Below are 53296 nucleotides of genomic sequence, written 5' to 3'. Positions count from 1 at the left end.
GGCTACTGGGGTTTCTTGGGGGATTACTTTGTTTAGCGATTTATTGTAAGATTGCTGACTACTTTAAGTCGAAAATATTCATTTTCATTTCGATATTCACGTTTGGCATTACCTGCTATTTCGGATTGGCCTTTGTGACGCCGACTATCGAGTGGATGTTTTTGGCGATTGGCATTCTTAATTTAATACTATTATGGAATATCGAGCAATTGAAAAATCAAAAAGCATTAACGTTATTCAAACCATTCATTTTTCAATTCATCCAGTTTAAGATCATCGTGGAAGCCTTTGTGATCCTGACGTTATTTTCAAGTAACTTGGTGTACTCGCTAACGTTGATGGTCTTTTCTGTGTTGTTTTTAATTTTTTCGGTCAAATTCCAAAAAAAATATTGTGAAATGGCTTTTAGCGCCGTTTTCACGTATGGATATATCCATTTTGTTTTTAACTCATTTTTAAGTGAATACATGGTCATTGCTTTTGCACTTGTACCAATCATTTTTACTATGCTATCGAAATATCTGGCTAAATCTAAAATGACTAAGCTTTCCAAGAACTTCATGTTCACCAGTTTGATTGAGAGCGGGATCGTTTTCTTATATAGTAACGCGATGGTGTACCAGGAGAACTATGCGCAAATATTCATCGCGCTCATGATAGTATCCGCTCAGCTTGTCCATTTTTCCCTTCATTCGAGAAATCCAAGCTTCACGTACCCGGCTGTTGTTGTTTTCGACTTAGCGTTCCTGTATCTTTTCTTTGCTTTGCAAGTCTCTTTTTCTACCATTTTAAATCTTGTTTTCTTTCTTCAGGCCATTCAATATGTTGGAGTATATTTATATAACCGTCACCCAAGGTACAGCCTGTTTAAGAAGAGTATCTTACTTCTCTCCCCAATGATCATGTTAGTGATACTGACCATTAAATTCAGCGAAATGGATTGGCTTGCAGTTAGTGTCGCGCTCGCCATGATCTCGGGGCTATTCTTAATCACATATATAAAAGACGAATCAAAGCATATGAAGGAAAACGCCATATACGGATTTCCAATCACTTTCGTACTGGCTTTGGTTGCTTTCTATCCATTTTTGTTGGAGAGTTTAGAGTGGGTCCGGTCAAATATAACGCTTAGCGTCTATTTAATGGGGGTTTCACTGATTTCCATCGGTGCAGCTTACACATTTAAAAAGGGTTATCATAAATTATTTCCTGTTTTTGCATATAGCGCACAGATACTCTCCTTCCTTTCCTTGGTATCGATTCCATTCGATTCACTGAAACCTTTGGAGGAAAGCGGAGTCATCGCCATAGCTACGGCAATAAACGGCTGGTCCGTCCATATACATCGGAAGCACATATTCTGGGTGCCTGTCGTGATTACAAGTGCCAGCCTATATGTTTCACTCTACGATGTTTTTGATTTGAGTTCAATGGTGTTGAAGATTGCGTTTGTGCTGCTAGGTCCTATTATCTTTTTCCTTTTGGGAGAATGGCTTGGGAAATATTCGGGGAAAGGGAAATTGTACTTCCAATATACAAGTCACCTTGCCAATTTGCTGGCGATTCCCGTTGGATATTTGCTCATTGTTAATACGGAAAGTTCACCGTTCCTATATGCTACACAACTGTTGATTTATATTTTGAGTGCTTTAAGGGCACATGTGAAATGGGAAAAATACGTTTTTACGTACCTAGGGTTTTCAGCCCTTTTCCTGCAGGTCCATTTATTTTTTGCAAACGTGGGGCAAATAGAGTTCATTACATCAATATCCATGATGATAACAGCAGGACTCATAACCATTCTGTGGTCGGTTTCCAATAAGAATTGGAAAGGAATCATGGAGTATTATCTTATTCCATTCATTCATTTAGGGATAAGCATATCCATATTGGAAACGGCAATCCGGGATTTTCCGCTTAACAGGGAACTGGTCTGGGTAGGAGTGATGACTGTACAGTTCTTATTTGCCTGGTATCTGCTCATGAAAAGGAATTGGCGGAACTATGTTGTGGTTCCTCTAAGCCTTGCGTTCATCTTCTATAATATGTATGTAAATACATTACCTTTGGTTATGGCGATTATCGTATTGCTTGTATGCATGACTGTGATGGTGATGGCTAGCAGACGCCATTTCAAAGGATTGGTCAACCAAAAGGGAACGAAGAGAGTCATTGATTATTATCGGATTTTTGGCTTGTTATATCTATGCACTTTGAATCTGGAAGTGTTTATGAGCGATACAGGTTCTGCAATTTTGGGGATTTTTGTTTCCCTGTTGTTGCCTGGCTACTTCATCATTATGGGAAGATTCACGATCCATACGAAAGAAAAAAGCATTTATTCGGGAATAGCGGCCATCATCGGACTTTTCCCGTTCATCAATATCATGGACTTTGCCCATGCACTCTCAGTCGTCACGAGTTTGGCAGTTCTTTTTGGCTGTATGGCAGGAATGTTGTTGTTAAGCAGACTGTATTCCATATGGTTACTCAAGAAAAATGGATCAGGCATCATCAGCTTTGATCCTTTCAGGATCTATGGTTTATTCTTTTTGATCGATATGAATGTAGAGGTTTTTAATGGTACTAAACATCAGTTACTCCAAGTCTTTGTATCGCTTCTGTTAACCGCTTATTTCATTTTCCTGAGAAACTTGACAGCGGAAAAGCCAGAAAAGAAAATCTATTCCAATATTGCTGCTCTAGTCAGTCTGTATCCCTTCCTGAACATCGTCGGCTATGCCGACAGTCTATCGGTTGTAAAGGGATTGATGTTCCTTTTCGGCTGTATGTCAGGGATGCTGCTTTTAAGCCGGCGTTATTTCGATGGTTTAATCAAAAAGGAAGAAACAGGTATTACCATCGATGCATACAGGATATATGGCCTGCTGTTTTTACTTGCCATGAATAGGGGAATTCCAGTAACTGAAACATCAAGCCAGTTACTCCAGGTTGTCGTCTCGCTCTTGATCACGGTTTACTTCTTCTTGATTGGAACTTTCACAAAGGATGTAAAAGAAAAGGTCATCTACGTTTGGCTAACGGGAATTCTCAGTTTGTATCCGTATTGGATCATCATCATGTACGCGGACACATTACAGCCTTTCGTTGGAGCGGCATTCCTTTTTGGGTGTACGGCCATAATGGTGCTGCTAAGCAGGAAATTCTTTAAAGGCTTGCTTGATAAAGGCGGGGCAGGACTTCAATTGGATTTTTACAGAGTCTATGGTCTGCTGTTTCTTCTTGCCATGAACATGGATGTTTTGACGGGGGGACCAGCACATTTCATTTTGGAAATCTTCGTGGCACTTCTGATTCCGGCCTATTTCATTTTGATGAGAAGCACGACTACAGGGGTGCTGGAAAGAAAATCCCAGATGGCTGCAGCGATATTGTTCAGTTTATATCCGTATTGGGTCATTGTCGATCAGCTCACGATACCTGCTGTACTTGAGGAGGAGGTGAATATTCTGCCGCTGTTCATTGTCAGCACCACTCTGCTGAGGAAAATCTTTGTTAAAGGCAAAATCACACAATATATCGAAAGTGGTATTGTTTTCCTCTTATTTTCAGCCTTGATCATTGATGCAATGGCAGGAAACACCTTATATGATGAGCTCATTATCGGCACGGTGTCATTGGCAGCAATGCTCTTTGGATTCATGATGAAATACAAATCCTATTTTATCGCTGGAACCGGGACCATTTTATTCAATGTCTATATGAATACCAATTCGATGTGGGGCGAGATGCCATGGTGGCTGTATTTAATCATCGGCGGAGGGCTGCTTATCGGAATTGCATCTTTCTTTGAATGGAAAAAACAAAAAGACAACCGGACATCGAAGGAGGTACTTGAGAAAAATAAACAAAGGATAAAGAATTGGTTCAATCGGTGGAATTAATGAAGAAGGAATGAAATGCGTCAGATACCCAATCTCTTAACCTTGGACGAAAATTCAAAGGAAATCTCAAAAAGGGTTCGGAATTTATAAATTCCGAACCCTTTTTGTCTACAAACTGAGAGCAATTAAAAGCTCTCTTTCTCTTCTTCGATATTCTTTATTTCTTCTTGCCAATCATGAATTTCTATTTCCCACTGATCTATATTAGTTTGCAAAACATTAATTAAAAATGGTGAAAGGGAATTTCTGTATTTTTCTAATTCTTGAATTAATTTCACTCGATCTTCAGTTAAACCTTGCACTAATTTTTTTTTACTTTCCAAATTTGCATATACAAAAACTGGCCTGAATTTTCGGATCTCATTATCACCCATATCAGTTGTAACTCCTTATAAAAGATAAAATTAAAAATATTATTGATTGATTAACAAACTTAGCTTCATCAATCCATTATCAAGTTTATATGCTTGTGGATACAAACTGAAACGCTTTAGAAGCTCAAGACGAACAAGAACTGCATGAAGAACAGCTTGAAGAGGAATCAGAACTGCTGTCATGGGAACCGTTATGACCACCATGATCGGCATGGCCGGATCCAGAGGAAACTGTGTTCGATTCATTCCCGAAAATATCTTTAAATTCACTGTCAAAATCATCGGTGCTTGCATAAGTGAAATAAGCAGGAGCTGCGTAGTCCGTCTGGTCGTACGTTTTCCGCCAATTCAATTCTGTCATGGGGCGATTTTCTTTAAATTGGGATGTGAAAGATTCAAAGGTCCGTTCGGCTTGCTTACTTGTCGGTTTCCGCATATATTTCTCTTTTAACTGCTCCAGCTCCAACGTTTCAAAATCGCGGAGAAGCGTTTGCCCTTTATCATGTTTGAAAAATTTGCCCCATTTTTGAATGGAATGGGAATCCACGGTAAATAGCTGTACATAGTAAAAGTCAAAAAGAGTGCGCTCATCGGGTTTGAAAACAGGTTCTGAATGAGGATGGTGCTGAATGGTCCTACCGATGAAATCCTGGCAAAACTCATCATATTCCCGTCTATATTTCAGCATGATATGCCACAACTCATCGATGACTGAATTAAACATTTCAACTTTTCCAAACACTGCAGCCATAATCAAGTAGCGCTTCAATTCTCGCCATGCCTGATTGACCTTTATCTGTGAGTCCCGTGGATGCTTCAGGCGGAATTCAGCATTGACCTTTTCCATATAATTGAAATCCAGTGCTTTATTAAGCTTTTCTATCAATGCTTCTGAAACGATTTCCGTTGCATGCAGATCTAAAGTTTCAGCATGGTATTTACGGAATTCATTTTGATAGCGTTCTAATTTAGCCGGTTCACTTAGCCCTTTAACGAAATTGACCAGTAAAACAGCAAAAATTGCCGCAAGAATGACATAAAAGAAAGTCATTTTTGTCCACTCCTTTAAATATATCGATATATTACTTTAACATTATCTTACATGTTGTTGGAAGTGATTGTAAGTTTTTTTGACCAAAATGTTCCATTGACGGAACTCGATTAAGCTGTTGAGATTGCATGCCAAACCCCTGAAACGGTTTCGTCCTTTGCTTGTCATGCAAGGGATTTTCAATCAAAAACCAAGCACTTCAAATAATGCCTCATTTCTAGTATAGTTAGAGAGGAAAAGGGGTGAAGGCATGTACTTGACAGTAAAAGAGACTGCGGAATATCTATCGATGCCGGAATCTTATATAGAAAGTTTGATCGTTCAAAATAAAATTCGTACCGTTCATGATGGTGAGCAGCATTTGATTTTTAAAGATCAGTTTAATATGCATCTTGAACAGATGGAGAAGTATAAGAAGGATTTAGCGGATTATTATAACGAACCCATCCCCGAAGATATCGATGTGAAGGATGAAGATTAGCATCTGCCGATTTGGCAGATGTTTTTTCATGCAGAAATGGCTTGGGATAAAAGATTGAATTTTCCATAAAGTTCTTAACGGCGTCTCCACCATGGGTTTTACTGATCATTCAAATAATTTTCTTGTCAATGGAAGGTAATTGTAGTAGAATTCCTCAATTACGTGTAAAATGAAAGGTAGAAGGAATTATCACGGCAGAATGGTAGTTAGGAGATAGGTAAGTGGTAAAAGAGTATTTGCAAAGCGAAGGTTTTTCAAGGTTAATTACATTAATTGTGTTAGTCCTCTTTTTAATTAGCATCGGTAGTATGGTTAATATCGTGTTATTCACATTTGTTTTCACTTTCCTGATGGGAAGGCTGGAGCAAATTATCATGATTCGGCTGAATAAAGTGATGCATATCAATTCTAAGGTTGTTATAAGCTTTTTATATGCAGTCGTCATTTCTTGTTTAGCCATCGTTCTTTATAAATATCTACCGGTCATTACGCTACAATTCACGGAATTAGTGACACAGATCGTTTTCTTCTTTCAACATCCACCAGATAGTAGGGTCATTCAATATGCCATTAATATAATGAACGAGCTGAAATCTCCGCTCGATCTTCAAACTCAGATGAATACACTCTATCTTTATATATCCGATTTCGGTAAACTGGCATTTCAAATTTTCATTTCCATGTTGCTCAGTCTATTTTTCTTATTGGAAAAAGATAAAATCATTCGCTTCACTTCTAAATTCAAGCGGGCCAAATTTAAATCTTTCTTTATAAACTTAAGCCACTTTGGCGTCAAATTCATCAATTCATTCGGAAAGGTGATTGAGGTCCAGTTCTTGATAGCCATTACGAATGCCGTCCTATCGGTAACTTTCTTATGGATCCTTGGCTTCCCGCAGTTGCTCGGTCTAGGGATCATGATTTTCTTCCTGGGTTTGATTCCGGTTGCAGGAGTCATCATATCCCTCATTCCACTTAGCATGATTGCCTATAGCATCGGCGGCATGCCCAAAGTGATTGCTGTATTAATCATGATTGTTGTGATCCATGCAATTGAAAGCTATATTTTAAATCCGAAATTCATGTCGGCAAAAACAAATCTTCCAACATTTTTCACCTTCATCATCCTATTGTTTTCCGAGCATTTCCTTGGGATATGGGGATTGATCATCGGGATACCGATCTTCATCTTCCTGTTGGATATGTTGGATATTGAAGAGGGGAATATGGAAGTCCGATAATAATCATTCGAGCAGCGGCCACGCTAATATGGCCGCTGCTTGTTTTTGTTCAATTAAACCTTTTGAAAGATGGCGCTAACTGTTTTCAATATAATATCCATTAATTCGAGTAAAGGGGAAAAGGGTGCAACTTTCCCTATTAGTGCATAGTTGCGTTTTTGATTTACCGAGTTAATTGATTAAAATTTTATTTTACTAAAGTTATTTATCGACTTTTTATTGCATAAAAAAACAAATAAACGTATAATATTCTTACAAGAATATACTGAATGTTCTCTAAAGTTAGATTTATCTGTTTTTTTAAAAAAAGAGAGTTTACGAGAGAGAAGAGGGGATTATTTTGAAAAAGGTTTCTTTTTTAGTGTTTGCCATGGTTGCTTCTTTGTTACTAGTCTTGACAGGATGCGGGAAGGATAAGGAAGTCTCGACAACTGGTAAAGAAGAAGAGTCCAATGGGAAAACACTCAGGATCGTGACGGACGCCAACTATGCTCCATTTGAATATCTTGAAGGAGATAAGATTGTAGGATTCGATGTTGATTTCATCAATGCCGTTGCAAAAGAAGCGGGTTATGAAGTTAAAGTGGAAACTGTTGGTTGGGATCCGATTTTTGTTGAAATCGAAGGTAAGAGAGCGGATGTCGCCATATCTGCGATTACAGTGAATGACGAAAGAAAACAATCTTATGACTTCTCTGTTCCGTATTTCTTATCCACAAACAAGATTCTCGTTCCTGAGAATAGTGATATAAAATCAGGAGATGAATTGAAAGGAAACGTCATTGCCGTACAGACTGGTACTACTGGACAGGAAGCGGTAGAGAAACTCCTTGGAAAGAATCACAAGGATATCAAAAAATTCGAAAACAATAACCTGGCCATTCAGGAATTACTAAAAGGCGGAGCTTCGGCTGTCGTAGCTGATAATACGGTTGTTGAAGAATATGTGAAAAATAACCCCGATCAAAAACTGAAAGTCGTTGAAGACAGCAAAAGCTTCAATGAGGAGTTTTATGGTCTTATGTTCCCAAAAGGCAGTGAATTGAAACCGGAGTTCGATAAAGCCGTGAATGCCATTTATGAAAATGGGAAATATGCAGAAATCTATAAAGAGTGGTTTGGTACTGATCCAGATATTGAAACGTTGAAAGCACAACAATAAAAAAAAGGGATAGTAAAAGATTGCGTAACTTTACGTGTGAAGTTACGCAGTTTTTTTGGTCTTAGGAGGGAAACAAAATGAGTTTTCGCTGGGATATTATTTTTGAATATGCTCCTTTCTTATTAAAAGGAACGTTGCTTACAATAGGGCTGTCGGCTTCCTCCATTCTCATCGGAACCTTTTTGGGGTTATTTATCGGTTTAGGGAAACTCATGAGAAACAAAGTGCTTGCCTTTCCATTTTACTGTTATGTCACGGTTTTTCGCGGAACACCGCTTTTAGTTCAAATCTTTTTAATCCATTTTGGAATTGTGCCCTTTTTCACTGGGGAAACGAATGCAGTAACTGCAGGTGTCATTGCTTTATCTTTAAATGCAGCCGCATATATTGCCGAAATTTTCCGGGCGGGCATTCAATCCATCGATAAAGGGCAAATGGAAGGGGCGCGTTCATTGGGAATGACCCATATCCAAACAATGATACATGTTGTATTGCCCCAAGCTTTCAAACGAATGATTCCTCCGTTAGGAAATGAATTCATTGTATTATTGAAGGATTCATCCCTGCTTTGTGTCATTGCTGCCCCGGAATTGATGTACTGGGGGAAAGCGATGGGGAGTCAGTACTTTAAAGTGTGGGAGCCATACTTGGCGTGTGCCTTCATCTATTTATTCCTGACCCTCATTTTAAGTTTCGTATTAAATAGACTCGAAAGAAGGTTGAAAACAGAATGATCAAAGTGGAGAATCTAAAGAAGTCATTTGGCGAAAATGATGTATTGAAAAATATCAATGCAATCGTTTCCCCTCGGGAAGTAGTCGTGGTGATTGGTCCTTCTGGGTCGGGTAAATCCACTTTCCTCAGGTGTATCAATCAACTTGAAACGATAACGGGAGGCCATATTTTCATTGAAGGGCTTGATACGACAGACAAGAAGGTCAATATCAATAAAGTCCGGACGGAAGTTGGCATGGTATTTCAGCATTTTAACTTATTTCCACATAAGACTGTTCTTGAGAATATAATGCTTGCGCCTATAAAGGTCCGCAAGATCTCCAAAGAACAGGCTTCCCAAAGAGGGATGGAGCTACTTAAGAAAGTGGGACTTGCCGAGAAAGCGAACGCATATCCGGATTCATTATCGGGGGGACAAAAGCAACGCGTCGCAATTGCCAGGGCGTTGGCGATGGAACCCAAAATCATGCTATTCGACGAGCCGACTTCCGCTCTAGATCCGGAAATGGTCGGTGAAGTTCTTGAGGTCATGAAGCAACTGGCTAAGGAAGGCATGACCATGGTTGTTGTGACCCATGAGATGGGGTTTGCAAAAGAAGTTGGAGATCGCGTGATTTTCATGGACGAAGGTTATATTATTGAAGAAAATATTCCAAGTGAGATTTTTAATAATCCCCAGCAGGAAAGAACTAAAGCCTTTTTGAGTAAAGTGCTTTAATTACACGTAAAGAAAAAAACCTTCCATTAAGGGAGGTTTTTTTTTCGGGGCATATCAGGGGGCTTCATTTGATATATGAAGCGCCTAAAAGCGATTCAGGGCTTTTACCGAGCACGAGCATACTGATTTTGGCATATCCAATATTTTTAATTTGGAAGAAGGTCTGAAGTAATACCTGGATATTCGGATCATCCTTTAACTTTTGAACTTCCTCTATATATAATCCGATAACGGAGGGCATAACGAATTCAGGGGTGTATTCGTCAGGGTTTTCATCCATGATTAATGTGCCCATAAATTGATATTTAAATTGAAGAGCCCGTGTTAAGGCAACGACATGGAGCAGTTTATTAAATAGTTCGGGGTATGAATATTTAATCTTTTCCAGAGCTGCTTCTGTTGCCTGTAACTCATCGACACTAGATAAAGTGATCATGAATATCTCCTTTTTAGAATATATTGAATCCATCAGCATTTACCGTGCTTTTTACTTATACTAGTCTACCCCCGCCGTAACGCCTTGTAAAATGGTTAGATGTTATCATGTGCATAACCCAAATCTATGATAGTGCTTACATCAATGATGCTAGATAATTCACTACTTATGAGACAACGCTTCCCTCGTATATTTCAGCCATTCTTTTGCAGCGTATGAAAGGTAATGGTCCTTACTCCATATAAATCCCAAATTCCAACTGATGGAGGGGTTTTTAACCTTGATTGTCTTTACGCGCTCATCATGACGGCATAAACTTTCCGGTAATAGAGCAACGCCAAGTTTACAGTATACCATTTCCTCAATAAAATCCCAGCGTGAGCTTTCAGTAACGATATGTGGAGAAAAACCAGCTTCATTACAGGATGAAATGATGAGATCACGAAGGACGTAATCTTTATTGAATAAGATGAAAGATTCGTTTTCCAAGTCGGCCAAATCGATTTCTTCCTTATAAGCATGCGGATGGGTGGGATGAACAATCAAGTTGATGTCTTCTTCCAAAAAAGCAAAATGATGAAAATGTGCGGTGTTGGTTGGCAGGACTATTACTCCTATATCAATTAAGTCATTTTGGACGGATTCTTCTATTTTCTTTGAACCATCCTCTACTAATTGAAAGGTAATATTGGGATAGTCCTCGTGAAAACGGCTAAGAATTCGGGGGAAGAAAGAAGCGTCGATGATCGGCGGCAGCCCGATGCGTATATGTCCCTTTTTTAAACCTAATAAATTGTCCATTTCCGTTTCTAAATTGTGAAAGGCCTTATCAATCAATTTTGCCTGCTCTAAGACAACCCTGCCTGCATCGGTCAAGATCAGTTGCTTACGTGAACGATCAAAAAGCTCAACACCTAGCTCGGTTTCCAGGTTTTTAATCATTTTGCTGATGGTCGGCTGGGTAATGAATAGATGGTCGGCAGCACGAGTGAAGCTATTGAAATTGGTTACCTCTATAAAGTATTGCAAATGTTTAATATCCATTGCGTCACCTGTTATCCTCGTTTAAAATTAGTTTCATTTTACCCGTAAACGGAAGTGTTTGTAAAACATGATAAGCTATGCTGGGGTTTCATGCACGCATAAATAAGCTGGACTCCAAAGGGGAACCCAGCTTATGAAAGGGCTGGCAAGAGTATCTGCCGTAAATTTTATTTGACCAACAAGACGGGCACTGGGGAATGTTGAACGATGTAGTGGCTCACGCTGCCTAAGAATTCCTTGAAACCACTCAATCCGCGGCTGCCCATGATGATAAGGTCACAATTCTGGGATTTTGCATGTTCCAATAAAGTCGTGATGGCTGAACCCTCTACGACAAATGTCTGGGATGCATTCGGGATTTCGGATAAAAGCGCTTCCGCTTTTTTAATCACTTCCTTGCCATATTTGAGCATGGATTCTTCGATTTCCTGAAAGGCATTGCCATATATATTTGGTTTGATCGGCAGCGTTACAGCGTGAAGTACCTGGATTTCTATAGCGGGATCCAGCTTCGCTAATTCAATCGCTTTTTCTAAAGATTTAAGAGCCAATTCAGATTCATCATAAGCAACTAATATTTTTGAACATAGCATTGATCGATCATTCCCTTCTTTTAAAAGAATATACCCATAGTATATCAATATAAATCTTTCATGCAGTTTTATATATTATAAATTTTGTGAATATTTATTGAAGTTTACGTTAACGTCAATGTTAAAATAAAGGTAAATAATCCCTTTGTAAAGTGTGGTTTTAACATGTACACCATTTCTGAGTTAGCAAAAGAATTCGGATTGACGACAAGGACCCTCCGATATTATGAGGAACTGGGTATGCTTAGGCCAAAGCGTACTGAATCGGGAAAAAGAGTTTATGGAAAGAAAGAATATGCACAGCTCAAAATCATAATGCGCGGTAAGAAATATGGTTTTTCGTTAGTGGAAATAAAGGATATAGTCCTTTTATTCGATAAGGATAGGACAGGCATTAAGCAATTGGAAAAAACGATTGAAACTGCAGGACAGAAATTAAACGAAATTAATGAACGCATTAAAGAGCTGGATGGGTTGAAGCAGGATTTTGAACAGGTAATCAAAGGCTTTACCGAAACCCTTCATGACTTGAAAGTGAACGATGAAACAGGCAAGCGGTGAAATTAATCTTGAAAATAGGTTTTGATGATAGTGAGAGATGAATATATATTCTAGAAAACAAATGGGGTGGGAATTTGGAAATTCAAGAAACCATTGCAGTTGTGACAGGCGGGGCTTCTGGTCTGGGAGCTGCGACAGTAAGAAACATCATTAAAAAAGGTGGAAAAGCGGTCATATTTGACCTCTCGGAAGAAAACGGCACTAAAATGGCTCAGGAATTGGGAGATTCAGTGCTGTTTATTAAAACGGATGTAACTAGTGAGGAAAGCGTATCGGTAGCATTGGATGAAGGAATGAAAAAATTCGGGAGCATCAATACGGTCATCAACTGTGCAGGCATTGCGATTGCAGAGAAGGTCATAGGCAGAAAAGGTATACATGAATTGAAAGCGTTCTCAAATGTCGTGCAGATCAATTTGATCGGTACGTTTAACGTAATCCGGCTTGCGGCGGAAAAAATGGTCGAAAATGAACCGAACCAAGAGGGGGAGCGTGGGGTCATTATCAATACAGCTTCGGTAGCTGCCTTTGAAGGACAAATCGGACAAGCCGCATATAGTGCCTCTAAGGGGGGGATTGTTGCTATGACTTTGCCGATCGCAAGGGAACTTGCCACTAAAGGGATACGTGTCGTATCGATTGCACCCGGTCTATTCCATACTCCGATGTTTGATTCATTGCCTGAAGAAGCTAGGACGTCATTAGGTAAAACCGTGCCATTCCCACCAAGGCTCGGGTATCCCGAAGAGTACGCTAAACTAACGGAAAGCATCATAACGAATCCAATGCTGAATGGGGAAACCATCAGACTTGATGGGGCCATTAGAATGTCACCCAGGTAAGTTGTTAATTCCTTCAGGGCAATCCATGTAAATCTGGAAAAAGAGCCTCGGACAAAGAAATGGAGAGGAGAGAAAACAGATGAAGCATCCATACCTAAGTGAAGATCATGAAATTTTCCGTAAGTCATTCCGAAAGTTTTTAGAGAAAGAAGCAGTTCCCAACTATGAACGATGGGAAGAAGAGAGGATAATTCCCCGGTCATTCTGGGTGAAAATGGGGGAACAGGGTTTTTTATGTCCGGACCTTGGTGAAGATTATGGGGGGTCCGGGGTAGATTGGGGCTTTGCTGTCATAATTAATGAAGAATTGGAAAGAGTCGGTTCTGGTTTCATTGGTTTTGGACTTCACAGTGACATCACCGTTCCGTATATTTCCGCATACGGAAATGAGTCGCAGAAACAGCGCTGGCTACCTAAATGCACGACAGGGGAAATCATTACAGCCATTGCCATGACAGAGCCTGGCACAGGTTCGGATTTGGCCAATATTAAAACGACTGCCATTTTGGATGGAGATCATTACATATTAAATGGCCAAAAGACATTCATCACAAATGGCATTCATTCGGATTTGGTCATCGTTGCCTGTAAAACGGATCCAAGCGCCGTTCCGAAACATAAAGGCGTTAGCTTAGTCGTGGTCGAAAGGGATACACCCGGATTTTCCAGGGGGCGAAAACTGAAGAAACTTGGCTTGCACTGTCAGGATACAGCAGAACTCATCTTCGAGGATTGCCGTATTCCTAAGGAAAACCTGCTTGGTGAAGAAGGCAAGGGGTTTACTTACTTAATGGAAAAACTGCAGCAGGAACGCCTTGTGGTAGCAATTTGTGCTCAAACCGCATCTGAGGATATGCTGGCCGATACGATTGAGTACGTGAAGGGCAGGGAAGCGTTCGGAAAATCCGTAAGTCAGTTTCAAAATACCCAATTCAAAATCGCGGAAATGGCAACGGAAATCAAAATGGGGCGTGCCTTCCTAGATCAATTGATCGCCAAACATATGGCTGGTGAACAGGTTGTAACGGAAGTTTCGATGGCAAAATGGCGTTTGACGGAGACTGCCAGAAAAATATCCATTGAATGCATGCAGCTCCATGGCGGCTATGGATTTATGGAGGAATACAAGATTGCCAGAAGGTATCGGGATGTTCCGGTAGCAAGCATCTATGCCGGGACAAATGAAATCATGAAGAAAATCATCGCTAAGAATCTGGGTCTATAATAAAAGGATGAGAAGGGGAGAGAGTATATGCGGGAAGTGGTTATCGTTGAAGGGATCCGCACGCCAGTAGGCAGAAGGAACGGTGTCTTGAAAGACGTTCGCCCAGATGATCTGGCAGGGGAAGTATTGAAGAAGCTGATTGAAAAGGCGGGCATCGATCCGGCTATTGTCGATGATGTCATTTTAGGTTGTGTTTCACAGTCGGGCGAACAGGCTGGTGATATAGCAAGGGTTGCTGCACTGATTGCCGGATTTCCGATTGAAGTGCCGGGAACGACGATTGACCGTCAATGCGGATCAAGTCAGCAGGCAGTCCATTTCGCTTCCCAGGCCATCTTGTCAGGTGATATGGATGTGGTAGTGGCCGGTGGTGTGGAAAACATGTCACGAGTTCCCATGGGGTCTAATTATCAAGGTGCTGTAACAAGCCAAAAGTATATGGACTCGTATGAGGTGATCAACCAAGGTTTGTCAGCTGAGAGAATCGCCGATAAGTGGGGAATAACACGGGAAGATTGTGATCAGTTTTCCGTTGAGAGCCATGCCAAGGCAATACGTGCTCAAAAAGAAGGGCATTTTATCCGTGAAATGATATCAGTAACGGGTACTGATAAAGAAGGAAATCAAATCGAAGTTACGGAAGATCAAGGCCCAAGGGATGGAACTACGCTTGAAGTACTTGCTGGATTGAAACCGGTTTTTCAAGAAGGCGGTTTAATCCATGCAGGGAACTCAAGTCAGATCAGTGACGGTGCTGCCGCTTTATTATTGATGGAACGCAGTAAAGCCGAAGAACTTGGAGTGAAACCGCGCTTTAAAGTGCATACACGGGTTGTTGTCGGGTCAGATCCCACCCTGATGCTTACGGGACCGATTCCCGCCACCCAAAAAGCTTTGGAAAAAGCAGGTCTTACAATTGATGATATCGATATCTTTGAAGTGAATGAGGCTTTCGCTCCTGTACCGATTGCCTGGCTAAAAGAAACGGGGGCAGACCCCCAAAAGCTGAATCCAAATGGCGGGGCGATTGCCTTGGGTCATCCTCTTGGCGGAAGCGGGGCCCGATTGATGGTGTCGATGATCCATGAGTTAGAAAGGACGGGCGGCCGTTATGGGCTGCAAACAATGTGTGAAGGCCACGGCATGGCAAATGCAACCATCATTGAAAGATTGGACTGAAGCCGGACTATCCATTTATGAACATTCATAATTCGCACGAAAGTAAAAGCTGAAAAAGGGATGAAGCCGACCATCTGCAGGCTTTGCCTGAACTCTTCCTGTTGATGGTGGTTACTTGAGGAGGAACATGATATGTCAGTAACGATTAAAAATATCTTTGATCAGACGGTTCAGAAATTCCCCATTAAAGAAGCTATATACGACGTGAGAAGAAATATCCGCTATACGTACATTCAATGGAATGAGCAGGTGAATAGGTTGGCGGCGGCCCTTCAAGCGGAAGGGGTGCGAAAAGGGGACAGGGTCTCTACGTACCTTTACAACAATGAAGAGCTTGCAACAGCATTCTTTGCCTGTGCAAAAATCGGTGCAATCTTTAACCCGATCAACTTCCGTTTAATGCCGGAAGAGTTGGCCTTCATCTTGAACGACGCTGCTCCAAAGGTCGTTTTATTCGAACACGAATTGGAATCGAACGTTGCCGCGGTTGAAAAACGATTTCCGACAACGGCTTTTTGGTATATTGATGATGATGTGCCTGGATATGCAAAAGGTTACCGCCAGAAAATGGCCAGTATCTCATCGAAGCCAGATGAAGTGGACGTTCACGAAGATGATATCTATGCCATCATGTATACGAGCGGGACAACCGGACGCCCCAAAGGGGTCATTCACCTTCATAAAGACATGGTCAAACATTCCGAGATTTTAAAAGAGGCCATGAAGTATGAACGCTCTGATATCGGTTTGATCACTGCACCGATGTTTCATTGTGCTGAATTGCACTGTTCCTTTTTACCTCGCATACAGGTCGGTGCCGCAAATGTCATATTACATCAGTTTAATCCCAAAAAGGTCATGGAACTGATTGAATCCGAAGGAGTCACCAAGTTTTTTGCTGCACCTACGATGTGGAACATGCTCATCCAGGAAAACTTGGATGAGTACAAATTCCAGAGTTTGAGGCTTGGGCTTTATGGAGCAGCCCCAATGGCTCCAACACTTGTACGTGCCTGTCAGGAGAAACTCGGCATCCAGTTCATCCAAGCTTATGGAATGACTGAAATGGGTCCCGCCATCACTCTCCTATTGGAGGAAGATCAAATTAGGAAAGCGGGTTCTGCCGGCAAGGCATGTTCCGATCATGAAATCATCATTGCCCGTCCGAATGACGAAGGGCCATCGGATCCCGAGGATAGGCTGGAACCTGGGGAAACAGGGGAAATCCTTGTGAAGGGTCCGTGTATCATGAAGGGTTACTTTCAAAAAGATAGAGAGACCGAAAAGGCGCTTTACAAAGGCTGGTACCATTCCGGTGACATCGGTTTCCTGGATGAAGATGGATATCTGTGGGTCAAGGACCGGGTGGACGACATGATTATTTCTGGAGGGGAAAATATTTATCCACGTGAAGTGGAAGATACACTATATGAGCACCAAGGAGTTCTCGACTGTGCAGTACTGGGTCAGCCGGATGATCAATGGGGGGAAATGGTGACGGCCTTCATCGTAGCCAAAGACCCTTCGCTAGCGGAAACAGATTTAGAAACCTGGTGTAAAAACAGTGTTACACTTGCGAACTATAAACGTCCAAGAAGATATATCTTCTGTAATGAGCTGCCTCGAAACGCAAGCGGGAAGATACAAAAATTCTTGCTTCGTAAACAGTTGGAAGAAAATGTTGATGGTAAAAGTTTGGGGAACCTTCTTTAATGCCGGGGTCAGTAGCCGATAAAACCACTGACAAGTTAGGGTGGAAAAGTCATATAGTATTGCTTCGCATGCGATAATACTTGGAAGGAAGAAATTTAATAAAGACCGTAAAAGATATAGATGAACTATTATATAAATAATAATCCTGTGGAACAAATCAAGAAGAGAGAATAGTTATCCACAACAAAAATGCAGCGTGATTAGCATAACATCCTCTTTATCCACATAATCCACAGGGTTATCCAGAAATAACATTATTTTCATGTTAATAAGGTGAGTTATTGTACTTATAGTTTGTCAGTATTTTCAGAATATATCCACAATATACACAGGGTTGTGGATAAGCTTTGTAAATAAAGAAAACACAAGGGGCTGATTTACTCCCCCTTGTTTGGTTTATCCTGCTTATTAACGGCGATTATGAGCACGGCGGTCAGCCGCATTGGCCCGGGCTTGTGCCTCGATGTCTTCCTGGTCAGCCAGTTCGGAAGAATATTCAACGTCAAGTCCGTCACTTTTCAGGTTTTTAGGAACCTGAGGAAGTTTTTGTTTGTTCTTATCTCGATTATGGTGTATGTTATTTTGTCCCATGTTAGCGCCCCCTAGAATAAAAAATAAGCTGGAGATGAATTCACTAATCATCTCCAGCTTATTTTGTGTTGAGTGGCTGTTCAAAATGTACGGGAAAAAACTCCAAACTAACGACGGGATTTCTTCTCGGTATATCCACCAGCTCGATCTGCCTTTTTAAATTCGCGAGCATAAAGAATCGCTTGGGTACTAGTTAAGTTACTTTTCTCTTTATCGTGTTTTTTGAGCAATTAGATCATCTCCATTTCACTTAATATCCCTATTTTTTCCTAAAATGACCCTTTCATACGTGAGAATCTTCTTTTAAGATATTTTGTAAAGCTTCTTTAAGGGTTGGAAAGGAGAAGGTGAATCCTACCTCTTTAAGTTTAGTGGGAAGGACATTTTGTCCTTCAAGCACAAGTATGCTCATTTCCCCTAGCAGTTTCTTGAGGAAGAAGGGAGGTACGGGTAACCAATGGGGCCGGTGCAGGACAGCTCCTATCGTTTTCCCGAATGTATCCATTTGAACGGGGTTCGGTGCCGTAAAATTGACTGGACCTTCTATCCGTTGATCGTTCATGCAAAAGATGATTGCACGGACCACGTCATGGATATGAATCCAGGAAAGCCACTGATTCCCTTTGCCCATCTTTCCACCGCCGAGAAGTTTATAAGGGAGAACCATCATTGGCAGTGCGCCGTCTTTTTCTCCCAGAATCACCCCGAATCTTGTTAGGACCAACCTTTTACTGTAAGGGCGTGATTTAGCCGCTTCCTTTTCCCATAGTTGAACAGTACGGGCCAAGAAATCATCACCAATGGATTCAGAGGTTTCGGTAAAGGTCTCATCTTCCGAAGTACCATAATATCCGATTGCACTTGCATTAATAATGACGGACACTTTATCGGGCAGTATGGAAATGATCCGGTTCATCTCTTTGGAGGCTTCGACCCTGCTCTCGACAATCCGGCGTTTTCGTTCAGGTGTCCAACGCCCGCTGTTCAGGGATTCACCAGCAAGGTTTATGAAAGCATCAAGCCCCGCCAAGTGCTTTTCCGGCTTTGCGTCCTTGGTCAACCAGCCGATATATGTCAAATTAGTCTGTTTTTTAAATTTTTCGGGATGACGTGTCAAAATATATATATCATGATTTTCCTTTGATAATTCATCAATAAGGGCTGTGCCGACAAAACCGCTTCCACCAGCAATGGCAATTTTCATGAAAACCACTTCCTTTCCCTTTCTTTCCTTCACTTTAACATGCCCATGTTCTTTTTTCATTTTTAGACATGCTATATATAGAAATGGTAAACGTAAAGGGGTAAAGTAGGGGTGGGGGTGGATTTATGCCAAACATAACAAAAATAACAACCCAAAAGAAACGTAAAGATCGTTATAATATTTTCGTTGACGAAAAATATGCCTTCAGTGTAGATGAAGAAGTGCTATTGAAATTTCATTTGAAAAAGGGCATGGAACTTGATGACCTGATTTTGGCTGAAATACAATTCCATGATGAAATCCAAAAAGCATTTACCGATGCACTTAATTATTTATCATATCGAATGCGCTCGGAATCGGAAATTCGTCTTTATTTAAAAAAGAAGGAGACGGAAGAGCCGATCATTAAAGAAGCGATACATAAACTATACAGCTTTAACTATTTAGACGACCTTGAATTTGCCAAGGCTTACGTACGGACCCATGTGAATGGAGGCAATAAAGGGCCCACTACCCTTAAGCTCGAGCTTAAGGAAAAAGGGGTGCAAGACAAGTTGGTTGTCGAGGCATTGAAGGAATACCCCTATGATATTCAGATTGAACATTCAAGGAAACTTGCTGGAAAAGCGGTCAAAAAGGAAAAAAACATTTCCGAACGAGCTTTAAGGCTGAAAGTTGAACAAACCTTGTTACGGAAAGGTTTCCCTAGAGATGTCATCCATGAAGCACTTGAAGATGTGACGGTTGAAAAGGATGAAGATGAACAATGGGATTCTCTTTGCCACCATGCCGAAAAAATGCAACGCCGATATAAAAACCATGAAGGCTTCGAATATGAACAAAAAATGAAGCAGGCATTATACCGAAAAGGTTTTCCAATAGAATTGATTGAGCGTTATCTTTCCAATCCTGATGGGGATTAAGTGCATCGATAGCCAAATCACTAAATTTTGTTTAATATAGAAGTAAATTAATATTTCATTTAAGGAGTCATATATATGAGCGACGTAAGATACAGCAAGTTGTCCGCCTATGAACTACAACAGGAAATTGCAGCGTTGACTGAAAAAGCGAGAAAAGCAGAGCAATTGGGAATGGTTAATGAATACTCCGTATTGGAACGAAAAGTGACGATGGCCAAGGCCTATTTGTTAAATCCGGATGATTTCAAAAAAGGTGAAATATATCAAATTGACGGAGATCCCGGAGTCTATTTCAAAATTGATTATATGAACGGCGTATTTGCCTGGGGTTACCGCTTAGGCGGTAGCGGTAAGGAAGAAGCACTTCCGATTTCAATGCTGAAATAAAAAGGAACCGGGGAAGAAACCCGATTCCTTCTGGTGTACCTGTTAATTCGATCGCTCGTTTGATGCTTTCATTCTTTCTTGAGGGTGTGTATTAATACTGCCATCTGCACGCTTTGAAGCATATCTTGCCTTTGCACGAGGCTCGCCATGGAATTTATTATTGTTTTGGTTGGGGAATCCTTTTTGTTTATTTCGCAAATTTTTCTCCTCCAAGCATCAGATTAAAGAAAGAAGCGTTTCCGCTTACAACTAGTATGGGTATGGGACAGTATAGTTCATTCTGTAAAAATATTGGCAATGAGGTGGTTCTAATGAATGATTACCATGAAAGATTAACCAAGATACTGCTTGAGAAAAATGAACACATCACGTATGAGCAAGCTTTGACTTGGGTGGAATTATTATGGGAAGATTTCGAAGCGACCTATGCAAAGGCTGGGCATGAATATGCCGGAGAAGAAATGACATCGCGTGTTGTAAGGACCTGGATTGATAACTACGGTGAGCAATTCCACGAATTCATTGCAAAGAACCCTAAATATCGACAGTTATTAAATCAGCAGAATCGACTGCATTAAAAAAGCTGATTCCAGAGAGGGTTCCCTGGAATCAGCTCTTTTTCAATATACAGCGATTACAAAATAATATTCAATTTCTTCTGCAGTTTCGCTTCGCTAAAGATCCAGCCGGTATAAGAATTCAAGATATTCAATTCGCTGTCTAAATGGACCACTGCCACAAACGGGTAATATCCATTGCTTCGGTATCTTAAATCGATAAAACGGACTTCATAATATTCTTTTATCTGTTCAATTTCAAAGCGGTAAACCGGGGAAAAGGACAGAAAGGCTGCCAAGTTGATATCCTTCTTGGCGGCTTCGAGAATTTCACTTTCAGGTAATGGCACTCGATCGAACGTATCAAGTATCGTCACATATCCATTATCGGCTCGTGCCACATAATAATTCTTTTCGGTAATAACCGCAATTTTCCAGCGGTGAAAACGCATGGTCGGTGATAAAAGAATTTTCCTTGCTCCAGGAATTTGCCGTCGGACCACTTTTTTTATAAAAGCTTGTTCCCTGAATCTGGAAATGTAGTAAATGACGAGTATTCCGTAAATGGAAAGAAATAAATAGCCTGGAGGAAATCCAAAGCCCCATAATATCAGGCCGGCAACATGTATTCCAAAAATGAACGGATCAAATGTATTGATGACCCCTAAAGCTACCCATTTTGATGAAATTGGCCTAAGAGCCTGGGTCCCATAAGCATTGAATATATCCACGAATACATGAAGGAATACGGCTAAAAAGGTCCAAAGCCAAAGATGAAGGTAATTTGCTTCAGGTATGATGGCGAAAAGTGCTCCGCTGATAATCAAGGGCCAAAGTAAAACAGCGGGAATGGAATGCGTGATTCCACGGTGATTTCGAATATATACAGCGTTATTCCTTAATTTTAAAACGGTGTCAATGTCTGGAGCTTGTGATCCCAATATTGTACCTGCTATGACTGCACTTGCAGTGACTGGGCTCTGCGCAATGACAGGATCTAATGTGGCAAGACCTCCAAGAGCAATTCCCATGACAAAGTGAGTACCTGTATCCAAAAAACTAACCTCCCTGCCACAATTTGAAAAAAATGGTCTTCTCTCATCATACCGTATTTATATATTAACCATCAAATGAATAAAATTTTTACTTTTTTCCATGCCTGTTACAAATAAATGGATATGAACATGATATTAAAAAAAGAATGACCTACTATAGGTATTCCCCTTTTTGATAAGAGTTTAACATCTTTGGAGGAACTGATGTGAAAGAAATAACGATCCCGACAATAGAAAAAATAAAAATCGAAGAATTTCAAAAAGATTTGGTTTCCTGGTTTCTCGAAGAACAAAGAGAATTGCCATGGAGGGAAAATAAGGATCCATACCGTGTTTGGGTTTCTGAAATAATGCTGCAGCAAACGAGAGTGGACACGGTGATTCCTTATTTCAACCGATTTGTGGAATGGTTCCCAACACTCGAGGATTTTGCCAATGCCGATGAAGAGAAAATCCTAAAAGCATGGGAAGGTCTGGGATATTACTCACGTGTAAGGAATCTGCATAGTGCCGTTCAGGAAGTGAAGGCATCATATAATGGAATCGTACCGGATGATCCCGAGGAAATTTCAAAATTGAAAGGTGTCGGCCCTTATACAGCTGGTGCGATTCTTAGTATCGCATACGGCAAGCCTGAGCCAGCTGTTGATGGAAACGTCATGCGTGTTTTATCAAGGATATTGATGATATATGAAGACATAGCAAAGCCAAAGACTAGAAAAACATTCGAAGCTGCCGTCAGAAAGCTGATCGATCATGAACATACCTCTGCCTTCAATCAAGCCTTGATGGAACTTGGAGCATTAATCTGCACACCAGGTAAGCCTGCCTGCCTATTATGTCCCGTTCAAAGTCATTGTCTAGCATTTGAATCCGGGGTTCAGTCGGAATTGCCGGTGAAAATCCAAAAGAAAAAAACACGGGATGTACCAATTGTAGCGGCCGTTTTAACGAATGAAAAAGGTGAATTTTTAATTCACAAGCGAGCATCAGAAGGATTGCTTGCAAATCTTTGGGAATATCCGAACTTCGAAAACCATTCATCCCTTTTGCATAAGCGGGAATTCTTCGAGAGTCGGTTTCAGGAAATGTATGGCGTCAAACCTGAAATCACTGAATCGCTTGTGAGAATTGAACATGTTTTCTCACATCTCGTTTGGAAAGTGGACACATATATCGGAGTGGTCAAAGATGCCATCAGTGAAGAGACACTTAGAGAACAGCAACTTAAGTGGGTGAATGAAGCAGAGATGGAGGAGTTGGCATTTCCGGTTTCCCACCAAAAAATGATGAAGGCGTATAAAGAAAAAGAACGTATTGAATAAAGGCTCTCATTTGGTTATGTGGTAATATAAGGGTATTGGGGGCATGGAAATGAGGATAGTTATTCAAGCATTCATGGGTTCAATCATCATTCATGCTTTATATTTTGGGAGTACGATAATGGTGGGGTCCATAAAAACGAGCCGATATAAACCGGACATTGAAAATGCATGGGAACAAGCAGGGGCGCTCCAGAATGAAACAGTATTCGGTAAGGTAATTTCACCTTCTTTATATTCGTTAACATTCTTGGGGACAGCCCTGATTTGCGCAATGGCTATAACGTCTTATAATAAAATTGTGATTAAAAAAAGGCGCTAGTGATATTGGGAGCATGAAAGAGGATATCCGCTAAGATATCCTCTTCCATTTGTTGATTTTCAAAGCCATATCCGTTTAGAATCAATCGTAAAGGGTTTTCGTTCCATGAGTATAATCGGCTTCCTGCCTGTTAAGTCCGCCTCTATTTTCAATTTCTTTGACGATTTCGCTATGGATACTCTGTCCTTCTTGGTTTAAATAAGGTACCATTTGTTGAAGGGAGTGATGAAAATAGGCAAGTTCACTATTTTCCCAATCCGATTTTTTCATCATCGACAACTCTGTCATATCACGTCCAACATACATAACAGTAACACTCCTTAAAAAATGATTTTTAATACTCGGTGTTTACTCAGAAAGGATGAATAAACGAATGGAACAAAAAGTGGCACTCGTTACAGGTAGCAGTAAAGGTTTAGGCAGAAGCACGGCAATAAGGCTTGCAGAGGAAGGTTACGACCTCGTTATTAATTATGCCCGGAGCAAGTCAAAAGCATTAGAAGTGGCAGCCGAAATTGAAGCGTTGGGGCGTAAAGCTCTTGTAGTTAAGGCAAATGTCGGTGACGTTGCGAAAGTGAAAAGCATGTTCGAGGAAATTGATGCTTATTATGGACGTTTGGATATTTTCATCAATAATGCGGCTTCAGGAGTGCAGCGTCCGTTGATGGAGCTGGAGGAATCCCATTGGAACTGGACCATGGATATCAATACAAAAGCCCTCCTTTTCTGTGCACAGGAAGCGGCGAAATTAATGGAGAGGAACGGCGGGGGGAAAATCGTCAGCATCAGTTCACTAGGGTCCATTCGCTATTTGAAAAATTATACAGCTGTTGGAGTTTCCAAAGCTGCGCTTGAAGCCCTAACAAGATATTTAGCGGTCGAATTAGCTGCAAAAAATATTTGTGTCAATGCCGTTTCAGGCGGTGTGATCGATACAGATGCCCTGAAGTCTTTCCCGAATCGGGATGAAATGCTTGCCGAGGCGGCAGAACAGACTCCGGCTGGAAGGATGGTCGAGGTGGAAGATATGGTGAATACCATCCTGTTTTTAATTTCCGATGGAGCCAGTATGATTCGTGGGCAAACCGTAATAGTTGATGGAGGCATTTCATTGCTTGTTTAATATAACTGGAAAAATTTAAATGTTTTTAGTTGGATAACACTCCTGGATAATGGTTATCTTATTATCGTGGAGGTGATATCAATGGCTAAAAACATGAATAAATCACAAGCAGGTACTAATGCTCAACAAGTGAGACAACAAAACGCGCAATCTCAACAAGGTCAAGGCCAATTCGGTACAGAATTTGCTTCTGAAACTAACGTTCAAGAAGTGAGACAACAAAACGCGCAATCTCAGCAAAAAAAAGGTCAAGGTCAAGCACAAGGCCAATACGGTACAGAGTTTGCTTCTGAAACTAACGTTCAAGAAGTGAAACAACAAAACCAAAAATCTCAAAGCAATAAAAGCCAAGGCTAATCGCCGATGAAAAGCATCCTTCTTTATGAAGGGTGCTTTTTTTTGCCTTTCATTGGATTCGACAAATGTTTCGTCGTGTTTACATTTTATGTCAAAGGAAAAAACGGATAAAAATAGAATATACATACTATAGAAAAAATACAGATTAGGAAGGTGCATTCATGGAGGAATTTAACCGGCTTATAAACAACCAGTTGAAAACGATGGATAAGCTTTTACTTTTACAATCCGAAATCGAAAGATGCCAAGATATAGAGAAGCAACTCCTTGCCCTGGAAGAGGAGAGTGAAGCAGTCACCATTCAGGAAGATATTCAACTCAAAAAGCAGGAATTGAAAAGTATCCATGATATGTTCGAGAAGCAAACGGAAGAAGTCATCCGTTATTTTCAGCAAGGACAGGCTGCCATACGATAAATAACCGGCTAATTTCTTAGTTAAAATGGGTGGATGGTCAGACTTTTTCGACTTATTTACACATTTTCACTTGGAGATTAGCCACTTTTGTTTTAAATTTATGAATAAATCGCTATAATATAGGAATATAGGGTAAATGGAAAAAAGTATATATTTTTAAATACACACAAAAACTGCAAACGGAATAGGGCACAGTACGCTGTCAGGGTGTCTATAGAAAGTAGGGAGAGATAAATGGGGATTGTTCCTGCCGAAGGAGGAAAAATCCAAATCCATAGCTATAAACATAATGGACATATCCATCGTATCTGGGAAGAGACGACCGTTTTAAAAGGGACCCAAAATCTGGTGATAGCAGCGAATGACCGTACTATGGTAACTGAATCAGATGGAAGGACCTGGATTACGAGAGAGCCGGCGATTTGCTATTTTCATTCAAAGTATTGGTTTAATGTTATTGGTATGTTGAGAGAGGACGGGGTTTATTATTATTGCAATATCAGTTCGCCGTTCACATACGAATCGGGAGCATTGAAATACATTGACTATGACCTGGACATTAAAGTATTCCCAGATATGACGTTTAATTTGCTGGATGAGGATGAATATGAAAGGCATCGGAAAGAAATGAATTACCCGGATGCCATCGATTCAATATTGAAACAGAACGTAGACTATTTGATTTATATGATACGCCAGCGAAAAGGACCATTCTCCGCAGAGTTTATTGATAGTTGGTATGAACGCTTTTTAACCTATCGATGATAGAAAAGGCCTGCTGCATAATTGGCAGGCTTTTTCATTATGTATCATGCCTACTATCTGATTCAATCTTTCAAGAATGCAGGAACCATTAAACCTCCTATAAATGGTTATGAAAGTTAGTGAATGAAAATCCTTTTGATAGTTAATCATCGAAAAGGAAAATATAATTGCATATAAGATATAAGATTCCAAATTGACTTTTGGATTTAATGATTCAGAAAAGGAGGAAATCCGTGGGGAGCATTAAGAGATATTTGCAATTCGTCAAACCATATAAATGGCAGATAATCGGGACGGTACTGATTGGATTGCTAAAGTTCGCGATTCCGCTTTTGCTTCCATTACTCAGTAAGTATATAGTGGATGACATCATCGGAAATGGTGACCTGTCCAAAGCCGTGAAGTCCGAACGCCTTTTATGGGCAATGGCCATCATGATATTCATTTTCGTTGCAGTCAGACCGCCGATTGAGTATTACCGTCAATATTTCGCTCAATGGACCGGAACGAAAATCTTATATGATATTCGTAATGATTTATTTACTCATATACAGAAACTGAGTTTTAAATATTATTCTAATACAAGGGTGGGCGAGGTCATTTCAAGGATGATCACGGATGTGGAACAAACGAAGAACTTTGTGATCACGGGTCTGATGAACCTTTGGCTCGATATCGCAACGATCATCATAGTGATAGTCATCATGTTTACGATGGACGTGAAGTTAACCATTGTATCCATCATCATGCTTCCATTTTACGCATTTTCGATTAAGCATTTCTTCGGCAAGCTGAGAACCTATACAAGGATTCGGTCCCAAGCGTTAGCGGATGTACAGAGTCACCTTCATGAACGGGTTTCAGGGATGTCAGTCATCAAAAGCTTTGCGATAGAGGACAGGGAACAGGAATTGTTTGCGAAGCAGAACAAGAATTTCCTCGATAAGGCCCTAAAGCATACGAGCTGGAATGCTAAGTCATTTGCTGTCGTGAATACGATCACGGATATTGCTCCCCTGCTCGTGATAGGCTTTGCCGGTTATCAGGTCATTCATGAACAATTGTCATTGGGTACCATGGTTGCTTTCGTCGGTTTCATAGACCGGCTATATAATCCCCTAAGACGTTTAGTTAACTCTTCGACGACAATGACCCAGACATTGGCGTCCATGGACAGGGTTTTTGAGTTTGTGGATGAGAAGTATGATATCGATGACGAACCAGGAGCGAAAGAGCTGAAGCATGTGGATGGCCGAATAACCTTTCAGGATGTATCGTTTGCTTATGACGAGAAAGAGGCACCCGTTTTGAAACATATAAATTTGGATGTTAAACCAGGGGAAACCATTGCACTTGTCGGGATGAGCGGCGGAGGGAAATCCTCCATCGTCAGTTTAATTTCCCGTTTCTATGATGTAACGGAGGGAAGGGTATTATTGGATGGGACGGATATCCGTAAATATCAAGTCCGCAGCCTAAGAGATAAAATAGGAATGGTTCTACAGGATAATATCTTATTTAGTGAATCGGTTAAGGCCAACATCCTTATGGGACGGCCCGATGCAAGTGATGAAGAAGTATTTGAAGCGGCAAAGGCGGCGAATGCCCATGACTTCATCATGGGTTTAAAAGAAGGATATGAAACGAAAGTCGGGGAGCGGGGAGTTAAATTATCCGGAGGCCAAAAGCAACGGGTGGCCATTGCGAGGGTATTTTTGAAAAACCCGCCAATCCTTGTTCTCGACGAAGCCACATCCGCATTGGATTTGGAAAGTGAACACTATATCCAGGAGGCGCTGGATATTTTGGCGAAAAACCGGACCACCATCATCGTGGCACATCGGTTATCAACCATCACCCATGCCGATCGGATCGTTCATATCGATAATGGGGAAATTACGGAAATGGGAACACACGAAGAACTTATGAAAAGGCAAGGGCATTACTACAACCTATTTCAAGTACAACAATTGGATTCTTAAGGGAAAAGGAAAATAATATACAAAAGAAAGACCATTCCGCTAACAGGAATGGTCTTTCTTATTCTTATACGTACCGGTGCATACACTTTATGAGATCCTTTTTTCATGAAGCGTTTTTTTCCTGTCAGGAAGGAATTGAGGAAGATGCTTTATTCCCACAGGCAAGGCGATGCCGACAATGATCAAGCACATCCCGAACCATTGCAGTGACGTAACCTGTTCATTCAAGAAGATGACGGAAACGACCATCGCTGAAGGCAGTTCCGCTGCGCAAAGAATCGTTCCAAGCCCGACACCCACTTTTGGCAAACTGACAGCAAAGAAAAAGAAAGGAACTAGAACACCCAAAGTGCCGAGCAGCAGACCGTAGTACCATAGGTTCGTTTGGACAAGATTCGTCACAAGTGTGACGGGATTAGTAGTGAATACAGCAGTCAGCATGCCACCCGTTGCAATGAAAAACAACCGTTTCATTGAAGCTTCCCCAACTGCGAATTGAGAGTTGCAATACATATACAGCGCAAAAAGCAAAGCAGACAATAGTCCGAACAATACGCCTTTTAGGCTTAGACCAGATAGAGGCTGACCAAAGATCGCCCCTGCCAATAATGTACCGATGAAGAGGACGAAAATGGCAATGAGTTTATTTTTATCCGGGCGTCTTTTATTTAAGAAACTTTCAATAAGGACGCCTATCCAGGTAAATTGAAATAAAAAGACAACGGCAATTGACGCGGGAAGCTCGGATACGGAAACGGCATATGCCTTTCCGACGAAAGTGGACATCATGCCCGTGATTAAAAGTAATCCGGCACTCTTCCATGAAACTTTATATTTAAACGAAAAAAGAAATATTACGGAGACAATCAGCCAACCTACGAGGTATTGACTGCCGACCAGTTCTCCAGAAGAATGGCCATCCATGAATCCAAACTTGATCATCGTTGATAATGTCCCATATGAGATCGAACCGATTAAGACCATTATGGAATACTTCAAAAGTTGCATGTTTTTCACCCCTGTAAAAATAAAAATCGCCACCTGCCAAAAAGGCAAGTGACGAACGAAAAAAGGAAATCCTTTTAAAATTCCGTCTCTCAACAAAAGCTGAGTTTAAAAAATTGTTTGTGTTGCATTAACTTAGCTTAAAGTCTTTGTGAATATTTGTCAACCAGAAAAATAAGTTAAGCCTGCAGTCGATCTTTAAGCTAAAGGTGGCGGCAGAGGTCGAAAATGTTTCTTTCATGCATAGTAATTGAAAACCCCCAAAGAGGCGAATAGCCGAATGGGGGGATGTGTTTCAGTCACGATTTTCCTGGAAGTCTTCCAATGTACCACGATATTCCGCGTCTTTCATTTTGCGAAGATTAGGCTTTTTTTCTGCAGTTGGCTCATCATTTGGCTTTAGATTGTGAAGCTTGGAAAGAGCCAAACGATAATCCTGATCGTTCATTTTCAATTCATCATTGTCTGTTGGGGAGATGATTTCGGTAACGGAATCATCTGCCGAAGAGAAAGAGGACTCTTCCAATGAGTTCTCTTCCTCGACACCCGGCGGCTTATCTTCAGGTGATAAGGCTTTGATATTGAAGGTGATCAAGCCCGTAACCGCTATTATGGCAACGATGATAATTAGAATTATGCCCATTGAATCAAGCCTCCTAGAGCTCGTTTATGAATGAACGAGTGACATCGGCTACCCGTTTTCCTAATGCTTCTCCAAGCTGCAAGTCATTTTTGGTGATGTTGTCATCCACACCGGGTGGACAGCTTATCCCTACTCCATAGTAGGAACCATATAAGGCGTTTTCCGGGACAGTGCCGGGTAAGCCCACAATGATCATTCCTTGGTGAAGCATTGGGGTGATTAAGTTCAGCATGGTAGCCTCGAGTCCGCCATGTACGGTGGCGGTCGTACAGAATACAGCACCCACTTTATTGATCAGCGCACCTTCCGCCCATAGATACCCAAGTTTATCAATCCATGTTTTCAAACTCGAACTGATGGTGCCGAAATGACCGGGACAGCCCCAAATGATTGCATCCATTTCCTGAAGCTTATAAACATCCGCCTCGTTTACATGGTCAATGAGAACCTCAGCCCCAGGAACCGCAGCGGCTCCTTGAGCTATTGATTCGGCAAGTGCTTTCGTATGGTTACCTTCACTGTCGTAAACAACATAGATCTTCATTTTTATTCCCCCATTTAGTTAAACCGATTTTTTTACTGGTGAAGGAAGCAAAGGTACATCCAAATGTTCCTGTTTAGCTTTTTTCATTGCTTTGTCTTTCCGAACGTCACGCAAAAACAGTGAGAGAACGATACCGACAATTGCGAAGCCTGTTGCCCAAAAGAATGCATCATTGATTCCCATCACATTTGCTTGACCCTGGATTTGTGAAGAAATCAGCGACATGGCAGTTTCCTGTGCCTGTTCACTAGTTTGATTCATCGAACTCATGATGGATTGGACGATTGTTTGGAAATTCTGAACAAAACCGGGATCACTCGTACTCATTTCCGTTCCTAAAGCAGTTCCATGGAAAGAAGCACGGGTAGTATAAATGGTCGTCACGAAGCTCGTACCAATGGCTCCGGTAACCTGTTTCAGCGTATTGCTCATTGCCGTACCATGTGTATTCAAATGCTTAGGAAGCTGGTTCATCCCTGCTGTCATGATCGGCATCATCAGTAAAGACATTCCAAGTGCGCGGATGGCATAGATGATTACCAAAGTCGAATAGGTTGTTTCCGTAGTCAAATTAGCAAATTCGAAGGTTGTGACAGCAGTGATCGCTAAACCAAAAAGTGCTAATGGACGAGGACCGATTTTGTCAAATAATGCTCCTGAAATGGGTGACATCACCATCATCACAAGGGCTCCGGGTAACATCAATAGACCGGATTGAACTGGTGTGAAGCCTCTTAAAGTCTGCAAATATATTGGCAATAAGAATATCCCAGTAAACATGGCCACTGTGACGATGGCGGAAATGATATTCGATAATACGAACATGTCATACTTGAATACACGGAAGTCGAGCATAGGTGTTTCCGATTTTAGCTGTTGAACCACAAATAGGGTCAATAGGATCAGCCCGATGATGATCGTTCCCAGAACGATTGAATCCGTCCAGCCTTTGGAACCTGCTTCACTGACACCATATAGTAATGATGCAACACCTAGCAAGGATAAAGAGGCGCCCAATAAATCCAATTTGATTTTCTTTGGTTCTGCTACATTATGCATGCTTAAAAGGGCAAGTATTATGACTATCATGCCTAATGGCACCATTGCGTAGAACATGACCCGCCAGCTATATTCCTGAATGACCCAACCTGATAAAGTCGGACCGATGGCAGGGGCAAACATAATGGCCAGTCCGAATATCCCCATTCCTTTCCCGCGCATTTCCGGAGGGAAGATGAAAAGGATGATCGTCATGACCAATGGCTGAAGGATCCCGCCGCCAGCCGCCTGGATCAGCCGGCCTGTAAGGATGACGGGGAAATTAGGTGCAATGCCGCAGATGAATGTCCCGACAGTGAATAGAAACATGGCAGCAAGGAATAAAATCCGCGTGCCAAACCGTTCTATTAAAAAAGCGGACAGTGGGATCAAGGCTCCATTCACGAGCATGAATCCAGTTGATAACCATTGAATCGTAGTCGCAGCAACATTGAATTCTGCCATCATCCTCGGCATGGCGACACTAAGCAGAGTTTGATTCAAAATGACCATGAACAAACCTAGCATTAAGATAATTAACATGGGGGCAAACTGTTTCATTCCCTTGTTTTCATTTACTGAGATGGTTTGAGAAGCCATTTATTGAAAAGCCTCCTTTCTGTATAACTGTGTAGCCGGTTTATTTAGTTGAAATTTTCACTTCTGCGTTCATTCCAGGTAGAACTTTATCGGATGGTGCTTTGATGGAAATTTTAACTGGTACTTTTTGAGTGACTTTCGTATAGTTTCCGCTGCTGTTTTGATTGCCCATCACTGAAAAGACAGACGTTGTGGCATAACCGATCTGTTCCAAAGTACCTTCGAAAACAGTATCGGGATCTCCATCGATGATAATATCGACGCTGTCACCCTTTTCGATATCCTTCAATTTATTTTCCTCAATATTAGCCGTTATGGACAGATCATCCATATTGATGGTCTGAGCTAGCGTTTGACCCGCTTGAACAAGCTGCTCATCATGTACTTGTGTTTTAACGATTGTACCTTGTTCTGCGGTTTTTACTGCTTCTTTTCCATCTAAGGTGGTTACATTGGCAACTTGGTCATTCTTACTTACACTGTCTCCTTCGTGTAAGTCCCAATCTGCTAATTTACCGGCAGCGGGGGCAACGATGGTATATAGCTCTCCCGACACTTTCGCTTCATCCGTTTTAATGAAATTCGTGCTTTCATAATAGTAATAAGCCCCACCGGCTAATACCGCTACTATAATAACCAAACCAATGACATTGATTAAAACTAAACGTCCTCTATTCACTTGTTTCGCCTCCAAAAATATTGATGATGTATTTTAACGTTCATTACCAGACTGGATACCGCCTCCTATTCTAAAGTTTATTTATTAATTTTAATAAATATTAATTTTTATAAGTATTAATATTATAAGTAAAGAGTTTACCAGTTTAATTATTTTTTGTCATGTAATTTATTCGGAAAAATAGTGGGAAATAAATACAGAGGAACGGTAAAAATTTGAATTTTTTTTAGTTTTAAGGATATATGGAAAGTAAATTTGACAATGGAATGGCATTTAATTAAATTTAAGAGGTAGGATTGTCCTATATAAGGAGTGAGAAGGCTGGAATTTAAATGGGAAGTAACTAATAGTATAGAAATGCAGATTTTTCGGATTAGGAAGAAGCTTAGGGCCATCGTAGCAAAAAATCTTCAGCCTTATGGATTAACGTCGCCTCAGTTTTTCATATTATTGATATTGAAAAAAGAGGGGTCGATCAAATCGACCAAGCTGGCTGATTTCTTAACAGTAAAGCCAAGTGCGATTACCGTTTTTGTAGATAAGCTGGTCGAAATGGATTATGTGAAACGGCAGCCATCAGAAAAGGATCGCAGGGTCATCAATCTTGAATTGAAAGAGGCAGGGGAAGCGATTTTGGGGAGAGTCCTTGCGGATCATAACCAATTGATGGGCAAGAACTTCAACTCATTCTCGGAAGATGAGCTGCAGGATCTTTTGCAGAAATTGGATACGATTGAAAAGGCTGCTGATAAGAACCTTTTGGATGATTGAATGAGGAGCCTGCTCGAAATAGAGACGAAAAAAGACGGTTCCCGGGAACCGTCTTTTTTAATCTTCTTCATACTGGACAGATAATTCGTTATCTTCCTTATGGAAGGACTGGAAGCTGACGATCAGCTTTTCAAGATGCTCCAATTGTTCGTCATATTCTATGACTGCAGAAATCAATGGTACAAGGCGGGCAGAGAGATGGCCCAGATTATCATGCATTTCGTCCACTTGATTTTGCTGTTCGAAAAAGTGGGCGAGCAGCTCTTTACGACTTAGACAATCCTGGTCCCAATCTTCAATCTCGTCGATGGACTTGATTTTTTCGATATGCAGTAATATCAATTGTTCATGCTTGCGGATCAAGGAATCAAGCTGCTGTAAGATGCTCCGTTGGAAATCTTCAGGCATTTGATATACTTCATTCTCGAATTTATGGACTCTCTTCAAGGTTTCAAACGCTTTTTTTGTCGTTATGATCATCTGCCGATAAACGACAAGCTTTCTTGCTTTAGCTACACTGTTCTTCTTGAAATATTCCCGTTCCTCTTTGTACATGGAATAGATATGTTCCAGATCGAGTAACTCCGCCTTCAATCGGCTGATGTCTTTTTTCAATAAAGTGTGTTCTGTAGCATGCCTTGTGCTGATTCTGATCCATTTCAAGATGTCTTCCGTTACATCTGTAATGCGTGTATAAAGCTTTGCTTCGTACTTTGGAGGAATGAAAACCAGATTCACGATGAACGAAGAAACGATACCGAGCAAAACGGATGAGAGACGAATAAAGGCAAAATTCAGGAATTCCCCTTCCTGGCTTTCCATGATGGCAATGACCGTCACGATGGAAAGGACAATCGTTTTATCCATTTTCAGTTTTAAATTGATGGTTATGACAACCATTACGGCAAGACCGATTATAAAAATATCATTTCCGAACAACAAAACGAAGGAGACAGCAACCAATGCGCCGATGATATTTCCTTGAACTTGCTCCAACACCGTTTGATATGAACGGTAAATGGTCGGCTGTATTGCAAAAATTGCAGCAATCCCAGAAAGGACAGGAGCAGGAAGATTAAGCAGTTCCGATAGATAAAGCGCTAAAACAATTGCTATTCCTGTTTTGAGAATGCGGGCACCAAACTTCATATATGGGTTAATCCTTTCTTTGTGTTGTAATGGATCGTGGTAAGAAAAGGCTCTATTTATATATAGGCTTTTGCTTAAAGTTGTATTCTAACTTATTTGTTAGTACTTTACACTAAAATAAGAAGATGTAAACAAAAAGTAATATACAGGATTTTCCTTAGAGTTACAATAGTTAAAATCAAGTTTAATATATAAAGAAACGATAGGCAATTTGTTGATTGTTTTCAACTGTGTTTTTCCATCGTTTAAAGACTATTCCTGAGGTATATGACTGGAAAAGGCTGATGCTCGAATTGAAGAGCATCAGCCTTTTTTAATTTTCGGCATCACTCCGTGGATACGGCAGGATCCGCCTGTTCTTTAACTGGAACGACCTGAAGGAAGTGCTCTCCAGGATTTTGAAGCAGTGTCTCCAAAGAGGCCGCTTCTTCGGGTTGGCCATGATCTTTCAAGAGGGCCGTGTATTTGCCCAGAAGTTCAGCCACATCCTGCAGGCCTTTTGCGGATAGGGGCTCAATGGAAATCTTTGCCCCTTTCGCAACCCGTTTCTTAATGACCTCTTTGGTTAATCCAGATTCGGGCTGTTGCCGTAAATAAACGACACCGCCTGTCATCCCTGCGCAAATCCATGGACCGGGATCACCCAGAACTAAACCTCTTCCATTTGTCATGTATTCAAAAGCGAATCCCTTAATATTGGAAGTTACCGCAATATTACCGTTTTCCTTTTCAGGAAGTGGTTGTTTCAATAATCCCCCAATGATCATATCCGCTCCGGAAAGCCGGATTCCCGCCCTGGCATCGGCATCGCCTTGGGCAATGAGGAGACCATGCTGTGCACCGTAACCAAAGCCCTTACCGACGGAGCCATTGTAGAACTTTCCATCTTTTCCTGGAGATTTAAAGATGGCAATATTACCGCCAATCGATGTTTTGCCAATGCCATCCTGGGCACCGCCATTCACGCTGATTGAAATTCCCTCCGTATTGTATGCCCCAAGTCCATTACCCGGGATGGAACCATCCTGGTAGGATAGGTGAACGGGAGGAAGTTTTTTGTATGATCCATCCAATCTGCCCCTAACGCGGTGACAGGACACCCTGCTGCCGAGTACACGCTGCTCGGAAGTGATCGAGCTATAGCTACGGGATTGCTGCAGATCATCTACATGCGAATCAAGATATTCAGCGCCAACAGCTACCTGCATGGAGCCTTCATTCAAATATGCCGCCGTTTCTTTATGGGAGAACGGTGTTATATCCAGGTTTTTCAATAAATAGGTTAAATCCAATGATTGTTGACCTTTAACTTGCTGTAGCAAATCGGAACGTCCGACGATATCCTGAAGATTCTTCACCCCAAGTGACCCAGTCAAAGATTTGAGCTCTTTTGCAAATGCACTGAACATATTCGTTAATCCTTGAACGGCTAAATCAAATTTTCGTGGAACAAAACGGCGCAGTCCATGTTCTTTCGCCTGCGCTTCCGATTCAATTTGGGTGGCGATTCCCACATGGCAAGTATCAAGGTGACATCCGCGACACGTTGTACAGCCGACGGCAATCATCGAAAGGGTCCCAAAACCTACACGGTTTGCACCAAGCAGCATTACCTTCAATACATCCATCGAGCTTTTTAACCCACCGTCAGCCCAAATTTCAACATTCTGTCGGATACCTGACTCAAGCAGCGCATTATGGGCCGCTTTAACACCAATCTCAACTGGTAGACCGACATGTGCGAGTGCATGGATCCTGGCAGCACCCGTTCCGCCATCAAAACCAGAAAGCGTTATGATATCGGCCCCCGCTTTTGCGACACCGACAGCAATCGTACCGATGTTTGGAACGACTGGTACTTTGACGGCAACTTTCGCTTTGTCATTTGCCGTTTTTAGCTCTTGGATCATTTGGGCCAAATCTTCAATTGAGTATATATCATGGTTATTGGAAGGGGAGATCAAATCGGAACCGATTGTTGCATTTCGGGCTTCTGCGATTTTCGCTGTGACCTTGGAACCGGGAAGGTGACCGCCTTCACCAGGTTTTGCCCCTTGCCCAATTTTAATTTCCAATAGATTTGAAGAGTTCAAGAGTTCTGCATTGACACCGAAACGGCCGGAAGCGATTTGCTGTCCGCGGGATTTCGGGTACTTGCCCAGCATATCCTTTATTTCCCCGCCTTCACCATTCATGCTGATCATGCCTAACCTCTCGGCAGCTTCCGCATAGGCCCGGAAAGCAATCTCATTTTGTGATCCAAAGGACATGGATGCTATGACGAACGGCAATTCCTGTTCGCCGACCGAAAGACTGACTTCTTCAGAAGGGATGGAAGCATCTGAAGTTTTTAATGATGTCAAGTGGCGGATCGTCGTAGGATTGGATTCTTCCTGTTCGGTGATCTTTTCGCGATAAGCATCATAGTCCCCGGTTGAAGCAACTTCTCCAATAGACTTCCAAATCCTAGGGAACAGATGGAAGGTCTTACCCATCCGTTCTTTTTCATTGCTGTAATCTTCCGCCCGCTGGATGGCATCTGCCTTGATTTTATCGAAATTATAGTCCAGATCATTGGATCCGAAGAAGTTAGCCACATTTAAATATTTCGCGATTTCCTCATGTAAACCGATGCTTGAGAAAAGTCTTCCATAGCCGCGCAGCTCATGAATGCCAATGGTCGAGATGACTTTCTCAAGCCCTTTCGTCAAGGAGTTATATAGATTGGTAACCCCCTTGATGTCATCTGAAGATAAAGAAAGGAACATATAATAGGGGCTGATTAAGTTGGCCCCAAGACCATAAGAAACGATGATATCATGCAATGACCTTAGCGATGCTGAACGTAAAAGGATGGAACAATCACGGCGCTTGCCTGTGCGGACCAACGCTTGATCGACGGCTGAAGTGACAAGGTGGGGATCAAGCCAAAGGTTGCCGTTTTGATGGGCAAGGGCATCATCCAGAACGAGCAGCGTTTTTCCTTCATCCACTGCATTGACACTTTCATCCGTTATCCTGGTCAAGGCATCCGTGATATTTTCAGCCTCATTGAACGTGCTTGAAATGAAGTGCACGAGTTTTTGATCTTGGTTATATTTAATGAACTGATCATAGCTTGGCTGCGATACGATTGACGAGCACTCATAACCCGTTGATCCTTCAATCAATAACGGAGTCAGCAGCTCCGTGACATTTCCCGCCTTATTCGCTTCGAATAGGGAAGGACGTTTTCCGATGATGGTTCTTGTTGAGAAGTGCTCGGTTTCCCGGTCCCGGTCGATCGCTGGGTTAGTTACAACGGCCACACTTTCCTTGATGAAATCAGCGATGTTGGTCCTCTGGGGATTAAGTGCTGCCAGTGGCGCATCGTGACCAAGTGAACGAATGGGCTCAGCGCCTTTTTCGGCCATCTGTTCCACTAATTGTACATGCTCCCTTTCCCACCCAAAGGCTTTATATTGACCATTATGAATGGCTTGCGTGTTTGTCATGGAGATAACCTTTTCAAAAACTTGGGGCTGTAAGCGGACTCGGTCATTGGAAAGGACGAAACGATCATTGAAGAGTTCAAATACTTTATCCTGGTAATCCTTGTATGTGTACAATTCAATGCGGTCGCCGTTCCATTTCAAACCGATTTTTTCCCCTGGACCCATCGGTTTCGGATCTCCGGTATATTCACTGGAAGGGATGATTCCTGGTTCGGAAGTGAACATGTAGGATGATTCCGTTTCAATATTCCATAGTGGGCGCAAGCCTAAAGAGTCGACAGAGAACACGGCTTCATCGCCGAAACGGGAGATGATGCCTGCCGGACCTTGTGCAAAATGACCCCATGCTTCCCTTAAATACGTATATAAGTCTTGTAAGTGCTCGGGATATTCCTTGATTTCATTGATGATTGGCGGAAACATAAGATCGACAGCTTCAAATAAAGAGTAGCCATGACGGCAGATGAAAGTCTCGATCGTCTTGTTTAAATCCTGTGAGTCGCTTCCATCTTTAGCGATGGGAACTCCGATCATTTTCGCTTCATCACGCAATTTGGCGATAGTATTGATTTCGCCATTATGACCAAGTACACTGAAAGGCTGGACCCGGAAGAAGCTTGAGAGAGTATTAGTTGAAAAACGATTATGTCCCAGTGTCATGGTGGAGGCAGCCAAAGGGTCTGCAAGATCAAGATAATAGGCAGGGAGCGTATCCCCCGCACCCATCACTTTGTATACCGCATGATGCTGGCTTAAAGATGCAACATGGATGAAATCACTTTTTTCGATGTCGGTAGTCAGCTCAAAAAGAACATTTGAGAGCTCCTGGTTGTTATTGATGGTGGAGGAACAGGCAAATTGCCAGAACACTGGGTCTTCTTGAATGGCAATCGGTCCCAATGCCTCGGAGCGGTAGGCTTTATCCGTTTCGAATATCAATGAGAGACCATGCTGGAGCAGTTTCTCCTTGACTTCGATTTTTAAGTCGTTAGCTTCTGTTTTTTTGCTTAAAAATAAGTGGCCGACTATGAAGGAATCTTGATCGACGATGCTTGAATCGACGTTTACCGCTTCAAGCTTCTTTTTCCAAAGAGCCCGGGGAATATCGATATGGATGCCGGCGCCATCGCCCTCACCATTGATGAAGCCGCAGCGATGGTTCATTTTAACCAAGGCGTCGATACAGGCAAAGATGTTTTCGTTAGTAGGGATTTTCTTTTTTTCGATGCAGGAAACGATACCGCAGGCATCATGTTCTTCCTTGTGAAATTCTTTGAATGTAGCAGGTGTCCATTGTTGGGCCATATATGTGGCTTGAATAAGGTTTCCCTTATTCTCTGCCTTTCACCTCCTGTAGCATGTGTTTAATGGGGGAAATATTAGTAAACCCGAACAATAGTCCAAGTTTTGATAGATTGAAAGAAAGTGTATAAATGTATATAAATGTATCCATATCATATCATTTAAATATTCAGAAATCAATTTTTTATACAATGGGCTGGATGCTGTGATTGATGGGATTTATGTGGAAAATGGCCTGAAATGCCAATGTTAAAGATTTATTACAGGGGAATAAGAAACCCCCAAGATTGATGTACATCCTGAGGGTGTATAAAAAATGCATAATTATGCTGATTCGATTTATTATATTAGGTTTTTGAATGCATGTTCAACCGCTTTTAGAGTATAAGCGATATCGTCATCCGTGTGGGCAATTGTCAAGAACCAGGCTTCGTATTTGGACGGTGCCAAATTGATTCCCTGGTTGAGCATGAGTTTAAAGAACTTAGCGAACATTTCGCCATCAGTATTTTCCGCCTGCTCATAGTTTTCAATCTTTTCTGTGGTGAAATAGATCGTCAATGCCCCTTTAAGGCGGTTGATGGTGATCGGAACATTATATTGGCGGGCCGCTGTCAGGATACCTTCTTCAAGGATTTTTCCCAGCCGGTCAAGCTCTTCGTACAGACCCTCTTCTTTAAGTACTTCTAAGCAAGCTATCCCGGAAAGCATGGAAGCAGGATTTCCTGCCATCGTACCTGCTTGATAGGCAGGTCCCAGCGGGGCGACAGAATCCATGATCTCTTTTTTACCGCCATAGGCACCGATAGGAAGCCCGCCCCCGATGATTTTTCCAAGCGCGGTCAAATCGGGTTGAATTCCCAAGTAGTCCTGTGCCCCTCCATACATGAAGCGGAACGCTGTGATGACCTCGTCGAAAATGACGAGTGATCCGGCTTCGTGCGATAATGAAATGACTTCTTCCAAGAAGCCAGGGCTTGGTTCCACGATTCCAAAGTTGCCGACAATCGGTTCTACCAGCACGCCTGCAATTTCAGTGCCCCATTTATCCAGTGCTTCTTTAAATGACTCGATATCATTGAAAGGTACCGTGATGACTTCTTGTGCGATGCTTTTTGGAACGCCGGCAGAGTCCGGTGTACCTAAAGTGGACGGGCCGGAACCTGCAGCGACAAGAACAAGGTCGGAGTGTCCATGGTAACAGCCTGCAAACTTGATGATCTTATCCCGTCCTGTGTAAGCGCGGGCAACGCGGATGGTGGACATGACGGACTCGGTTCCTGAATTGGTGAAGCGGACTTTATCCATGGATGGTATGGCTTCTTTCAACATTTTGGCAAATTTGACTTCATGTTTTGTCGGTGTGCCGTATAAAACGCCCGTTTCTGCAGCTTTAACGATGGCCTCCGTAATATGTGGATGCGCATGACCTGTGATGATCGGGCCATATGCAGCTAAATAATCGATATATTTATTGCCATCAACATCCCAGAAATAAGCACCTTTGGCATGATCCATCGCAACCGGTGAACCGCCTCCTACAGCTTTGTAAGAACGGGATGGACTGTTAACCCCGCCAACGATATGTTCTAATGCCTCTTTATGTAAAAGCTCCGAATTACTAAAATCCAATCTTAAAACCTCCTAAAAATATAAACATATTTCCTCTTTATCATAGCACTTTTCCGTCCGTAAATCTGGGGTGGAAGGCTAGGAAATGTGATTAGTTCCCTGGTGGAAACGCTGCAGCCCTAGAACATCAGGATTCCGGGCCATCATTTTGTTTCGGAAATGGGGTCGGATCCCAAAACTTCGATTATGAAAGTAAGAATGGCCAAGATGGTGTCTGGGTTTTCGATGTCGAATGATTGGCGGTTCATTTCGCCCTGGGCTTGGTAATAGATTAGATGGCCGGTTCCTTTCTCTTCATTAATGCAAAGATGGAAACTGATGGGTGTGCTTTCGATCGACCCGCTGGAATCCCTTTGGATGACCTGGCATAATAATTCACCGTACTCATCTTCATAAAGGAAGTCATATCGAAGGTCGAAAACGACCTTTTCAATTTGGGATAGTAATAATTTTTTGATATTCATAGCATACTCGTCTCCTTTATATTTGTATCTGATACAACGATCATTTCGCCCTGAAAATGGTATTTGGCATCCAAGCATTTTTATTGTCTAAAAAGGTTAGGTTGGATAAACTAATTCATTAGGACAAGAGATTACGGAGGATGTAACAGGATGAGTGATGCAATTCAAGTGAAACAGCTTCGGAAGGAATTTAAGTCGGCATCAAGCCGTACAGGGCTAAAGGGTGCCTTCCGGGATTTACTTACCAGAAATTATAAGATCGTCCCTGCCGTCAATGATATCAATTTTACTGTAAAAAAGGGTGAGATGGTAGCTTATATCGGGGAGAATGGTGCAGGGAAATCGACCACGATCAAAATGCTGACAGGTATTTTGGAACCGACAGCAGGTGAAATCACGGTCAATGGAATGAATCCACATAAAGAAAGGGAAAAGTTCACTCAGACAATCGGAGTCGTATTCGGTCAGCGCTCACAGCTTTGGTGGGATATTGCAGTTCAAGAATCCTTTAGGCTGCTAAAAAAGGTCTATAAGGTAACGGATGAACAATATAACGATCATATGGAACATGTCATCAAGACGCTCGATATCGGACCTTTGCTGGACAAGCCAGTGCGTAAACTTTCACTTGGTCAGCGGATGCGCTGCGAGCTTGCGGCAGCCTTGATCCACAATCCGCCTTTGCTGTTCCTGGATGAGCCGACGATTGGACTTGATGTACTCGTGAAAATGAAGATTCGTGAGTTCCTGAAAGAAATCAATGAGAAATATAATACGACGATCCTTTTGACTACCCATGATTTAGGTGATATTGAAGCATTATGTGAGCGCGTAATCATGCTTGATGAGGGACAGATCATTTATGATGGGGAATTACAGAGTTTGAAAGATAACTGGGCTGAGGAAAAACAGATCCATTTTCAATTCATCGAGCCGATCGCATTGAAGGAATTGCAATCATTGGCGCTCCCATTTACTGCTAACTGGGTTTATGATGAGAAAAATCAAACATACATTGCCTTGTTGAAAGAAGAAAGTGATCATATTTCACAGCTTGTTTCGGCTGTTGTAGCTCATTTTAAAATAAAGGACATCAAAATCCATGAAACGTCCATTGAAGAGATTGTTCGCAACATTTACGAAGAAGGCACTGTCTGACTCTCTTATCAATAAGAAACAACGTGTCTATCAAGAAGGGAGAGGGCCATGGGAAAGTATCTTGCAATGATCCGCATGCGTTTTTTGATGATGCTTGCGTATCGAACAGATTATTATACCGGCATTTTAATTTATAGCATTAATATCGGTGCCTATTATTTCTTATGGAATGCGATATATGGGGAAAAAAGCTCCATCGAAGGACTTTCAAGTATGCAGATGACAACCTATGTCGCGGTTGCATGGATGGCACGCGCTTTTTATTTCAATAATATTGACCGCGAAATCGCCACTGAAATTAAAGACGGCAAGGTCGCCATTGAAATGATCCGGCCGTATAACTATTTAGGCATGAAAACGATGCAAGGACTTGGGGAAGGGATATTTCGTTTCTTCTTCTTCTCGATTCCAGGAATGCTGCTGGTAGCTTTCATTTTTCCTATCGAATTGCCGCACGAGCCGGCTACGTGGGGGATGTTCGGCATTTCCTTGCTGTTCAGCTTCATCATCAATACACAGATTAACTTATTGACAGGGATCACTACTTTTTTCTTATATAATAATGCCGGATTGATCCGGGCTAAAAGGGTTATCATTGATTTATTTTCCGGTCTGCTGCTGCCCATCAGTTTCTATCCGGTATGGGCGCAGGAAGTGATGAAATATTTACCCTTTCAAGGGATCAGCTATGTACCAAGCATGATTTTTACGAACGGGTACAGTTCAGGCGAAATTGCCATGGCGCTTTTACAGCAGTTAATTTGGTGCATCATTCTCATAATACCGATTCAGCTTTTATGGATAGTCGCAAAAAAACAGCTGATTATTCAAGGAGGTTGACGGGATGTTTTATGTATCGATGTTTTTTCAATATGTGAGTCAATATATGAAAACCAGATTGCAATATAGAGCCGATTTCTTCATGGAAATCCTATCTGACCTGCTGAATCAGGTCGTGAATCTGGTATTTATCTTAGTCGTTTTTGGGCATACCCAATTTTTAAGCGGCTGGAGCCGTGAAGAAATCATATTCATTTATGGATTCTTCCTCATCCCATTTGCCCTTTTTTCTGCCTTTTTCAACATCTGGGATTTTAATGACCGCTATATCGTCAAAGGTGAAATGGATCGGATATTAACAAGACCGATACATAGCCTGTTTCAAGTCGTTTTAGAAAGAATCGAACTAGAAGCGTTATTTGGTGTTGTGACCGGTTTGATCATTATATTCTATTCGGGGATTTCATTGGATCTTCAGCTTGCGTGGTATGACCCGATTCTTTTCATCATTTTTGCAATAGGCGGGGCCCTTGCTTATGCAGCCATATTCGTTGCGATAGCAAGTATCGGGTTCTGGTCGGATGCGAAAACATCCATCATGCCAATGATGTACAATATCGGGAACTACGGGCGCTATCCAGTTGATATTTATAATAAGGTCATCCGTTTTGTCCTTACATGGGTGCTGCCATTCGCGTTTGTTGGTGTCTATCCGGCATCTTATTTCCTAAGAAAAGAAGAGTGGTATGCATATGCATTTGCCACACCTGTAATCGGGGTTGCCTTTTTCGTGATATCCGTTTTCATATGGAATCAGGGAGTGAAGAGGTACCGCGGGGCAGGGAACTAAAAAAACCCCTTCAACAGCATTCATGTTGAAGGGGTTTTTGTTTAGTTCCGTTTTTTCTTTCTTTCAATATATCTTGCTTGTGCTTGAACATATTGCTGCTTTTCCTCTTCCGTTTCCGGTATGACCTGAGGTACGTTTGTCGGCTTACCGTCTTCATCAATGGCGAGCATCGTTAAAAAAGCGCGTGCCGTAAGCTGTTTTTCACCTGTTAATAGGTTCTCACGCTCCACTTTCACGAATACCTCCATTGATGTGCGATGAGCACAGGTGACATAAGCTTCAAGGTTGATCGCATCCCCTGTCTTGATGGGGGCCAAAAAATCAAAAGAGTCGCTTGAAGCAGTCACAACGGGTTTTCGACAATGACGCATAGCTGAAATGCAGGCTATTTTATCAACATAGGCCATTACTTTTCCGCCAAAGATGGTATTGTGATGATTTGTATCCGGTGGAAAAACAAGGTCGGTTAAAAAAGTCCGTGACTGCTGTGTTGGATGGGCAACGTTCTTTTCAATCATTGGCCTGTTGGTTTGGCTAAAAGGTTTTCACGGACGATTTTTGCTGCTTCGACCATGTTTTTCAGGGAAGCGACGGTTTCCGGGATACCCCTTGTTTTCAGGCCGCAGTCGGGATTGATCCAAAACTGGTCTTTATCCAATACCTTGATGCCCCGTTCAATCATATCGACCATTTCTTCCACTGCGGGCACACGCGGGCTGTGAATATCATACACACCCAGGCCAATACCTTTTTCATATGTTTTTTCCTCGAATGCGGAAGCAAGCTCCCCATGACTACGAGATGTTTCGATGGAAATTACATCAGCATCGAGGGAGGAGATGACATCCATGAAACTGTTGAAGTCGCAATAGCACATATGCGTATGAATTTGGGTTGTATCCTCCACGCTTGATGTGGATATCAAGAATGAATTCACAGCCCAGTTCAAATACTCGTCGCGATCGTTTTTTTTCAATGGCAGACCTTCTCTAAGTGCAGGCTCATCAACCTGAATCATTTTAATTCCAGCGGATTCCAATGCAATGACTTCCTTTTCCAAAGCGAGTGCCAGCTGATAGCAAACATTCTCCCTGGAAATATCATCACGGACAAATGACCAATTTAAAATCGTAACAGGACCTGTAAGCATTCCCTTTACCGTCTTCTTCGTCAGTGATTGTGCGTACACACTTTCCCTTACTGTCATCGGTTCGATGAAATGGATGTCGCCGTAGATGACTGGTGGTTTCACGCAGCGGGATCCATAGGATTGTACCCACCCCTTTTCCAGAAAGATGAAACCGCCTAACTTATGGCCGAAGTATTCAACCATATCCGTCCGTTCGAATTCCCCGTGAACGAGAACATCCAAACCGATTTCTTCTTGGATTTCGATCCACCTGCCGATTTCTTCGTTTACGAATGTTTCATATTTCTGAGCGGTCCATTCTCCTCTTTTGAATTTCCCGCGTGCTTGTTTAACTTCAAATGTCTGCGGAAAGCTACCGATGGTAGTCGAAGGAAGGAAAGGCAATTTGAAAAATTCCTGTTGTTTTTGGTAACGCTCTTTAAATGGAATGTGACGGCCGGCGGTCCTGGTTTTAACCTTTTCGACTTTCGATTGTACAGTCCCATGATTCCGTGCATTTGAACTTGCTAACGTTTGAACCGTAAATTTATTGGCATCGACTTTTTCGGCGATTGCTTCAAAGCCTTGATTATTCCCTTTGACCAAGAGTGTGATTTCCTCAAGTTTCTCATCAGCGAAAGCAAGGGCCTGTTTCACTTCTTTTGAAAGTGCGGTTTCATTCCGAACGGTCACTGGGACATGAAGCAGGGAACAAGAGGGCTGAAGCCAGATTTGGTCTTCGGCTACCTTTTTCTTAAGAGTCTCGATTAATTGAATTTTTTTCGATAAATCAGATAGCCAAATGTTTTTTCCGTCAATCACACCTGCAGCAAGCACTTTGTCCTTTGGGAAGCCGAATGCTTCAAGATTACTTAGATTCCTCCCTTTATCATGTACAAAATCAAGACCGATTCCTTGGACTTTTAATTCGATGACTTCTTGGTAGTGTTCCACGGCATCAAAGTATGTTTGTAGCATGATGTTCAGGTTTGGTGCTGCTTCATTCAGCTTTTCATATAGGTAAGTAACAGTTTGCATATCATCCTTGGAAATGGATGAAACAAGAGAAGGTTCGTCCATTTGTACCCACTTCACGCCTTCTTGCTCCAACTCCCGCAGGATTTGCGTGTATAGGGGAAGCAAGCTCAGGATGATACTAGGGATCTCTTGTTTATTGAAGCCTTTGGAAAGGGAGATGAAGGTATAAGGTCCAATCAACACGGGCTTCGTTTCAATCCCTAGCTTTTCCTTGGCTTCCCGATATGCTGCAAGTGGTTTATTTTCTGTTAAAGTCAGCTGTGGCAGTTTTAATTCAGGGACAATATAGTGATAGTTCGTATTGAACCATTTCGTCATTTCGGAAGCGACTTGATCATTGTTTCCGCGAGCCATTGAATAATATACGGAAAGGGGAACCCTACCGCCTTCATAGGCTGAATAACGTTCAGGTACAAGACCGAACATGACGGACATATCGAGCATTTGATCATAGAAAGTGAAGTCGTTGACAGGAATGATATCAATGCCCCATTGCTTTTGTTTTTGTATGTTGCCTAAACGGATTGCCTTTAGTTGTGCCGTAAATTCCGCTTCATCGATTTTACCTGACCAGTAAGCTTCCAATGTACGTTTCCATTCACGATCTTCCCCTATACGTGGGTAACCCAAACTACTGCTTTTCAAAATTCCCATCCTCCTACATTCATTTTATTGAACAATAAAAAAAGCATCCCCAACCGTCAAAAGAGAAAGTTAGAAATGCTTAAAATAAGAGGCATGCAGAATGCCCCTTACAATTATAAGGTCCCTAACACCTCCCTATCTCCCGTAGGTTAAAACAGTGTTGTCGAAATAGGCAGGTCTCCTGACTTAGGGATTATCATTAGCGGCGGCCTTCCCGATCCTTTGATCAGTGGCATATTGGATGGCGCTAACACTCCCATTACAGTGGCGGGACCGTGCCGGAATTACACCGGACTTCCCTTTTAATCCTAATTTAAAATTAGGAACCTATTTCCACATATGAAATTTTACAAAACCTGCCTTTATAAACTGTTTACAGGCCGAAGATTTTTAAAATAAAAACTATTATAAAAATTTAGACAATCTTAACATATCCGACCAAAAGGGTCAACATGGAAAAAAGATTCGGGAAAAGAATCAGTTTATTGAGTGTGTTGTTGATAAGTATGAGGTCTGTACCTAAAAAAGAATATATTGTTTGGACAGGGAGTATGTATAGAGAGAGTGGCGTTTTGAAATGGGGCGTGGGGGATGACTTTCTACATCTTGATTGCAGGAATCATTTTTTGCATGGTGATGAGCATTCGTACGTTATTTCTTGTTGAGTCGGGAGGAAAGAAGTTTTCTCTGGAGGATATGCTGTGGCTTGGCAATTTATATGCGACGATATTGGTTGGATTTGCACTGATTTATTTATTATACGAGCTTCAGAATCATTCGGTGATTCTTGATATGGGCAATCGGTTGGATGGCACTTTCTATGAACAGTTGAAGACTTCCTTTTACTTCAGTGCGATGACGATGTTTTCTGTAGGGTATGGAGATATAGCCCCGATTGGCATGGGCAGGATGATAGCTACCATTCAGGCTTTCATCGGGTATACACTGCCAGCAGCGTTCGTAATTCGGACAGTTATCGATTTGGAGCAGAAAGATAGGAAGGGTAAATGAAAGTTGTGTTTCTTTCGATTATTGGGTACTCTTACCATAATGAAAGAAATGGAGGGTTCAATATGACTGTTAAAATTGGAGAAAAAGCACCTGATTTCAAACTCCCTGCAAACAATGGTGAAATAGTTTCCCTATCGGATTTTAAGGGGAAAAACATTGTTTTATATTTTTATCCAAAAGACATGACGCCAGGTTGCACGACGGAGGCCTGTGATTTCCGGGACCATAATGAGCAATTCGAGGAATTGAACGCGGTCATCATTGGTATTAGCCCAGATCCAGCGGCACGTCATGAAAAATTCATCGAAAAACATGGATTGCCTTTTCTGCTGCTGGCTGACGAGAATCATGAAGCGGCCGAATCATTTGATGTGTGGCAATTGAAAAAGAACTTCGGCAAGGAGTATATGGGCATTGAACGTTCAACTTTCCTGATAGATAAGGCTGGTAAGGTAGTCAAAGAATGGCGTAAAGTAAAAGTCAAAGGCCACGTCGAAGAAGCGCTTGAAACTCTTCGCGACCTCGAAAAATAAGGGACAGGCAGATGAAGGATGAGCGAATAACGAAGCTTGCAGCCAGGCTGATTCATCATTCGATACAAATACAGCCAAAAGAGAGAATCCTCATACGAGGGCATATCAACACGAAACCGTTATTGAAAGAGCTGATTGATGAAATATACAGAGTGGGTGCTTATCCATATGTAGAACTCGAAGACGATGAGATAAGCCGCCACCTGTTACAAGGGAATGTGAAGGAACAACTTGACACATCTTCGCAATGGGCTCTGAAGAAATATACGGATATCGATGCAGTCATTATCATCACAGGGGAAGAAAACGATGTGGAAATGACTGATGTTCCCATCGAGAGGCACCGTCTTCAAGGGGAGGCTATGAATTCCCCCACTCTTTTCTATGTAAACAACCGACGTTGGGTCTTACTTAATTATCCCACCAACGCATCAGCGCAAAAAGCCGGCATGACCTTCAACAGGTACCAAGACTTTCTGTTGAACGTATGCACCATGGATTACGGGAAAATGGAGGCGGCCTTGAAACCGTTAAAACAATTGATGGAACGGACTGACAAAGTCAGGATCGTTTCACCAGGGACAGATTTGACCTTTTCCATTAAAGGTATGCCGGCCATCATATGTGCCGGAAAAAAGAATTTACCGGATGGGGAAGTGTTTACAGCACCCATAAAAGATAGTCTCAATGGAAGGATATCCTTCAACACACCCACAACCTATGAAGGAATCACCTTTAGTGACATAGAATTAAACTTGGAAAAGGGAAAAATCATTAAAGCAACTTCCAATCGTGACTCTGAAATGAACCAAATTCTGAATATTGATGAAGGGTCCCGGTTTATCGGGGAGTTTGCAATTGGAATCAATCCATACATATTGGAACCTATGGACGATATATTGTTCGATGAGAAAATAACCGGGAGTCTGCACTTGGCTATTGGGCTTGCTTATGAAGAAGCGGATAATGGAAACCGATCATCGATACATTGGGATATGGTCTTGATCCAGCGTCCCGAATATGGGGGCGGTGACATCTATTTTGACGACGTCCCGATTAGAAGGGATGGCGTTTTCATTTTGCCGGAATTACATGCATTAAACCCAAATTCTTTTAAAAAAAGCCTTTTTTAATAAGGGTAAGGCTTTTGTCCAACTCAAAAAGGGGACACCTGAATATGCTTTATTAAGGGAATACCTCCTCAAAGAAAGTTGCGCGGGACACATAGAGCCCGTGTTTTTTTATGTTAATTAAAAGGGAGAGATAAACATGTTAATACTTTCGACTGTCATTCCGAATGAAGGCATCCAAACGAAGATGATGGAAGCTTTTCCTGATTTGAACTTCATTTATCAAAAAGGATGGACTGATGGGCCGCTTCGTGAAGCGAAAATACTAATTACATATGGTGAAGACTTAACTGAAGAAATCATTGGGAAAGCGGCGAACTTGAAATGGATCATGGTCATGAGCGCAGGGATGGAATTAATGCCATTTAAAGCCATTGAGGAACGTGGCATTCTGGTGACCAACGCAAGAGGCATTCATAAAATCCCGATGGCCGAGTATACGATAGGGATGCTTTTGCAATATGAAAAGAAATTGAAACTGCTTATGAAGAATGAAAAGGAAGAATTGTGGGATAGAAAGATTGAAGTAGGAGAATTGAATGGCAAGACTATGCTCGTTATTGGTGTCGGTGCAATTGGAGGAGAGGTGGCTCGTCTTGGGAGAGCCTTTGGGATGACGACGGTGGGAGTGAACCGGAGCGGGAAGCCAGTGGAATCCATCGATCACCTTTATACTCTCGATAATTTATTGGAAGCCATACCGGGAGCCGATTATATCGTATCCGTCCTGCCAAGTACTGATGAAACGAAGGGCCTTTTGGAAAAAGAGCACTTTAAAGCAATGAAAGAATCTGCAGTATTCGTGAATATTGGCCGCGGCGACCTGATTAACGATGAAGTGTTGATCGAAGCCCTGGATGCCGGGGAATTGTCTCATGCGATCTTGGATGTATTTGATCCGGAACCTTTGGGAAAAGGGCATCCGTTTTGGAGGATGGAGAATGTCACAGTCACACCGCATCTATCAAGTAAAAGCGGAGAATATTTACCAAGAACCTTTGCCATTTTCGAAAAAAACATGCGTGAATACCTGAAAGCTGGAAAAGACTTTACCAACGTAATCGACTTAACTAGGGGATACTAAACTCAATGAAAAAATGGTAAAGACTCAATGTGTTCATGAATAAACTAAAAAAGAATGGTTAAGCCATTGAATTATTGACAAATTCAACGCATAAAAGGTACACTATTTATAAATATTACAATTTAAGAATTCATACTTAATGAGAAAAAGAGGTGGATGACGGTGTCTGAAGTTCAGTTAAAAGAAGCGTTGGATTCCTTAAAAGATACCGGTGTAAGAATAACTCCTCAACGCCATGCGATACTTGAGTATTTGATAAGCTCCATGTCCCACCCTACCGCTGATGATATATATAAAGCGCTGGAAGGCAAGTTTCCGAATATGAGTGTGGCAACGGTTTATAACAACCTGCGTGTGTTCCGTGAGGTAGGTTTGGTAAAAGAACTTACGTATGGTGATTCTTCTGCAAGGTTTGATTTTGTGACGACGAATCATTATCATGTAATTTGCCAAACTTGCGGGAAAATTGTGGATTTCGATTATCCTGCATTGGATGAAGTCGAGCATTTCGCTGCACAAGTCACCGGTTTCAATGTTAGTCATCATCGGATGGAAATCTACGGCGACTGTACGGATTGTGCGAAAAAAGAATCGCATTAAAAAAAGTTCCTCCACTTGGTTGGAACTTTTTTTATGTTATCAAAAAATGATACAATTGTTAATGACTTCTTGAAAGGGAATTCAGCTAGCGGAATTCCTCTAGTCATGCAGGCTTTTCCGGTTATATTTTTCGTTGAATTCTTCGCCTTCCAACTTTTTGTCAAGTGTCAATGGTTCTTCACAATGCATGCAAATATCTACACGCCCTAGTATTTTTGTAGGTTTGCTGCAGTTAGGGCAGACAACCTGGATCGATTTTGTAGAAAGCATTCCAATCCAAAAATAAACCCCTGTGCTTGCGATGATGAATAAAAGGCCGAGCCCCATGAAAATCGTCATGACAACAGGATTCGTTTTGAAGAAAAGCCCAAGGTACATTACGATAAAGCCAATGAAAATCAAACTCAAAGCAAAAGTACGGATTTTATTAATTTTGCTAGAATATTTAGCCATGGATTGTCCCTCCTAAAATATAAATTTAACTATAACATAAACCGTGGATGGAACAAAAAAGAAATAAAGGATACATATTACTTTTGAATTGAAATAGTTTGGGGTAAGGGAAATAAGCAGGAATTTGAAGAGTTTTGTCGAAAATCTAAAAAAAAAGGTTTTGGAGGAATTTATGATGGAAGATATCCTTCGCCCGATTTATCAAGAGCGAGCAAGTTTAAAATCTACACTTGGAATCTTGTTAATAGAAAAAAGAGATGATAATAGCCCGATCACCGATACATTTGACTACATCCTTTTTGTAATTGCAGACGAAGCCGAAGAGGCCGTGTTTTTAAAACATTACACTTACCAGGATAAAAAGGCAGCCTTGCATATCGTAAAGGAAGACCAGTTAAAAGAATGGCTCCTATTAGGCACGAACCGCAAAGTGGTTGACTGGATATATAACGGGAAGGTCCTTTTTGACCGGAATGAATATTTGGCCCGTTTGAAAACCGAAATCCGTGAGTTCCCCTTCTATGGAAGGAAGTTAAAGATGGGGATGGAATTCGCAAAGTTAATTCGCAGGTACATGGATGGGAAAAGCTTCTTTGAAAAAGGCCATCATCTTGAGGCGTACAACCATATCGTTCATTCCCTGCATCACTTGGCCCGTTTGGAAATAATTGAACAAGGCTTTTATCCGGAGGTTACTGTCTGGAACCAAGTGAAGCATATGGAACCTGAAATCTTCAAGTTGTATAAAGAATTGATCAGCAGTGAGGAAACTCTCGAAAAAAGATTGGAGCTTCTATTCCTTGCGAGTGAGTTTCTTATTTATTCTAGGACGAATGCGGGTTCACAGCATTTGGTTGAAATAATGGGGACGAAAGAAGAACCGTGGACGATTGCGGAGCTAATGGAGCATCCGGAAGTAAAGTTTTATTCAGTCGACTTAGGTGTTTTATTGGAATATTTGATAGAGAAGAAGGTAATCGATGTTATCAAAGCGGAGACAAAAGGGCACGAGGTATATCATCGGTTTTATCGGGTATCAAAAAACTTTTAAAAAAATGCAATTTTATTGTTGACCATTAATAATATAGGTGTTATATTAATACATGTCGCTGCGGGACATCAGCTTTCGCAGCTTCATCAAAACGAAAATAACTTAAAAAAATTAAAAAACATGTTGACAACGAAGTTGAAAACATGGTAAGATGTAAAAGTCGCTTACGAAGTAAACGACAACGAGATTGCTCTTTGAAAACTGAACAAAACAAAGCGCCAACGTTAAATTTTAAGTGAGCACACACTA

The 53296-nt window shown here is 41.6% G+C and carries 55 protein-coding genes and 1 riboswitch; of the genes, 31 read left to right on the top strand and 24 right to left on the bottom strand.

Annotated features, from left to right (window positions below; genetic code table 11):
* Positions 1–3905 (top strand): hypothetical protein (locus FNK51_RS26700; RefSeq protein ID WP_181762305.1); only part of this gene is annotated, 3905 nt, incomplete at its 5' end.
* A 125-nt stretch (positions 3906–4030) separates the two neighbouring features.
* Here the strand turns inward: FNK51_RS26700 and FNK51_RS20620 are convergent.
* A complete protein-coding gene (locus tag FNK51_RS20620; protein WP_141994506.1) occupies positions 4031–4279 on the bottom strand; it encodes a hypothetical protein in 249 nt (82 codons plus the stop codon).
* Between the two features lie 124 nt (positions 4280–4403).
* On the bottom strand, positions 4404–5330 hold the full coding sequence (locus tag FNK51_RS20615; protein ID WP_141994505.1) for a glycine-rich domain-containing protein: 927 nt from the start codon (positions 5328–5330) through the stop codon (positions 4404–4406).
* A 250-nt stretch (positions 5331–5580) separates the two neighbouring features.
* Between FNK51_RS20615 and FNK51_RS20610 the strand changes: the two genes are divergently transcribed.
* The 5 genes from FNK51_RS20610 to FNK51_RS20590 all read left to right on the top strand — a co-directional run bounded on the left by FNK51_RS20610 (position 5581) and on the right by FNK51_RS20590 (position 9667).
* Positions 5581–5811, top strand: coding sequence for an excisionase family DNA-binding protein (locus tag FNK51_RS20610; RefSeq protein WP_048687214.1), 231 nt, complete (start codon positions 5581–5583; stop codon positions 5809–5811).
* Positions 5812–6032: 221 nt separating this feature from the next.
* Positions 6033–7052, top strand: a complete 1020-nt coding sequence (locus tag FNK51_RS20605) for an AI-2E family transporter (protein ID WP_260398008.1) — start codon at positions 6033–6035, stop codon at positions 7050–7052.
* 340 nt (positions 7053–7392) lie between these two features.
* On the top strand, positions 7393–8214 hold the full coding sequence (locus FNK51_RS20600; protein WP_098370597.1) for a basic amino acid ABC transporter substrate-binding protein: 822 nt from the start codon (positions 7393–7395) through the stop codon (positions 8212–8214).
* A gap of 77 nt (positions 8215–8291) precedes the next feature.
* Positions 8292–8948, top strand: a complete 657-nt coding sequence (locus FNK51_RS20595; RefSeq protein WP_141994504.1) for an amino acid ABC transporter permease — start codon at positions 8292–8294, stop codon at positions 8946–8948.
* Positions 8945–9667: an amino acid ABC transporter ATP-binding protein gene (locus FNK51_RS20590; RefSeq protein WP_048685484.1), complete on the top strand. Its 723-nt coding sequence runs from the start codon at positions 8945–8947 to the stop codon at positions 9665–9667. The genes FNK51_RS20595 and FNK51_RS20590 overlap by 4 nt, the downstream gene beginning before the upstream one ends.
* A gap of 64 nt (positions 9668–9731) precedes the next feature.
* On the opposite strand, the gene FNK51_RS20585 is transcribed toward FNK51_RS20590, so the two are convergent.
* From FNK51_RS20585 to FNK51_RS20575, 3 genes are all read right to left on the bottom strand, one after another.
* Positions 9732–10103 carry a hypothetical protein gene (locus tag FNK51_RS20585; protein ID WP_141994503.1) on the bottom strand — a complete coding sequence of 124 codons (372 nt, stop codon included), beginning with the start codon at positions 10101–10103 and terminating at the stop codon, positions 9732–9734.
* Positions 10104–10265: 162 nt separating this feature from the next.
* Positions 10266–11147, bottom strand: a complete 882-nt coding sequence (cidR, locus tag FNK51_RS20580; protein WP_098370600.1) for a cidABC operon transcriptional activator CidR — start codon at positions 11145–11147, stop codon at positions 10266–10268.
* A gap of 167 nt (positions 11148–11314) precedes the next feature.
* A complete protein-coding gene (locus FNK51_RS20575; RefSeq protein ID WP_137020306.1) occupies positions 11315–11740 on the bottom strand; it encodes a universal stress protein in 426 nt (141 codons plus the stop codon).
* A 165-nt stretch (positions 11741–11905) separates the two neighbouring features.
* On the opposite strand from FNK51_RS20575, the gene FNK51_RS20570 reads away from it, so the two are divergent.
* The 5 genes from FNK51_RS20570 (at position 11906) to FNK51_RS20550 (ending at position 17260) form a co-directional block, all read left to right on the top strand.
* Complete coding sequence (locus FNK51_RS20570) at positions 11906–12301, top strand: MerR family transcriptional regulator (protein ID WP_098370602.1); 396 nt, start codon at positions 11906–11908, stop codon at positions 12299–12301.
* A gap of 74 nt (positions 12302–12375) precedes the next feature.
* The gene (locus tag FNK51_RS20565) at positions 12376–13143 is read left to right on the top strand and encodes a 3-hydroxyacyl-CoA dehydrogenase (protein ID WP_098370603.1); all 768 of its coding nucleotides are present in this window, start codon (positions 12376–12378) and stop codon (positions 13141–13143) included.
* 79 nt (positions 13144–13222) lie between these two features.
* Positions 13223–14368 carry an acyl-CoA dehydrogenase family protein gene (locus tag FNK51_RS20560; RefSeq protein ID WP_141994502.1) on the top strand — a complete coding sequence of 382 codons (1146 nt, stop codon included), beginning with the start codon at positions 13223–13225 and terminating at the stop codon, positions 14366–14368.
* Between the two features lie 27 nt (positions 14369–14395).
* On the top strand, positions 14396–15547 hold the full coding sequence (locus FNK51_RS20555) for a thiolase family protein (RefSeq protein ID WP_141994501.1): 1152 nt from the start codon (positions 14396–14398) through the stop codon (positions 15545–15547).
* Between the two features lie 132 nt (positions 15548–15679).
* Positions 15680–17260: a fatty acid--CoA ligase gene (locus FNK51_RS20550; protein ID WP_141994500.1), complete on the top strand. Its 1581-nt coding sequence runs from the start codon at positions 15680–15682 to the stop codon at positions 17258–17260.
* A 408-nt stretch (positions 17261–17668) separates the two neighbouring features.
* Here FNK51_RS20550 and FNK51_RS20545 read toward each other — a convergent pair whose 3' ends face one another.
* The 3 genes from FNK51_RS20545 to FNK51_RS20535 all read right to left on the bottom strand — a co-directional run bounded on the left by FNK51_RS20545 (position 17669) and on the right by FNK51_RS20535 (position 19055).
* Positions 17669–17851 carry a YfhD family protein gene (locus tag FNK51_RS20545; RefSeq protein WP_141994499.1) on the bottom strand — a complete coding sequence of 61 codons (183 nt, stop codon included), beginning with the start codon at positions 17849–17851 and terminating at the stop codon, positions 17669–17671.
* 107 nt (positions 17852–17958) lie between these two features.
* The gene (locus FNK51_RS20540) at positions 17959–18081 is read right to left on the bottom strand and encodes a YfhE family protein (RefSeq protein WP_081088510.1); all 123 of its coding nucleotides are present in this window, start codon (positions 18079–18081) and stop codon (positions 17959–17961) included.
* A gap of 53 nt (positions 18082–18134) precedes the next feature.
* A complete protein-coding gene (locus FNK51_RS20535) occupies positions 18135–19055 on the bottom strand; it encodes a TIGR01777 family oxidoreductase (protein ID WP_141994508.1) in 921 nt (306 codons plus the stop codon).
* Positions 19056–19180: 125 nt separating this feature from the next.
* Between FNK51_RS20535 and recX the strand changes: the two genes are divergently transcribed.
* On the top strand, positions 19181–19978 hold the full coding sequence (gene recX / locus FNK51_RS20530) for a recombination regulator RecX (RefSeq protein ID WP_141994498.1): 798 nt from the start codon (positions 19181–19183) through the stop codon (positions 19976–19978).
* A gap of 75 nt (positions 19979–20053) precedes the next feature.
* On the top strand, positions 20054–20365 hold the full coding sequence (locus FNK51_RS20525; protein WP_034305394.1) for a YfhH family protein: 312 nt from the start codon (positions 20054–20056) through the stop codon (positions 20363–20365).
* A gap of 42 nt (positions 20366–20407) precedes the next feature.
* Here FNK51_RS20525 and FNK51_RS20520 read toward each other — a convergent pair whose 3' ends face one another.
* Complete coding sequence (locus tag FNK51_RS20520) at positions 20408–20563, bottom strand: small, acid-soluble spore protein K (protein WP_098370608.1); 156 nt, start codon at positions 20561–20563, stop codon at positions 20408–20410.
* A 113-nt stretch (positions 20564–20676) separates the two neighbouring features.
* On the opposite strand from FNK51_RS20520, the gene FNK51_RS20515 reads away from it, so the two are divergent.
* Positions 20677–20943, top strand: coding sequence for a YfhJ family protein (locus FNK51_RS20515; RefSeq protein WP_098370609.1), 267 nt, complete (start codon positions 20677–20679; stop codon positions 20941–20943).
* A 56-nt stretch (positions 20944–20999) separates the two neighbouring features.
* Here the strand turns inward: FNK51_RS20515 and FNK51_RS20510 are convergent, their stop codons facing one another.
* Entirely contained in the window at positions 21000–21977 is a 978-nt protein-coding gene (locus FNK51_RS20510; protein WP_141994497.1) for a metal-dependent hydrolase, read from the bottom strand.
* Between the two features lie 206 nt (positions 21978–22183).
* On the opposite strand from FNK51_RS20510, the gene mutY reads away from it, so the two are divergent.
* Positions 22184–23302, top strand: a complete 1119-nt coding sequence (gene mutY, locus FNK51_RS20505; RefSeq protein WP_141994496.1) for an A/G-specific adenine glycosylase — start codon at positions 22184–22186, stop codon at positions 23300–23302.
* A 49-nt stretch (positions 23303–23351) separates the two neighbouring features.
* Complete coding sequence (locus FNK51_RS20500) at positions 23352–23621, top strand: hypothetical protein (protein ID WP_141994495.1); 270 nt, start codon at positions 23352–23354, stop codon at positions 23619–23621.
* A gap of 81 nt (positions 23622–23702) precedes the next feature.
* On the opposite strand, the gene FNK51_RS20495 is transcribed toward FNK51_RS20500, so the two are convergent.
* Positions 23703–23927, bottom strand: a complete 225-nt coding sequence (locus tag FNK51_RS20495) for a hypothetical protein (RefSeq protein ID WP_076371141.1) — start codon at positions 23925–23927, stop codon at positions 23703–23705.
* Between the two features lie 67 nt (positions 23928–23994).
* Between FNK51_RS20495 and fabL the strand changes: the two genes are divergently transcribed.
* From fabL to FNK51_RS20470, 5 genes are all read left to right on the top strand, one after another.
* The gene (fabL, locus tag FNK51_RS20490) at positions 23995–24744 is read left to right on the top strand and encodes an enoyl-[acyl-carrier-protein] reductase FabL (RefSeq protein ID WP_063234820.1); all 750 of its coding nucleotides are present in this window, start codon (positions 23995–23997) and stop codon (positions 24742–24744) included.
* Positions 24745–24825: 81 nt separating this feature from the next.
* Complete coding sequence (locus tag FNK51_RS20485; RefSeq protein ID WP_098370613.1) at positions 24826–25101, top strand: gamma-type small acid-soluble spore protein; 276 nt, start codon at positions 24826–24828, stop codon at positions 25099–25101.
* A 161-nt stretch (positions 25102–25262) separates the two neighbouring features.
* The gene (locus FNK51_RS20480) at positions 25263–25517 is read left to right on the top strand and encodes a YgaB family protein (RefSeq protein WP_098370614.1); all 255 of its coding nucleotides are present in this window, start codon (positions 25263–25265) and stop codon (positions 25515–25517) included.
* A 234-nt stretch (positions 25518–25751) separates the two neighbouring features.
* Positions 25752–26282: a nucleoside tri-diphosphate phosphatase gene (gene ntdP, locus FNK51_RS20475; protein ID WP_063234823.1), complete on the top strand. Its 531-nt coding sequence runs from the start codon at positions 25752–25754 to the stop codon at positions 26280–26282.
* A gap of 233 nt (positions 26283–26515) precedes the next feature.
* Positions 26516–28264, top strand: coding sequence for an ABC transporter ATP-binding protein (locus FNK51_RS20470; RefSeq protein ID WP_141994494.1), 1749 nt, complete (start codon positions 26516–26518; stop codon positions 28262–28264).
* 87 nt (positions 28265–28351) lie between these two features.
* On the opposite strand, the gene FNK51_RS20465 is transcribed toward FNK51_RS20470, so the two are convergent.
* The 5 genes from FNK51_RS20465 to FNK51_RS20445 all read right to left on the bottom strand — a co-directional run bounded on the left by FNK51_RS20465 (position 28352) and on the right by FNK51_RS20445 (position 32773).
* Positions 28352–29272: an EamA family transporter gene (locus tag FNK51_RS20465; RefSeq protein ID WP_141994493.1), complete on the bottom strand. Its 921-nt coding sequence runs from the start codon at positions 29270–29272 to the stop codon at positions 28352–28354.
* A gap of 292 nt (positions 29273–29564) precedes the next feature.
* Positions 29565–29912 carry a hypothetical protein gene (locus tag FNK51_RS20460; protein ID WP_141994492.1) on the bottom strand — a complete coding sequence of 116 codons (348 nt, stop codon included), beginning with the start codon at positions 29910–29912 and terminating at the stop codon, positions 29565–29567.
* Between the two features lie 13 nt (positions 29913–29925).
* A complete protein-coding gene (locus FNK51_RS20455; RefSeq protein ID WP_141994491.1) occupies positions 29926–30456 on the bottom strand; it encodes an NAD(P)H-dependent oxidoreductase in 531 nt (176 codons plus the stop codon).
* Positions 30457–30474: 18 nt separating this feature from the next.
* The gene (locus FNK51_RS20450; RefSeq protein WP_098370618.1) at positions 30475–32094 is read right to left on the bottom strand and encodes a DHA2 family efflux MFS transporter permease subunit; all 1620 of its coding nucleotides are present in this window, start codon (positions 32092–32094) and stop codon (positions 30475–30477) included.
* A gap of 40 nt (positions 32095–32134) precedes the next feature.
* A complete protein-coding gene (locus tag FNK51_RS20445) occupies positions 32135–32773 on the bottom strand; it encodes a biotin/lipoyl-containing protein (protein WP_141994490.1) in 639 nt (212 codons plus the stop codon).
* A gap of 312 nt (positions 32774–33085) precedes the next feature.
* Here FNK51_RS20445 and FNK51_RS20440 point away from each other — a divergent pair, with 312 nt between their 5' ends.
* Complete coding sequence (locus tag FNK51_RS20440; protein ID WP_081395760.1) at positions 33086–33544, top strand: MarR family winged helix-turn-helix transcriptional regulator; 459 nt, start codon at positions 33086–33088, stop codon at positions 33542–33544.
* 57 nt (positions 33545–33601) lie between these two features.
* Here FNK51_RS20440 and FNK51_RS20435 read toward each other — a convergent pair whose 3' ends face one another.
* The 4 genes from FNK51_RS20435 to FNK51_RS20420 all read right to left on the bottom strand — a co-directional run bounded on the left by FNK51_RS20435 (position 33602) and on the right by FNK51_RS20420 (position 41585).
* Positions 33602–34693 carry an FUSC family protein gene (locus FNK51_RS20435; RefSeq protein WP_098370620.1) on the bottom strand — a complete coding sequence of 364 codons (1092 nt, stop codon included), beginning with the start codon at positions 34691–34693 and terminating at the stop codon, positions 33602–33604.
* Between the two features lie 326 nt (positions 34694–35019).
* A complete protein-coding gene (locus FNK51_RS20430; RefSeq protein ID WP_141994489.1) occupies positions 35020–39492 on the bottom strand; it encodes a glutamate synthase-related protein in 4473 nt (1490 codons plus the stop codon).
* 339 nt (positions 39493–39831) lie between these two features.
* Positions 39832–41121, bottom strand: a complete 1290-nt coding sequence (locus FNK51_RS20425; RefSeq protein WP_141994488.1) for a glutamate-1-semialdehyde 2,1-aminomutase — start codon at positions 41119–41121, stop codon at positions 39832–39834.
* A gap of 143 nt (positions 41122–41264) precedes the next feature.
* Positions 41265–41585, bottom strand: a complete 321-nt coding sequence (locus FNK51_RS20420) for a hypothetical protein (protein ID WP_141994487.1) — start codon at positions 41583–41585, stop codon at positions 41265–41267.
* Positions 41586–41735: 150 nt separating this feature from the next.
* On the opposite strand from FNK51_RS20420, the gene FNK51_RS20415 reads away from it, so the two are divergent.
* The 3 genes from FNK51_RS20415 to FNK51_RS20405 are packed head-to-tail and all read left to right on the top strand — an operon-like array spanning position 41736 to position 44373.
* Entirely contained in the window at positions 41736–42743 is a 1008-nt protein-coding gene (locus tag FNK51_RS20415; RefSeq protein WP_141994486.1) for an ABC transporter ATP-binding protein, read from the top strand.
* 48 nt (positions 42744–42791) lie between these two features.
* The gene (locus tag FNK51_RS20410) at positions 42792–43583 is read left to right on the top strand and encodes an ABC transporter permease (protein WP_098370625.1); all 792 of its coding nucleotides are present in this window, start codon (positions 42792–42794) and stop codon (positions 43581–43583) included.
* A gap of 4 nt (positions 43584–43587) precedes the next feature.
* Entirely contained in the window at positions 43588–44373 is a 786-nt protein-coding gene (locus tag FNK51_RS20405; protein ID WP_141994485.1) for an ABC transporter permease, read from the top strand.
* A 41-nt stretch (positions 44374–44414) separates the two neighbouring features.
* Here the strand turns inward: FNK51_RS20405 and FNK51_RS20400 are convergent, their stop codons facing one another.
* Together FNK51_RS20400 and metE are read right to left on the bottom strand one after the other, a co-directional pair.
* On the bottom strand, positions 44415–44891 hold the full coding sequence (locus FNK51_RS20400; protein WP_054397787.1) for an acyl-CoA thioesterase: 477 nt from the start codon (positions 44889–44891) through the stop codon (positions 44415–44417).
* Positions 44888–47194: a 5-methyltetrahydropteroyltriglutamate--homocysteine S-methyltransferase gene (metE, locus tag FNK51_RS20395; protein ID WP_181762303.1), complete on the bottom strand. Its 2307-nt coding sequence runs from the start codon at positions 47192–47194 to the stop codon at positions 44888–44890. Before metE ends, FNK51_RS20400 begins: the two co-directional genes overlap by 4 nt.
* A gap of 145 nt (positions 47195–47339) precedes the next feature.
* Positions 47340–47531, bottom strand: a riboswitch (cobalamin riboswitch).
* A gap of 245 nt (positions 47532–47776) precedes the next feature.
* Here metE and FNK51_RS20390 point away from each other — a divergent pair.
* The 5 genes from FNK51_RS20390 (at position 47777) to perR (ending at position 51543) form a co-directional block, all read left to right on the top strand.
* Positions 47777–48196, top strand: coding sequence for a potassium channel family protein (locus FNK51_RS20390; RefSeq protein WP_098370627.1), 420 nt, complete (start codon positions 47777–47779; stop codon positions 48194–48196).
* Positions 48197–48258: 62 nt separating this feature from the next.
* On the top strand, positions 48259–48729 hold the full coding sequence (gene bcp / locus FNK51_RS20385; protein WP_141994483.1) for a thioredoxin-dependent thiol peroxidase: 471 nt from the start codon (positions 48259–48261) through the stop codon (positions 48727–48729).
* An 11-nt stretch (positions 48730–48740) separates the two neighbouring features.
* Positions 48741–49862, top strand: a complete 1122-nt coding sequence (locus FNK51_RS20380) for an aminopeptidase (protein ID WP_141994482.1) — start codon at positions 48741–48743, stop codon at positions 49860–49862.
* 136 nt (positions 49863–49998) lie between these two features.
* Positions 49999–50943 (top strand): D-2-hydroxyacid dehydrogenase, encoded by a 945-nt coding sequence (locus FNK51_RS20375; RefSeq protein ID WP_098370629.1) that lies wholly within the window; start codon positions 49999–50001, stop codon positions 50941–50943.
* A gap of 156 nt (positions 50944–51099) precedes the next feature.
* Positions 51100–51543: a peroxide-responsive transcriptional repressor PerR gene (gene perR / locus FNK51_RS20370; RefSeq protein ID WP_076371177.1), complete on the top strand. Its 444-nt coding sequence runs from the start codon at positions 51100–51102 to the stop codon at positions 51541–51543.
* A 99-nt stretch (positions 51544–51642) separates the two neighbouring features.
* Here the strand turns inward: perR and FNK51_RS20365 are convergent, their stop codons facing one another.
* Positions 51643–51996 carry a YgzB family protein gene (locus tag FNK51_RS20365; RefSeq protein ID WP_076371179.1) on the bottom strand — a complete coding sequence of 118 codons (354 nt, stop codon included), beginning with the start codon at positions 51994–51996 and terminating at the stop codon, positions 51643–51645.
* Between the two features lie 175 nt (positions 51997–52171).
* Between FNK51_RS20365 and FNK51_RS20360 the strand changes: the two genes are divergently transcribed.
* Positions 52172–53047: a nucleotidyltransferase-like protein gene (locus FNK51_RS20360; RefSeq protein WP_141994507.1), complete on the top strand. Its 876-nt coding sequence runs from the start codon at positions 52172–52174 to the stop codon at positions 53045–53047.
* Between the two features lie 40 nt (positions 53048–53087).
* On the opposite strand, the gene FNK51_RS26970 is transcribed toward FNK51_RS20360, so the two are convergent.
* Positions 53088–53296: hypothetical protein (locus tag FNK51_RS26970; RefSeq protein ID WP_220126996.1), on the bottom strand; the 209-nt coding region annotated here is incomplete at its 5' end.

Origin of the sequence: Bacillus sp. B4EP4a, assembly GCF_006680105.1 — a bacterium.
GTDB lineage: Bacteria > Bacillota > Bacilli > Bacillales > DSM-1321 > Peribacillus > Peribacillus simplex_E.
The sequence above is the reverse complement of the archived record's forward strand: the minus strand, read 5'-3'. Positions and strand labels throughout refer to the sequence as shown.

Bases quoted from the DNA above. Each gene is read 5' to 3' on its own strand.
- FNK51_RS20365 (WP_076371179.1), bottom strand. From the start codon at position 51,996: ATGGCTAAATATTCTAGCAAAATTAATAAAATCCGTACTTTTGCTTTG.
- FNK51_RS20610 (WP_048687214.1), top strand. From the start codon at position 5,581: ATGTACTTGACAGTAAAAGAGACTGCGGAATATCTATCGATGCCGGAA.
- ntdP (WP_063234823.1), top strand. From the start codon at position 25,752: ATGGGGATTGTTCCTGCCGAAGGAGGAAAAATCCAAATCCATAGCTAT.
- FNK51_RS20595 (WP_141994504.1), top strand. From the start codon at position 8,292: ATGAGTTTTCGCTGGGATATTATTTTTGAATATGCTCCTTTCTTATTA.
- FNK51_RS20525 (WP_034305394.1), top strand. From the start codon at position 20,054: ATGAGCGACGTAAGATACAGCAAGTTGTCCGCCTATGAACTACAACAG.
- FNK51_RS20515 (WP_098370609.1), top strand. From the start codon at position 20,677: ATGAATGATTACCATGAAAGATTAACCAAGATACTGCTTGAGAAAAAT.
- FNK51_RS20390 (WP_098370627.1), top strand. From the start codon at position 47,777: ATGACTTTCTACATCTTGATTGCAGGAATCATTTTTTGCATGGTGATG.
- FNK51_RS20430 (WP_141994489.1), bottom strand. From the start codon at position 39,492: ATGGCCCAACAATGGACACCTGCTACATTCAAAGAATTTCACAAGGAA.
- FNK51_RS20375 (WP_098370629.1), top strand. From the start codon at position 49,999: ATGTTAATACTTTCGACTGTCATTCCGAATGAAGGCATCCAAACGAAG.
- FNK51_RS20465 (WP_141994493.1), bottom strand. From the start codon at position 29,272: ATGCAACTTTTGAAGTATTCCATAATGGTCTTAATCGGTTCGATCTCA.
- FNK51_RS20480 (WP_098370614.1), top strand. From the start codon at position 25,263: ATGGAGGAATTTAACCGGCTTATAAACAACCAGTTGAAAACGATGGAT.
- FNK51_RS20620 (WP_141994506.1), bottom strand. From the start codon at position 4,279: ATGGGTGATAATGAGATCCGAAAATTCAGGCCAGTTTTTGTATATGCA.
- FNK51_RS20420 (WP_141994487.1), bottom strand. From the start codon at position 41,585: ATGAATATCAAAAAATTATTACTATCCCAAATTGAAAAGGTCGTTTTC.
- FNK51_RS20435 (WP_098370620.1), bottom strand. From the start codon at position 34,693: ATGAAGTTTGGTGCCCGCATTCTCAAAACAGGAATAGCAATTGTTTTA.
- FNK51_RS20360 (WP_141994507.1), top strand. From the start codon at position 52,172: ATGGAAGATATCCTTCGCCCGATTTATCAAGAGCGAGCAAGTTTAAAA.
- FNK51_RS20545 (WP_141994499.1), bottom strand. From the start codon at position 17,851: ATGGGACAAAATAACATACACCATAATCGAGATAAGAACAAACAAAAA.
- FNK51_RS20550 (WP_141994500.1), top strand. From the start codon at position 15,680: ATGTCAGTAACGATTAAAAATATCTTTGATCAGACGGTTCAGAAATTC.
- FNK51_RS20585 (WP_141994503.1), bottom strand. From the start codon at position 10,103: ATGATCACTTTATCTAGTGTCGATGAGTTACAGGCAACAGAAGCAGCT.
- perR (WP_076371177.1), top strand. From the start codon at position 51,100: ATGACGGTGTCTGAAGTTCAGTTAAAAGAAGCGTTGGATTCCTTAAAA.
- FNK51_RS20380 (WP_141994482.1), top strand. From the start codon at position 48,741: ATGAAGGATGAGCGAATAACGAAGCTTGCAGCCAGGCTGATTCATCAT.
- FNK51_RS20405 (WP_141994485.1), top strand. From the start codon at position 43,588: ATGTTTTATGTATCGATGTTTTTTCAATATGTGAGTCAATATATGAAA.
- FNK51_RS20450 (WP_098370618.1), bottom strand. From the start codon at position 32,094: ATGGCTTCTCAAACCATCTCAGTAAATGAAAACAAGGGAATGAAACAG.
- cidR (WP_098370600.1), bottom strand. From the start codon at position 11,147: ATGGATATTAAACATTTGCAATACTTTATAGAGGTAACCAATTTCAAT.
- bcp (WP_141994483.1), top strand. From the start codon at position 48,259: ATGACTGTTAAAATTGGAGAAAAAGCACCTGATTTCAAACTCCCTGCA.
- FNK51_RS20575 (WP_137020306.1), bottom strand. From the start codon at position 11,740: ATGCTATGTTCAAAAATATTAGTTGCTTATGATGAATCTGAATTGGCT.
- FNK51_RS20495 (WP_076371141.1), bottom strand. From the start codon at position 23,927: ATGTATGTTGGACGTGATATGACAGAGTTGTCGATGATGAAAAAATCG.
- recX (WP_141994498.1), top strand. From the start codon at position 19,181: ATGCCAAACATAACAAAAATAACAACCCAAAAGAAACGTAAAGATCGT.
- FNK51_RS20615 (WP_141994505.1), bottom strand. From the start codon at position 5,330: ATGACTTTCTTTTATGTCATTCTTGCGGCAATTTTTGCTGTTTTACTG.
- FNK51_RS20415 (WP_141994486.1), top strand. From the start codon at position 41,736: ATGAGTGATGCAATTCAAGTGAAACAGCTTCGGAAGGAATTTAAGTCG.
- fabL (WP_063234820.1), top strand. From the start codon at position 23,995: ATGGAACAAAAAGTGGCACTCGTTACAGGTAGCAGTAAAGGTTTAGGC.
- FNK51_RS20485 (WP_098370613.1), top strand. From the start codon at position 24,826: ATGGCTAAAAACATGAATAAATCACAAGCAGGTACTAATGCTCAACAA.
- FNK51_RS20460 (WP_141994492.1), bottom strand. From the start codon at position 29,912: ATGGGCATAATTCTAATTATCATCGTTGCCATAATAGCGGTTACGGGC.
- FNK51_RS20560 (WP_141994502.1), top strand. From the start codon at position 13,223: ATGAAGCATCCATACCTAAGTGAAGATCATGAAATTTTCCGTAAGTCA.
- FNK51_RS20555 (WP_141994501.1), top strand. From the start codon at position 14,396: ATGCGGGAAGTGGTTATCGTTGAAGGGATCCGCACGCCAGTAGGCAGA.
- FNK51_RS20410 (WP_098370625.1), top strand. From the start codon at position 42,792: ATGGGAAAGTATCTTGCAATGATCCGCATGCGTTTTTTGATGATGCTT.
- FNK51_RS20455 (WP_141994491.1), bottom strand. From the start codon at position 30,456: ATGAAGATCTATGTTGTTTACGACAGTGAAGGTAACCATACGAAAGCA.
- FNK51_RS20500 (WP_141994495.1), top strand. From the start codon at position 23,352: ATGAGGATAGTTATTCAAGCATTCATGGGTTCAATCATCATTCATGCT.
- FNK51_RS20570 (WP_098370602.1), top strand. From the start codon at position 11,906: ATGTACACCATTTCTGAGTTAGCAAAAGAATTCGGATTGACGACAAGG.
- FNK51_RS20535 (WP_141994508.1), bottom strand. From the start codon at position 19,055: ATGAAAATTGCCATTGCTGGTGGAAGCGGTTTTGTCGGCACAGCCCTT.
- FNK51_RS20590 (WP_048685484.1), top strand. From the start codon at position 8,945: ATGATCAAAGTGGAGAATCTAAAGAAGTCATTTGGCGAAAATGATGTA.
- metE (WP_181762303.1), bottom strand. From the start codon at position 47,194: ATGGGAATTTTGAAAAGCAGTAGTTTGGGTTACCCACGTATAGGGGAA.
- FNK51_RS20400 (WP_054397787.1), bottom strand. From the start codon at position 44,891: ATGATTGAAAAGAACGTTGCCCATCCAACACAGCAGTCACGGACTTTT.